Source organism: Microbacterium cremeum (assembly GCF_015277855.1).
Taxonomy (GTDB): Bacteria; Actinomycetota; Actinomycetes; order Actinomycetales; family Microbacteriaceae; genus Microbacterium; species Microbacterium cremeum.
Genome location: NZ_CP063812.1, coordinates 3,135,870 through 3,193,540, shown reverse-complemented (window position 1 = coordinate 3,193,540; position 57,671 = coordinate 3,135,870). Strand labels below are relative to the sequence as shown.

Here is a 57,671-nt window from a genome sequence, read left to right as displayed (position 1 = left end):
GCTCACCGAGCTGCTGCGCGACGAGTGGGGCTTCGAGGGCACGGTGGTCGCCGACTACTTCTCGATCGCGTTCCTGAAGCTCCTGCACGGCGTGGCCGAGACGTGGGCGGATGCCGCGGGCCAGGCTCTCGCGGCCGGCATCGACGTCGAGCTGCCCACCGTCAACACGTTCGGCGAACCGCTGCGGCGGGCCGTCGAAGAGGGCGCGATCGACGAGGCGCTCATCGACACCGCGCTGCGGCGCGTGCTCATCCAGAAGGCGGGACTCGGCCTGCTCGACCCCGAATGGTCGCCGGTGCCGCCGGCCCTCGCCGGCCGAGACCTGTCGGATCCCGAGGCGCTGCGCGGCAGCATCGACCTCGATCCTCCCGCGAACCGCGACCTCGCCGCGAGGATCGCCGAGGCGGCGGTCGTGCTGGTGCGCAACGACGGCACCCTGCCGCTCGCCGCGCCCGCTCGGATCGCCGTCGTCGGCCCCAACGCCGACGACCCGTACGCGATGCTCGGCTGCTATTCGTTCCCGACCCACGTCGTGACGCAGCATCCGGGAGTCGCGATGGGCATCCGCATCCCGACGCTGCTCGAGGCGGTGCAGCAGGAGTTCCCCGCGGCGGCGGTCACCCACACCACCGGCACGACGGTGGACGGCGGCGAGACCGACGGCATCGCGGCAGCGGTGGCCGCCGCGCAGGACGCCGAGGTCGCGGTGCTCGCGCTCGGCGACCGGGCGGGCCTCTTCGGCCGCGGCACGAGCGGCGAGGGCTGCGACGCCGAGTCGCTGGCGCTGCCCGGCGCGCAGCAGCAGCTGCTCGACGCGGTGCTCGCGACCGGTACGCCCGTCGTCGTCGTGATGCTCGCCGGCCGTCCGTACGCCCTCGGCGGCGCCGCCGAGACCGCCGCAGGCATCGTGCAGGCGTTCTTCGCGGGCGAAGAGGGAGCCACCGCCGTCGCCGGCGTGCTGTCGGGGCGCGTGAACCCGTCCGGGCGCCTGCCCGTCAGCATCCCCGCCTCCGCCGGCGCCCAGCCCGGCACGTATCTCGCCGCGCCGCTCGCGCAGCGCACCGGGGTGTCGAACGTCGACCCGGGCGCGGCGTTCCCCTTCGGGCACGGTCTGTCGTACACGACGTTCGACTGGACGCCGCTCGAGGGCGATGCATCGGCCGTGCCCGTCGACGGCGCGCTCACGCTGCGACTGCGGGTCGCCAACGCCGGCGAGCGCGCCGGCGCCGACGTCGTGCAGCTGTACCTGCACGATCCGGTCGCGAGCGTGGTGCAGCCCGTGCAGCGGCTGATCGGCTACGCGCGCGTCGAGCTCGAGGCCGGGGCATCCGCCGACGTGTCGTTCACCGTCAGCGCCGACCTCGCCGCATTCACCGGCCGCGACGGCGTGCGCGTCGTCGAGCCCGGCGAGCTCGTGCTGAGCGCGGGGCGCTCGAGCGGCGACTTCGCGTCGTCGTGGACCGTCACCCTCACCGGGTCGCCGCGACCCGTCGGCCGCGACCGCGCGCTGCGCCCCGAGGTGATCGTCCGCCACTGATCTCCGCCGCCGACCCGCCGACCTCCGGCGCCTCGGCGCCGCCTGACCCACCGCAACACCATCGCACGACGACACACCTGCTGAGCGCAAAGGAGCGCAGTGATGAAGAAGCGACTACGAGCCCTGGGGATCCTGGTGGCGGCCGGACTGGTGGCCGCCGGCGCGGTCCCCGCGGCGGCCGCCCCGATCGACACCGTCCTCGACTTCGACGGGCAGCCGCTCGGCGCGTGGGCCGGTGCCGACGGCTGGATCCAGAACGGCGGGGGTGCCCTCGAGGTCGTCGACCTCGGCGGCGGCGACCGCGCCCTCCAGGTCTCCGGGCGGGCGAACGACTGGGACGGCATCCAGTACACCACCACCGTCACCGCGGGCGAGGTGTTCGACATCGAGGCGGTGGTGCGCCTCGCCGCGGGGACCGCCGGCAGCGCCGGCGTGCGCGTGGTCGCCAACAACGCCGGAAACTACGCGTGGGTGGGCGCCACCTCGATGACGGCGGATGCCTGGACCACCGTGTCGGGCACCTACACGGCGGTCGCCGACGGGAGCCTGCAGTTCTACGTCGGGACCGACGCCCTCGACGCGCCCTATGCGTACCTCGTCGACCGCATCGGCATCTCCGGCGGCACCGCCGGCGGAGGACCGGGCATCCCGCCCGACTTCGTGCCCGGCGGCGCCGTGAGTCCCGTCGCCACTCCGGTATCGGCAGCGCAGGCGGGCAGCCCGGGCGCACCGGTGGCCGCGCTGACCTTCGACGACGGCCCCGACCTCGAGACCACGCCGCCGCTGCTGGACTTCCTCGCGGCGAAGGGTCTGAAGGCCGTGTTCTGCGTGATCGGGCAGCAGATCCAGCAGACCGGCGGCGCCGGCATCCTTCGTCGCATCGTGGCCGAGGGCCACGTGCTGTGCAACCACTCCACGTCGTTCGCCGACATGGGATCGTGGACGGCCGAGCAGGTGCAGGCCGACATGATCGCGAACCTGGGCATCATCCGCGATGCGCTCGGCGACCCGAACGCGAAGGTGCCGTTCTGGCGCGCGCCCAACGGCTCGTGGGGCCAGACCCCGCAGGTCGCGGTGAGCCTCGGCATGCAGCCGCTGGCCGTGACGAACGTCATCTTCGACTGGGAGACGCAGGATGTCGCCACGCTGACCTCGAACCTGCGCTCGGCGATGGTCGACGGGCAGCTGGTGCTCGTGCACGACGGCGGCGGCGACCGGTCGGGTTCGCTCGCAGCGGTCGAGACCGTGGTGACCGAGCGGCTCGCGGCGGGCTGGGAGTTCACCCTCCCTGTCGGCACGCCGCCGTTCGCGGGCCCCGTGCTGACGACGGACTTCGAGTCCGGTCTCGACGGCTGGGAGCCGCGCGCGGGCGACGCCACGACTCCCACCGTCGCCCTCACGACCGATGACGCCGTGAGCGGCGCCCAGGCGGCGATCGTCACCGGCCGCGACGGGCAGGGCGACGGGATCGGTCACGACGTCACCGGCGTCCTGACGCCGGGCGTCACGTACGACTTCTCGGCGCAGGTGCGTTTCCCGGCCGGGCAGCCGGCCGACGCCGTGTGGCTGTCGATGGCCCGTACGGTCGACGGGGCGACGTCGTACTCGACGCTCGCGCAGTTCACCGAGGTGGGCAACGACGGCTGGACCGAGGTGACCGCGTCGTTCCTCATGGGCGCGGCCGACAGCGCCTTCCTGTACCTCGAGACGAACTACAACGGCGCGAACACCAGCGACCTCCTCGTCGACGACATCGTCGTCTCGGTGCCCGAGCCGCCGATCGTCCAGGACCTCACCCCGCTCAAGAGCACCGTGGACTTCCCGGTCGGCGTCGCGATCGACAGTCGTGAGACCGCCGGTGCCGCCGCCGATCTGCTGCTGCGTCACTTCGACCAGATCACCGGCGAGAACCATATGAAGCCCGAGGCCTGGTACGACGAGAACCGGCAGTTCCGCCCGCACCCGGAGGCCGTCGCGCTCATGGACTTCGCCGCGGCGAACGACCTGCACGTCTACGGCCACGTGCTGGTGTGGCACTCGCAGACACCGGAATGGTTCTTCCAGGACGCAGCCGGGGCGGCGCTCACCGATTCCGAGGCCGACAAGCAGATCCTGCGCGAGCGGCTGCGTGAGCACATCTTCGCGATCGCTCAGTGGATGGCCGAGGAGTACGGCGAGTTCGGCGCCGGCAACCCGGTCGTCGCGTGGGACGTCGTCAACGAGGTCGTCTCCGACAGCGGCGAGTTCGCCGACGGGCTGCGCCGCAGCGAGTGGTACCGCATCCTCGGCGAGGAGTTCATCCGGCTCGCGTTCCAGTATGCCGACGAAGCGTTCAACGACGAGTACGCGGCGGAAGCGGCATCCCGCCCGGTGACGCTGTTCATCAACGACTACAACACCGAGCAGGGCGGCAAGCAGGACCGCTACCGCGCCCTCGTCGAACGTCTGCTGGCGGCGGAGACGCCGATCGACGGCGTGGGGCACCAGTTCCACGTGTCGCTCGCGATGCCGGTGGCCGCGCTCGAGACCGCGATCGAGCGGTTCGAGGACCTGCCGCTGACGCAGGTCGTCACGGAGCTCGACGTCACCACCGGCACGCCGGTCACCGACGCGCGGCTCATCGAGCAGGGCTACTACTACCGCGACGCGTTCCGGGTGTTCCGCGAGCACGCCGGCAGCCTCTACTCGGTCACCGTGTGGGGGCTCACCGACGGCCGGTCATGGCGTTCGGGCAACGGCGCACCGCTGCTGTTCGACGACGGGTACCAGGCCAAGCCGGCGTACTACGGCACGGTCGACCACGACCTGCCGCAGCTGCGGCGCACCGCGAACGTCTTCGCCGGAGACGTGCCGCTGGACGCGGACGCGCCCGCATCCCCGCAGTGGCGGCGCCTGCCGCTGCACGCCGTCGGGCAGGACGCGTCGTTCCAGCTGCGCTGGGCACCGGATCACCTCACGGCCTATGCGACCGTCGACGACACGACGACGGATGCCTCGGACGCGGTGGTCTTCGAGATCGACGGCGCCGAGCACCGGGTGCCGCGCAGCGGCGCCGCGGGCGCGGTCGTGGCCGAGCGCGACGGCGGCTACGACGTCGTGGCGCACCTGCCGGTGACCGCGGCGCTCGGCGGCACGCTCTCGGCCGACGTGCGGGTGACCGACGGCACCGACACGGCGGGCTGGAACAGCCCGGGCGCCGTCGGCACGCTGACGCTCGTCGAGGAGCTGTCGTTCACCGAGGTCGTCGAGGCTTCGGCGGACCCGGTGATCGACGGCGCGGTGGATGACGCGTGGGCGGATGCGGTGCCAGTGACGACCGGCAAGCAGGTGTCGGGCACCGGTGGCGCCACTGCCACGGTGCGGACGATGTGGCGCGGGAACACGCTGTACGTCCTCGCCGAGGTGGCCGACCCGGTGATCGACGTGTCGGGCTCCGATCCGTGGATCCAGGACTCCGTCGAGATCTACGTCGACGCGGGCAACGCCAAGAACGGCGCGTACCGCTACGACGACACGCAGATCCGCATCAGCGCCGAGAACGGGGTGTCGTTCGGCACCGGTGACGAGGCGTTCCAGGCGGCGCGCGTGCAGTCGGCCTCGGCGGTGGTCGACGGCGGCTACGTCGTCGAGGCGGCGATCTCGCTGCTGGAGTACGGCGGCGCCGGCACCGTCCATGGCCTCGACTTCCAGGTCAACGACGCCGCCGGCGGCCAGCGCACCTCGATCCGCAACTGGGCCGACCCGACCGGGCTCGGCTACCAGTCGACGGCGCGGTGGGGCGTGGGCGAGCTCATCGGACCCGCGGTCGCGCCGGGGGAGCCCTCGCAGACGACCGTACGGATGCCGCGCACGAGCCTCGTCTCGACCCAGCACGCGCCCGTCCACGTGCAGGTCACGTCGGCGCTCCCCGTCGCCGGCGGGTCGGTGCGGGTGCTCGTCGACGGCGTCGCGGCGACTGGCCCGGTGCTGCTCGACGCCGACGGGCGCGCGACGGTCGCCCTCGGCCGGCTCACGCCCGGAACCCACGAGATCACGGCGGAGTTCGCCGGCGCCGACGGTGTCGCGCCCTCCGTGAGCGAGCCGGTCACCGTCACTGTGCGGGCGGTGGGGCCCAGCGCTCGGTGACCTCCGCCGCCGCGCGGCGCGGACGCCTTCGGGCCTCCGCGCCGCGCGGTCGTGCGGCATCCGTGTTTCTCAGATCAGGTGATCTGGCGAGCGCAGGACGTTTGGCGGGTCGATCGTCCTGCGTAGGCCAGATCACCTGTTCTCGTGAAGGTGCCGCGGGGCGACGGGTGCGGCGAGGCGGCGGGTGCCGCAGGGCGACGGATGTCGCAACTCGGCGCTCGCCCTCCGGCAGCAGTCAGTCCTCGAGTGACTGCGGCACGTGGCCGCGGCATCCGTCTTTCTCAGATCAGGTGATCTGGCGAGCGCAGGACGTTTCGGGGGTCGATCGTCCTGCGTAGGCCAGATCACCTGTTCTCGTGAAGGTGCCGCGGGGCGACGGATACCACGGGGGCGACGGATGCCGCGGGGCGACGGATACCACGGGCGACGGATGCCGCGGGGTGACGGATGCCGTGGGGCGAGGGATGCCGGGGGCGACGGGTGCCCCGGGGCCGACGGATGCCGGGGGCGACGGGTGCCCCGGGGCGACGGATGCCGTGAATCAGGGTCTTGCGCGATCGCGCTGAACGGGGCACGATATGGGAAAGCGGTTGCCCATCCTTCGATGGGGATGCGGTCGGAGGATGAAACGTATCACTTCGCGGCGGCTGCTTCCGGGATCCCGTGGGTCCCGGCATCCGAAAATCGCTCGAAGGAGAGTGTGACGTGCGAAAGCCGTTGTCGAAGATCGGAACCCTCACCCTGGCCGCGGCCGTGGTACTGTCCCTGTTCGGGATGAGCCCGCCCGCGACGGCCGTCGTCGCCGCGTCTCCGCCGGGCGCCGCGACGGAACTCCGTCCCGTGGAGTACCTGACGCGCGGCCTCGTCGCCGCCGTGGTCGACGGCGGAGTGTTCTTGAGCTGGCGGTTCCTCGGCGACGAGCCGGACGGCCTCTCGTGGAACGTCTACCGCAAGGACGGCGACGCCGACTTCGCGAAGATCGCCACCGTCGCGCCGCGTGACGTGCAGCCCGAGAGCGACTACCCGGCGAACCCGGGGGTCGTGAAGGAGAACAGCACCCCGTCCAACCACGTCGACCCCGACGGCTCCGTCACCTCGATCTACGAGGTGGCCCCGGTGATCGACGGTGTCGAGGGTGCGCGCGAGGGCATGAGCGCACCGATGCTGTCGAGCCTGTCCGGTCAGGCCGGCCAGGCAGGCAGAGGCGCCGTGCACTACATCCCGCTCAAGCCCGCGCCTGCACCGGTGCCGCTCGCGCACTTCACGTACCGCGGATTCCGCTTCGGGCCGGGAACCAACCTGAACCCGGCCAACATGCAGATCCCCGACACCGGCGGACAGCACTGGTACGTCGTCGACATGAACCTGCTGCGGGCCTTCCGCGAGCCGCACGACGCCCAGACGCCGGTGACCGCCGAGCAGCTGGGCGACTGGGTCGACCAGCTCAATGCGCACAACGGTGAGACCTGGCAGCCGAGCGCCCAGCTCGGCGGCGACGGTGTCATCGGCGACGCTTTGTACGCCGAGCTCGAAGGCAAGTTCATCCAGTACGTCGAGAACCTCGACAGCGGAACCAGGCTGCCGTACGCGAAGACCCAGGCGGGGGCAATCCACACCTCGCAGAGCGCTCCCTACTCCACGCACGACATGACGGTGGGCGACTTCGACGGCGACGGCGAGTACGAGATCGTCGTGAAGTGGCGCAGCACCCAGCAGGACCCGATGTACTCCGAGCCCATCTTCGGCGGCAGCAACACCACGACCGCCCCGGAGTACGTCGACGTCTACAAGCAGGACGGCACGCTGCTGTTCCGCGTCGACATGGGCTATAACGTCCGAGCCGCCAACGACCACGAGACGACGCTGTTCGCCGAGGATTTCGACGGCGACGGCCGCGCGGAGCTCATGCTCAAGACGGCGCTCGGCACGCGGATCGGAAACTGGGACGAGGCGTCGCAGAGCGTCGTCTACCCCGATACGCTCGAGACCGTCGTCGGCGGCGAGGACGGACTGAACGCCACGAGCGTGAAGTTCCAGGAGTACTTCGCAGCCGGTGACGAGGAGGCCCTCGACACGTACTGGTCGCTCTTGAACAGCTTCACGATCAGCTACCGCAGCCCCACGGCAGGCGGCGGCAACGACGGGCCGAACGACCCGGCGCTGAAGAGGTGGATCAAGACCTACCACGTCGGACCGATCGGCCCGGCGAAAGACGACCAGGAGTTCTTCTCGGCGTTCGAGTGGGACGCCGCCGCCGCGCAGGGAACGCTCATCGACAGCGAGCGGTACCCGCACACCTACCAGGGCAGCGTCGACGGTGAGAACTGGGCGATGACGCCGGCGACTCAGCGCGGCAACTACTCGTACCTGGCCTATCCGGGCCCGGGTGCGGGCACGTCCGCGAGCGACTACAAGGCGCAGATCATGGCGGAGTCCGAGGCGTACTGGCTCGAGCACCCGTGGAAGGCCGCCTCGTGGGGCGACGCGCAGGGCAACCGCGCCAACCGGTATGTGGGGGTGGTCGCAGCACTCGACGGCGTCAACCAGTACGCCGTCTCACAGCGCGGCTACTACCACCGGACCACGCTCGCCGCCTTCAACATCGTGGACGGGGAGGTCAACCTGCAAGCGAGCTTCGACTCGGCCGACCCGCAATTCTGGTCGCTCGGCGGCAGCGCCTACGACTACCAGAACCGCGGCAACCACGACACCAAGGCCGGCGACCTCGATGGCGACGGCTGGGACGAGGTCGTGATCAAGGCGATGGTCCTCGGCCTGAACGCCGACAAGACCAAGATCCTTCCGAAGGTGCTCAACGGCGACGTGATGCCGACCATCGAGGGCCTGGACGGCGTTCCCCCCGTGGTCGGCCAGTTCCAGTTCGCCACGGATGAGGTGCGCGACAACCCGCTCAACGTGTGGGCGCCGCTGCGCCACGGTGACAGGACGGCGCTGCTGCCGGTCGACAAGACCGACAAGATCATGATGTGGTCGGGCAGCGAGGAGCACCTGCTCGACGACATCCGCACCGGTCGGCACGAGGGCTGGATCCCCGGCCCGGAGGCTCACGACCCGATGAAGGGCAGGCGGCTCAACGAACAGGGCGAGGTCGTCGACGAGAACTCCCTCATCTTCGGCGTCTACCAGGCCAGCGACGATGAAGGCAGCGTGGCCGGCAACTACTCGAACCGGTGGCCCGGCGTGCAGGCGGGGTCTGCGGCATCCACGCGGGAAGTCCGGAGCATGGTCACCGGCGAGATCCTGACGACTACGGGCACGGCGCGAGGCATCGCACAGGGCCAGAACGCCATCTGGTTCGGCCCCGGCCTCACGCACATGGGTGTCAACGGGGCGACGGTCAACCGGATCGACGATCTGACCTTCGCGGCATCCTCGTACCTCGCGACGGGGATGACCTCGACCGGCAACAAGAGCACCCCGACGCTGAAGGCCGACATGTTCGGCGATTGGCGCGAGGAGCTCATCCTGCGGGCCAGCGGCAACCGCCTTGGCATCGTCACGACGCTCGCGCCCACCGAGTACGGCATCCGCACGCTGATGCACGACCCGATGTACCGCCTGGGCGTCGCCGCGAAGAACAACGGCTACGACCAGGTGGGGTTCGCGAGCTTCTACCTGGGCGACGAAGCGCCGCTCCCCGCGATGCGGACCGACATCGCGGTGCCGCGGTACGAGGTGTCCGAGACGACGGTGTCGGTACCCCGCACCGAGGTCGTGGCCGCACAGAAGGTGCCGGTCACGGTCAAGGTCGCGGCGCCGCTGCCGGTGGCGGGTGCCACGGTGCAGCTGTTCGTGGACGGCGAGGCGCTGGGCGAACCGGTGGCCCTCGACAACCAGGGCGCCGCGCGTGTGGTGATCGGCCCGCTCGAGGCGGGGACGCACGAACTGGTCGCGGAGTTCTCCGGCGTCACGCCGCAGAGCGCCGGAGTCGACGGCGTCGCGCCCTCTCTCAGTGAGCCGCTCACGGTGACCGTCCGCGCGGTCGGCCGCAGTACGCCGTAGTCCTGGCTCCGACCCGCGCGGTGCGGAGGTCTTCGGGCCTCCGCGCCGCGCGGTCGTGCGGCATCCGTGTTTCTCAGATCAGGTGATCTCGCGAGTGCAGGACGTTTGGCGGGTCGATCGTCCTGCGTAGGCCAGATCACCTGTTTTCGTGCACGTGCCGCGGGGTGACGGATGCTGCGGGGTGACGGATGCGGCGGGGCGGCGGATGCGGCGGGGTGACGGATGTCGCGGGGCGGCGCTCGCCTTCCGGCCGCTGCCCGCCCTCGGGTGACTGCGGCGCGTGGTGCGGCATCCGTGTTTCTCAGATCAGGTGATCTGGCGAGCGCAGGACGTTTGGCGGGTCGATCGTCCTGCGTAGGCCAGATCACCTGTTTTCGTGCGCATGGCGCGGGCGACGGATGCCGCGGGCGGCGGATGCTCGGGGTGACGGATGCCGCGGGCGACGGATGCCGCGGGCGACGGATGACCCGGACGACGCATGCCGCGGGGCGGCGGATGCCGCGGGGTGACGGGTGCTGCGGGGTGACGGGTGCCGCGGGCCGACGGATGCTGCGAGGTGACGGATGCCGCGGCACGGCGTCGCCGTGCGGCACGGCGCCGGTGGGTCAGAGGTCAGGCGCGCGGGGCGGCGGTGCTCCCGCGGACCACGAGGTGCGTGGCGAGGTCCATGCGCAGCGTGTCGACGGCGGCGCCGTCGGCGAGCCGCAGCGCGAGCCGCGTGGCCTCCTCGCCCATGCGCCGCAGCGGCTGGTGCACGGTGGTCAGCTGAGGGCTCATCCAGCGCGAGAGCGCGATGTCGTCGTACCCGACCACCGAGAGGTCGTCGGGCACGCGGAGCCCGGCTGCAGCGCCGGCGGCGATCGCGCCGAGTGCCTGCAGGTCGCTTCCGGCGAAGATCGCGGTCGGCGGGTCGGCGAACGCGAGCAGGTCGCGCGCGTGGCGCTCGCCGCCGCCGGGATGGAAGTCGCCGAACCGGATCAGGTCGGGATCGATCGGGGTGCCGGCCGCGTTCATCGCCGATCGGTAGCCGTCGACGCGGGCCAGGGAGCACATCATGTCTTCGGGGCCGGTGATCGCGGCGATCCGCCGGTGCCCGAGCTCGATGAGGTGGCGCGTGGCCATGAGCCCTCCGGACCAGTTCGCCGAACCGACCGAGGGCACGTCGGGGGAGGGGTCGCCCGCCGGGTCGACGATGACGAACGGGATGCCGCGGGAGCGCAGCTTCTCGCGGAAGCGCTCGGCGATGTCGGAGAAGACCAGGACGACTCCGACGGGCCGCCGCCGCAGCACGCCGTCGATCCAGTCCGCCGACGGTGCGTGGCGGTCGCCGCTCACCGTCAGCACCACCGACAGCCCCGCCGCGTGCGCGACGTCCTCGACGCCCTCGATCACCTCCATGGACCAGCTCGGCTCGAGCTCGTGGAAGACCAGCTCGACGAAGTCGCTGCGCTGGCGCATGCCGCGCCGGGTGTAGCCGTGACGCGCGAGGTGCTCCTCGAGACGGGCACGGGTCGCGGGTGCGACGTCGGTGCGGCCGTTGAGCACCTTCGACATCGTGGCGAGCGACACGCCCGCCTCGGCGGCGATCTCGGCGAGCGTGATGCGCTGTCCGTCTGCCATGGAGCGATGCTACCTCCTCGAAACTCCCGAGAATCCAACCGAAATACGCTCGATCGGTGGGTGGACTCGGCATCGGCCATGGTATAGGTTGTCGTCAACAACATTTACCGCAAAGGAGCGTCATGCCCACCCCAACCCGCGCCGACAAGTTCTCGTTCGGTCTGTGGACCGTCGGCTACAACGGCACCGACCCCTTCGGCGGCCCGACCCGCAACGCGCTCGACGTCGTGCACGTCGTCGAGAAGCTCGCTGAGCTCGGCGCCTACGGACTCACGTTCCACGACGACGACCTGTTCGCGTTCGGCTCGAGCGACGCCGAGCGCCAGAACCAGATCGATCGCCTCAAGGGCGCGCTCGCCGACACCGGTCTGATCGTGCCGATGGTGACGACGAACCTCTTCTCGGCCCCCGTCTTCAAGGACGGCGGCTTCACCTCGAACGACCGTGCCGTGCGCCGCTACGCCCTGCGCAAGGTGTTCCGCCAGCTCGACCTCGGTGCCGAGCTCGGCGCCAAGACGTTCGTCATGTGGGGCGGCCGCGAGGGTGCCGAGTACGACTCCGCGAAAGACATCCGTGCGGCGCTCGAGCGCTACCGCGAGGCCGTGAACCTGCTCGGCGACTACGTCACCGACAAGGGCTACGACATCCGCTTCGCGATCGAGCCGAAGCCGAACGAGCCCCGCGGCGACATCCTGCTGCCGACCCTCGGCCACGCGATCGCGTTCATCGACTCGCTCGAGCGCCCCGAGCTGGTCGGCCTCAACCCCGAGGTCGGACACGAGCAGATGGCGGGCCTGAACTTCGCCGCAGGCATCGCGCAGGCGCTGTACCACGGCAAGCTCTTCCACATCGACCTCAACGGTCAGCGCGGCATCAAGTACGACCAGGACCTCGTGTTCGGCCACGGCGACCTGCACAACGCGTTCGCGCTCGTCGACCTGCTCGAGAACGGCGGCCCCGGCGGCGTGCCCGCGTATGAAGGCCCGCGCCACTTCGACTACAAGCCCTCGCGCACCGAGGACGAGAAGGGCGTGTGGGAGTCGGCCGCGGCGAACATGCGCACGTACCTCCTGCTCAAGGAGCGTGCCGCGGCGTTCCGCGCCGACCCCGAGGTGCAGGAGGCCCTCGAGGCCGCCCGTGTGCCCGAGCTCGCGGTCCCCACGCTCAACCCGGGCGAGTCGTACGAGGACTTCCTCGCCGACCGCTCCGCCTACGAGGACTTCGACGCCGACGCGTACCTCGGCGGCAAGGGCTTCGGGTTCGTGCGCCTGCAGCAGCTCGCGACCGAGCACCTGCTCGGCGCCCGCGGCTGAGGCATCCGTCACCGTCGTCGTGGGCCCTCCCGCGGCGCTTCGACACCGCGAGAGTGCATCTGGCGGACGAGGGGTAGGCAACCTCCCTGCCCCTCGGCGACCAGGTGCACTCTCGCGGCCCGGGCAGAAAGGACACCGCGGATGACGCAGGTGTTGGGGGTCGACTCTTCGACCCAGTCGTGCAAGGTCGTGGTCGTCGACACCGCGACGGGCGACGTCGTGCGCCAGGGGCGTTCGGCGCACCCCGACGGCACGTCGGTCGATCCGAACGCGTGGTGGCACGCGCTGCAAGCGGCGCTCGCCGACGCGTCGGCCGACGACTCCGCGGTGCTGAGCGGCGTCGAGGCGTGGGCGATCGGCGGCCAGCAGCACGGCATGGTGGCGCTCGACGCCGACGGCCGCGTGATCCGCGACGCGCTGCTGTGGAACGACAAGCGATCGGCGGATGCCGCAGCCGACCTCACCCGCGAGTTCGGGGCCGAAGAGCTCGCGCGGCGCACGGGACTGGTGCCCGTGGCGTCCTTCACCGTCACGAAGCTGCGGTGGCTGCGCGACCACGAGCCCGACAACGCTGCACGCGTGGCCGCCGTCGCCCTGCCGCACGACTGGCTGACGTGGCGGCTGCGCGGATTCGGCCCCGCCGGCGAGTCGCCGCGCGGGCCCGTGCTCGACGAGCTCGTGACGGACCGCTCCGACGCGTCGGGCACCGGCTACTGGAACCCCGAGACCGGCGACTACGACCGCGAACTCCTGGTCGCGGCGCTCGGCCACGACGTGGTGCTGCCGCGCGTGCTCGCCCCCGCCGAGTGGGTGACGGATGCCGACGGCCGGCGGGTCGGGCCGGGTGCCGGCGACAACGCGGGCGCGGCTCTCGGCCTCGGTGCCGGGCCGGGCGATGTCGTGGTGTCGATCGGCACGAGCGGCACGGTGTTCGCGGTGAGCGACGATCGCACGGTCGACTCGTCGGGCACCGTCGCTGGCTTCGCGGACTGCACGGGGCGGTTCCTGCCGCTCGTCGCGACGCTCAACGCCGCGCGCGTGCTCGACGCGATCGCGCGGGTGCTGGGCGTCGACCACGCCGAGTTGTCACGCCTCGCACTCACCGCGGAGCCGGGCGCCGGCGGGCTCACGCTCGTGCCGTACTTCGAGGGCGAGCGCACGCCGAACCTGCCCGATGCCACCGCTTCGCTCACCGGCATGACCCTCGCTTCGACCACGCGCGAGAACCTGGCACGCGCGGCCGTGGAGGGCATGCTCTCAGGGCTCGCGGCCGGACTCGAGGCGCTTCGCGCGCTCGGCGTCCCGCTCGAGCGGGCGCTGCTCATCGGCGGCGGCGCGCAGTCCGAGGCGGTGCGCGAGATCGCCCCGCTCGTGCTCGGGCTGCCGGTGGAAGTGCCCGAGCCGGGGGAGTACGTCGCGCTCGGCGCCGCGCGGCAGGCGGCATCCGTGCTGCGGGCCTGAGGCCGGCGGGGATCGCGTGCGCAACTCCTGAGATCCTCGGGCCTCCCGCGCGCGAGCGCCGGGATTCCGCGATCCGCCCGCGGGCGCGGGGCCGGATTTCAGGAGTTCCGACCACACGATGCGTGAGAATGGGGCGGATGCCGCAGCCCGACCTCGAAGACAAGCTCGACGTGATCGCCGCCGAGCTCTACGCCCTGCCTCCCGGGGAGTTCACGGCGGCGCGCAACGCGCGCGCCGGGCTCGCCCCACCCGCGGTCGGCACCCGGGTGAAGGCGCTGCGCAAGCCGACCGTCGCGGCGTGGGCGGTGAACCTGCTCGCCCGTGAGGGGCAGCTCGGCGACGCGCTCGAGCTGTCGGCGGCGCTGCGTGAAGCGCAGGACGACCTCGACGCCGCCGAGATGTCACGGCTGGGGCGTCAGCGTCGGCAGCTCGTCGCGGCGCTCGCGAAGCAGGCCGTCGATCTCGCGAAGGACGCCGGGGTCGCCGTCGGCGCGACAGCGCGCGAGGACGTCGAGAAGACCATCAATGCGGCGGTGATGGATGCCGCAGCCGCCGCGGCCGTCATGACGGGGCGTCTGGTCAAGCCGCTGGAGGCCGGCGCCATCGAGCCCGAGGCTCTGGCCGACGCGGTCGGCGGGTCGGTGCCGGGCGTCGTGGCCCCGCCGCCGCGCGACGATCTCGCCGAGCGCCGCGCCCGCAGGGCCGCCGAGAAGGCTTCCCGCGAGGCCGAGCGGCTCGCCAATGAGGCCGAGCGCGTGCTCTCGCGCATCGACGACCGCCGCGCGAAGGCCCAGGAGCGGGCCGACCACCTCGCGGAGCGCATCGGCGACCTCCGCCGCGACCTCGCGCGGCTCGAGGAGGAGGCCGCTGCGGCCGATTCCAAGCTCGCCGCGATCGAGCGCGAGCATCGCGATGCCGCCGCGCAGGCGGAGGAGGCGGCGCGCGAGGCCGACCGCGCGCAGCGTGCGCTCGACGAGCTCTGACGACGCGCAGACGCAGGTCGAGGCATCCGTCTTCACAGGACTCTCGTAGCCGGCCTGCCTAGCGTGGAGGACATGGCGACCCCCGCCCCCCTCGTGCCCGTGACCACCCCCGACGACGATGCCGAGATCACGGTGTCGGCCGGCGAGCTCCGCGAGATGCGGGACGGCTTGCAGCGGTTCCTCATGGAGTACCGCTTCGGCCTGCAGGAGATCGAGACGAAGATCGGCATCCTGCGCGACGAGTTCCTGCTCACGCACGACTACAACCCGATCGAGCACGTGTCGAGCCGCGTGAAGTCGCCCGACAGCCTCGTCGAGAAGGTGCAGCGCAAGGGCATCGACCCCGACTTCGGGTCGATCCGCCGCAGCATCACCGACATCGCGGGCATCCGCATCACGTGCAGCTTCGTGGCCGACGTCTACCGCCTCTTCGACCTGCTGACCGAGCAGGACGACGTGCGAGTCATCAAGGTCAAGGACTACATCGCCGCGCCGAAGGAGAACGGCTACAAGAGCCTGCACGCGATCATCGAGGTGCCGGTCTTCCTGTCGACGGGGCGCATCGAGGTGCCGGTCGAGGTGCAGTTCCGCACGATCGCCATGGATTTCTGGGCGAGTCTCGAGCACAAGATCTACTACAAGTACGCCACGCGCGTGCCCGACGAGCTGCTCGAGAGCCTCAAGGACGCCGCGGAGACGGCCGCCGAGCTCGATGAGCGCATGGAGCGTCTCCACGGCGAGATCCGCGGCCGGTCCGTGGGCGACCTGGCAAGCGGCTCGCCGGTGATCCGCGGTCGCGAGACCGAGGCGCCCTCGGGCGACGGACAGGGCGTTCCGCGTGCGCTCACGAGGGGTGCCGAGCGCCCCGTTGCGCCGACGGATGCCGCGCCCTCGGCGGCCGGCCCGGTCTGAGCCCGCGAGGGCGACGGTCGTCAGCTCGCGAGAGCGGCGGCCGCGCTTGCGACGTACTCGTCGATGTCGCGCGGGCCGAAGACCGCGGCGTTCGCGACATAGCCCTGGGCGAGCGCCGCGATGGTCCGAGCGCAGCGCGACGCCTGTCCGGCGACATCCGCCGCGGCAGTGCCCTGGGCGCCGGTCCAGGGCGTGATGGCGATGGTGAGCGAGTCGAGCAGGCGCCCCGCTGTGCGCAGCATCTCGGCGTGCAGCTCGGCGTCGACCATCGCCTCTCCCCAGAACTGGATGACGAGGGCGGGTGGCAGCCCGGTGTCGCGGAACGTCGAGAGCATGCCGAGGAGCGCGTCGCGGGGCGACACCATGTCACCGCGGGCTCCGGCGATCTCGAGCGTGTCGAGACGCGGCAGCAGGAATCGCCCCACGACGTAGCGGGCGAGCTCCGCCTTGTTCGTGAAGTGCGAGTAGATCGCCCCGGTCGACAGTCCGGACTCGGCGACGATGTCGGCGATCGAGGTGTCTCGGACGCCCTTGCGCTCCAGCACGCGCAGGGCGGCACGGGCGATCTCGTCGCGCCGTGCCTCGCGGTACTCCTCCGACACTCTGGGCATGGAAACAGAATACCGATTCTGTTATTCTCCAAAACAGAACGCTCATTCTCTTTAGGAGGTCGCGATGGCCGCTCTTCGTGAAACCCCGCGCCGCACGCCCGTCCCGCCGACCCGGTGGGGCTTCGCGGCGCTGTTCGGACTGGCCGGCGCCCTGGTCGTCGCGGTGATCGTCATGGCCTTCGTGTGGCCCGCCGCCACGTCGCAGGCCCAGAACCTGCCGGTCGGCATCGACGGACCCGCGGATGCCGTCGCCGCCGTCGAGGCGGTGCTCGCCGAACAGGACCCCGAGCCCTTCCAGCTGCACGACGTGGACTCGCGGGCCGACGCGGTCTCGCGCATCGAGTCGCGGGAGCTCTACGGCGCGATCCTCCTCGGCGACGAGCCCGAGGTGCTGATCGCCACCGCGGCGAGCCCTGTCGCGGCGCAGGCTCTCCGCGGCGTCGCGACACAGCTGCAGCTGCAGATCGACGGGCGTGCGCAGACCGCGCTGGCCGATCAGCTCACCGCCGTCGTCGGCGCGCTGCAGGCGGGCCAGCGACCCCAGCTCCCCGGCGGCGCAGCACCCGGCGCCGCCGTCGAGGTGCCTCAGGTGACCGTCACCGACCTCGTTCCGCTCGCCGAGGGGGACGGGACGGGCGCGGGCCTCGCGGCATCCGTCTTCCCCCTCGTCCTGAGCGGGATGATCGGCGGCATCCTCCTGACGCTGCTCGTGCAGGGGGTCGTGCGACGCCTGGTCGGGCTGGTGGTGTTCGGTGCGATGGCCGGAGTGGTCATCGCCCTCGTGATGCAGACGTGGTTCGGCATCCTGCAGGGCGACTGGCTCCTCAACGCGACGGTCATCGGGCTGGGGGTGAGCGCCACCTCCGCGCTCGTCATCGGGCTCGCCGCCGTGATGGGCCCTCCCGGCATCGCCGTCGCGGCGATCATCACGCTCCTGATCGCCAACCCGATCGCGGGCGCGGCTGCCCCGCCGCAGTTCCTCCCCGAGCCGTGGGGCGCGATCGGCCAGTGGTTCGTGCCGGGCGCGTCGGCGACGCTGCTGCGGTCGGTGACGTACTTCCCGGATGCCGCGACCGCGGCGCAGTGGACGGTGCTGGGTGCGTGGCTCGTCGCCGGCATCGCCCTCGCGCTCCTCGGGCACCGGCGGAGCCGGGCCGAGCTCGCCCCGCCCGCGGCGCAGCTCGAGCGCACCGGGGACTGAGCGGGAGGATTCCGCGCGATCTGCACGACGGTGGAAGGGCCCGCTCGTCGCTAGTCTGATCGCGTGGAAGAGCCCCAACCGCTGATGCTCCTGCTGATCCCGCTGCTCGCGGTGCTCGCGCCCCTCCTCGCGCGCGGGGTCGGGCGGTGGGTCCGCATCCCGGTGGTCGTGTTCGAGCTCGTGCTCGGCATCCTGATCGGTCCTGCGGTCCTGGGGTGGGCGCAGGAGCACGCGTTCATCGCGACACTGTCGGACTTCGGCCTGGCGTTGCTGTTCTTCGTCGCGGGCACCGAGATCCAGTTCGGTTCGTTCCGAGGACGCCTCGGCCGGCGTGCCTCGCTCGGGTGGCTCCTGAGCCTCGCCGTCGGCGTCGCAGCCGGATTCCTCCTCGCCCCGGGCGAGGCCGCGATCGTGATCGGCGTCGCCCTCTGCTCGACCGCACTGGGCACCCTGCTGCCGATCCTGCGGGACTCCGGAGAGCTGCGCACGCCGTTCGGCCAGGCGGTGGCGGCGATCGGCGCGGTGGGGGAGTTCGGGCCGCTGATCGCGATCTCGCTCTTCCTCGGCGGACGTGAGCTGGGTCTCGCCACTGTCGTGCTGGTCGGCTTCATCGCGATCACCGGGCTCGCGATCTGGCTGGCGTTCAAGCTGCCCCGTGGGGCGATGCACCGCTTCGTGAACTCGACGCTGCACACATCGGGGCAGTTCGCAATCCGTGTGGTCTTCCTGATCCTGTGCTCGCTGATCGCGTTGAGCATCGTGCTCGACCTCGACATGCTGCTCGGGGCCTTCGCCGCCGGCGTCATCTGGCGCCTCCTCATGCGCGACGCGTCCGAGCACGACCGTGAGGCGGTCGAGAGCAAGATCGAGGGCGTCGCGTTCGGCTTCCTCGTGCCCGTGTTCTTCATCTACACGGGTGTCACGTTCGACCTGCAGTCCCTGCTCGAGGATCCCGTGCTGTTCCTGCTGCTGCCCGTCGGACTCGTCGCGCTCCTGGCGGTGCGTGGCCTGCCGTCGATGCTCGCGGCTCCCGAGGGGTCCTCGCGCCGCGAGCGCTTCTCGATCGCGCTCCTCGGGGCCACGGGGCTTCCGATCATCGTTGCGGTGACGGCGATCGGCGTCGACGAGGGCATCCTGTCGTCGTCGCAGCAGGCGGTGCTCGTCGCGACGGGCATGCTGTCGGTGCTGCTGTTCCCGCTCCTGGGCATGGCGCTTCGCGGCGACAAGGTGCGCGCGGGCGACTCGATGCAGGACGACATGGCATGACCGCGAGGGAGCTGCTGACGGCCGCGCGCGAGCGGCTGCGCGCGGCTCCCCGCGAGGCTCTCGGCGAACTCGTCGAGCTGCGCCGCATCCTGGGCGTTGCGCGCCAGCCGCGTATCGCACGCCGGAGCGAGGCCTGGCATCTGGGTGTTCTGCTGCTCACCGACGACGCGGTGCTCGCGACCGGCGACATCGTGCGAGCGCGACAGGAGGCCCGCCGCGGCTACACGGCGGAGTCGCAGCGGCGCCGGGCCGAGCTCGCCGCAGCCGCCCGCCGCGGGGGATTCGCGGAGGGCGAGATCGTCCACATCGGCTGGCGGATGCTGGATCCCGACGCCGTCGACCGGGGTGAGGCATCCGGCCCTCTCGCACCCGTCGACGGGGTCGTCAGCATCCGCTGGAGCGCCGCGGGCGGCTTCGTGCCGCTGGAGCGCTACCTCGACGAGCGGATCGGGCTGCTGCTCGAGCCGCCGCCCGGCGCCTGACGCCGGGCCCGTCGGGGGGAGGGGCGTCCCCGCTTCACGAGCGGCGGCGAGTCCGCGCCCTTACGACCGCGTCGGTCACCACGAGTGCCGCGCCGCCTCCGAGGGTCAGCAGCGCCACGATGGGCAGGATGCCGGGGCCGCCGCCCGTCGCGGGAAGAACGCCTCCGCCGGTCGGCGTCGGGGTGGGCGCGACGGTGGGAGTGGGCGTCGGAGTCGGTGTGGGGGTGGGCGTCGGTGTGGGGGTGGGCGTCGGTGTGGGGCCGATGTCCTCGATGCAGGTGAGGTCGGGGAGGAACGGGAAGTCGTGGACTTCGCGCGGGGTCGGCCCAGGCAGGGGTGCGGGACCGTGGATGAACGAGGCGGCGATGACGTTGCCCTCGATGTTCTGCGTGACCTGCCAGTTGAGGTCGGCGCGCGGTGCGAAGACCGTGCCTTCGAGGGTGTCGCCGCCGGTGACGACCACGGAGGTGGCGTCGACGAAGTTCCAGAGGATGAAGTGCGCCTGCGGCGAGGCGATGCCGGCGCTGCCCGGCATCCGCCCCTCGAAGGCAGGTCCGTACACGTTGACCAGCAGGGGTGTGTCGGCGGTCGGCGGCGTCGTGTAGGTGATCTCGGCGATGTTCTCGAGATCGGCCGTCGTCATCTCGACGACGTTCGTCTGGCCGGGGAGGAGGGTGATGCGCGCGTTGGCGTCGGGGGCGGCAGGCAAGGGCAGGGGCTGGCTGTCGTCGCGGGTGAGGAGCGGGGTGGTGGGCGTGCAGGTCCCGAGCGTGGTGCTGGTGGCGCGATAGAGGTCGAAGGCGCCCGGGATGTCGATGAAGGGTGCGGTCGCGGCCAGATCCCCCACCGAGGCCGGAGGCTGTGACACCTGGAGTTCCACGCGCGGTGAGTCCTCGTACGCGGACCCCACCGGCACCAGGTGCGTCGGCAGGTCGGGCGTGCCGTTGCTGTCGGTCGTGAGCGCCGTGTACGTCGACGTGTCCGCGACCTTGGCGTAGCCGCCGTTGTGCACTTCGAGGTTCGCCGGAAGCGACGGGAACACCAGCCCGCCCCCGACGTGCAGGTGCGTCGGGGCCGCATCGCCGGGCACCTGATAGGTCGGGAGGAACGGTGCCGCGCCGGCCGCGATGTTGTAGCCGCTCACGATGTTCAGGTCGCCGCCGGTGGCGAGCGTGCCCTCGGACTCATCCGCGTTGACCGTCGAGTCGCCCTCGATGAAGATGAGGAACCCGCTGTTCGCGGGGTGGCCGTCGAGCGGCTGACGCACCGGATTGATCGGTCCGATCGTGTCGCCCGGCGCGGCGGTCGCCCCGTTCACTGCCAGCATCGAGACCCCGGCGGCCGCGAGCATCACGCCGGCGGTCGAGGCGGAGAGCAGTCTGCGCCGTTTCGTCCTCATCACCCCACTTTCGCATGATCGACGCCGATCGCACCCGTGAGAGTTCGCCTAGAGTGCGGGCGAGCCGCTGTCAACCCGCTGCGAGCGGCGGCGCGGGCGCCCTACCGTGAGCGAATGGAGACTCCGGCAGAACCTGCGCTCGCCCCCGAGCGCGAGCGCAGGAAGGACGCCACGCGACAGGTGGTGGTGATCTGCGCGTTCTGCTTCATGATCGTCGCGGCACTGGTCGGGGTGGGGGTGTTCGGCGGGACCCCGATCCAGGACGTGCAGGACGGCGCGCTCGACGCCGACGGCTCGTACCTGGCGCCGGCGCGCCCGGCCTTCTCGATCTGGAGCGTCATCTACCTCGGCCTGCTGGGTTATACGGCGTGGCAGGTGTCCCCCCGCCAGCGTTCCCGCGAACGCCAGCGGGCGCTCGGCATGCTCGTGGCGGGCACCATGGTGCTGAACGGACTGTGGCTGGCCGCGGCGCAGTTCGCGTCGCTGCCGTTGACCGTCCTCGTGATCGTGCTGCTGCTGATCGCGCTGGCCGTGACGTTCCACGTGTCCATGGCGTTTCCGGGCCGCGGCGTCGCCGACAGCGTGCTGATCGACGGCGTCACCGGGCTGCACCTCGGCTGGGTGACCGTGGCGACGGTGGCGAACATCGCGGCGTGGGGCGCGCCGGCGACGGGCGAAGGCGGCGGGAGCGCGACCGGATGGGGCATCGCGACGGTGGTGCTGATCGCGGCGGTCGGCGTGGTGATCGCCTGGTGGAGCCGGTGGCGCCTCGCGCCGGGGCTGGCGATGGGGTGGGGGCTCGTCTGGATCGCCGTCGCACGGCTGACCGGTGACCCCCATGACCCCGGGATCGGCGTCGCCGCGATCGTCGCCGCCGTGATCGTCGTGATGACGCCCGTGGTCGGGAAGGTCGGGCAGCAGGTCATCGAAGTGCGCAACGCCGAGGCGTGACTCAGCCGGCGGCGGCGGCGGGCGAGGCGTGTATCAGCCGGCGGCGGCGGCGAGGCGTGTATCAGCCGGCGGCGGCGGCGAGGCGTGTATCAGCCGGCGGCGGCGCCGAAGCGGTCCGCGAAGGCTCGGATCAGTCGCGACGGCTCGGTGACGGATGCCGCGAGCACGCGTCCGGCGACCTCGTCGTACGCGTGGGACTCGAAGTATCCGTCGTCGCGATAGACCGCCATGCGCTCGGTGAACGCCTTGGTCGTCGGCTCGGGATGGAACTGCGTCGCGTAGAGCCGGTCGCCGACGGTGTACGCCTGCACCGGGCACGCGTCGTTGGTCGCCAGCAGCCGTGCGCCGGGCGGGAGGGACTCGGTGCCCTCTTTGTGCGCGCTGAGCGCCGTGAACCGATCGGCGAGTCCGCCGAACACCGGGTCGGCCGCCGCCGCGGGAGTGAGCGCGATCGAGACCGGACCGGTGTCTTCGGGGAACGCGCGGCTGACCGTCCCGCCGAGCGCGCGCGTGGCGACGCCGATGCCGTAACAGGTGAAGAGCGCCGCCGGGCCGCCCCCGGCCGCCGCCGCCCTGGCGATGAGGGCGAGGTCCGCCTCGAGCCGCCGCTGCGCGTCCGTCTTCGTCGACTCGGGGTCGGTGACGTTGAAGGGGCTCCCGCCGACGAGGAACCCGCGGTATCGCTCGAACGCATCGGCGGGGAGGGGCTCGCGCACGAGATCGTGTCGGGCGAACTCGTGCTCCGGCACTCGCATCGCCGATCGGAACGACTCGTACTCGGCAGCCGCGGCGCCCTCCTGCGGCCGCACGCACACGTAGAGCAGGGGCGCCGTCGTCATGTCACGAATTCTAGGCCGGACCGGCGAGAGTGCAGCTGGTCGCCGAGACCCTGGGTAACACCCACACTCTCGGCGACCAGCTGCACTCTCGCGGATGGGCCGAGGAGGGACGTATCAGGGACGCTCTATCGCACTCGGGCATGGTGTGGACACAATGGGCGTCATGACGCAACCGGACGCCGAGGCTGGGCGGCTGCAGCCGGAGGATCCGCGCGACGCGTCGGCGGTGCGCGGGGAGCCGGCGGAGACCGTCGAGCCGACGCGATGGCAGCGTGCCGCGGCGCTGTTCGTGCGATGGCGCGAGGGAGACGGCCGTGCGATGGACGAGCTCGTCCGTCTCATGTCGCCGCCGCTCTGGCACGTCGTACGCGCGTACGGACTCGACCACGCCCTCGCCCAGGACGTGGTGCAGACGACGTGGCTGACGCTGGTGCGCCGGCACGAGACCATCCACGACCCGCAGGCGGTGTCGGGATGGCTCACGATGTGCGCGCGCCGCGAGGCGTGGCGCGTCGGAAAGCAGCACCGGCGAGCCGACCCGACCGAGGCCGAGTCGCTCGAACCCCATCTTCCGGTCCACGAATCCGCCGAGCAGACCGCCACGCACGACGACGAGACCCGTCGCCTGTGGACGGCGGTCGGAACGCTCAACGAACGATGCCAGCGCCTGTTGCGGATCGTCGCGTTCGAGGACCGTCCCGACTACGCGCGCATCGCCCAAGACCTCGCGATGCCGATCGGGTCGATCGGACCGACGCGCCAGCGCTGTCTCGCGAAGCTCCGCGCCGCACTCGAAGGCGACGGATGGAGGGACGACGATGGAGACTGAGGACTTCGCGGCCGATGCCGCCCTGTTCGCGCGCATGCGGCACATGTGGGAGGAGATCGACCCCGTGCCGGCCGACCTCGTCGACCGTATGGTCGCCGCCGTCGCCGTCGAGGACCTCTCGCGCGAGTACGCCCTGCTGACGCTCGTCGAGGGCTCGTTCGCCGCCGTGCGCGGCGAGAGCGACACCGCGACGCTGCAGTTCAGCGACGGCACGACGAGCGTGCTGCTGCACGTGACGGCCACCGAGGACGGCGGCCGCCGCGTCGACGGATGGGTGGATGCCACGGCACTGGCGATCCGGCTGGTGCAGGGCGAGCGCGAGTGGGCCGCCGATCCTGGCGAGCACGGCCGCTTCGCCTTCGAGGAGGTCTCACCGGGGATGGCACGGCTGCGCCTGGTCGTGCGGGCCGCCGACGGCGAGCTGCGCGACTTCCAGACCCCGCAGTTCGAGGTCTGACACGCACGATCAAGAATCCGGATGCCGCGGCCGTGGTGGCCGCGGATTCCGCTGTCTGTGAGGAGAACGCATGCCCGGAGAAGAGAGCACCCCACGACGCACCTGGCGCGAACGCGAGGTCGCGGGCGAGCCGAAAGGTGTCGTCCTCGACCCGCGCCGAGAGCCGGTCCCTGGACTCCAGGCGTATGGCACGGTCTACATCCCGAGCCACCTCGTCGTGTCCGGTGACCCGGCCGCCGCGACGCGAGTGTTGAAGGATGCGGCAGGAAAGCTCGGGTGGGACGTCGAGCTCGAGACGGTCCGAACGCGCAACGGCGGTGACGCCCTGAGTCGCGCACGGATCGTACAGGCGCCGCGCGAGGGGCGCGACGACGAGCCGGTCCCGCCGGTGGACGCGTGGCGGCTGCTGCAGCAGGCGCGCCGCGACCAGCTTGTCGCCGAGCGGCTCGCCGACGGTGGGCGGAAGCGGTCGGCGGATGCCGATGACAACTCGTCTCGAACCGATGCGACGCGAGCGGTGTCGCTCGAAGCATCCATCGCGAACGACCCGGATCAGCGCGCGGCAATCGCCGCCGCACGCCGTGGGTCGGCGCGCTCCCGCGCGCCGAGGGTCGTCGACGATCCGGTCATCGCTCAGGTGAGCCTCGACCACGTCCTCGGCGTCGACCCGATCGACCTCAACCCGCACGGGCGCACGAATCCGCACGGGCGCACGAATCCGCACGGGCGCACGAACCCGCACGGGCGCACGAACCCTGCCGGCACCGAAGGCTACGCCTACCCCGGGTCCGGTGGACTCGAGTTGGTGACATTCGTCGGTCCGCCGCCGGCGGAGCGCCTTGCGCTCGCGGAAGGTGGTCGCCGACCCGTCATCGCCTTCGCCGACACGGGCTGCGGCGAGCATCCGTGGCTGACATCCGACGAGCGCACGGTGGTGCGCACGATCCATTCGGCGAGCGGCGGGGTGATCGGGGTCGATGACCCACAGAGCGACCCCGAGAAGTACGGGGACCTCTCTGGACCGCTGGACGGGTTCCTCGACGACGCTGCCGGGCACGGCACATTCGTGGCAGGCATCCTCCGCCAGGTGTGCCCCGACGCCGAGCTGATCGCGATCCGCGTGGCTGACAGCAACGGCAGTGTCCTCGAGAGCGAGCTGATCACGGCACTGGAGGAGCTCGCGGAGTGGATCGATGCGGGCACGGACGACGATCCCCACCACGTGGACGTCCTGAACCTCTCGCTCGGCTACTACCACGAGACTCCGGAGGACGGACGCTTCAGTCTGCGCCTCTTCGAGGCGCTCGGTGCGCTTCGGTCGAGGGGGTGCGTGGTCGTCTGCTCCGCGGGCAACGACGCGACGGAGCGCCCCGCGTTCCCGGCGGCGTTGTACAACTGGGGCGACCCCGACCTCACTTTCGACGAGCCGACGGGCGCCGCGCGCCACATCGCCGTGGGGGCGCTCAACCCGCAGGGCACCTCGGTCGCCCTTTTCAGCAATGTGGGTGATTGGGTGACGACGTACGCCCCCGGCACGTCGGTGTTGAGCGTCTTCCCGTCGTTCGAAGGTGGAATGCAGGCTGCTTCGCGCGCGGACAAGGGGGATCGACGGCGCCAGAGCCTCGATCCCGACGACTTCTCCGGTGGGCCCGCTGGCGGGTTCGCGGTATGGAGCGGGACCTCGTTCGCGGCCCCGTTCGTGTCGGCGACGATAGCGGCGCAGCTCGCGCCCTCTCTCGTGCAGGACGCGAAGGCCGCACGCGCCTCGAACGCCGTCGAGAAGGCGCTCAAGGCGCTGCAGCAGAATGACGGGTCACGGCTGACCGCGTAGCCGCCCACGTGCGCCCCCCGATCCTCGTGGATCGGGCCATGATTGCTAGATGGGGATCGGAGGCGAGGCCGCGGCGAAGCACCGGCGCGGCGTCGATCTGGCCAACCGCGGTAGTTACTCGGACGCGCGGCGCGTGCTGGCTGCGGCGTACGAGGCCGCAGAGACGGCGGGCGACGTCAACCTCATGGCTCGCGTCGTCGGCACCGTCGCGTATGTGCTCGCGCGGCTCGGCGACGTCGACGAGGGCGAGCGACTGTGCATCGAGATGCTGTCCCGCGAGGGACTCGATGACGTGACGGTCGCTCAGCTGCACGGTCAGCTCGGAGCGCTCGCACTGGAGCGCGGGCTTCCGGATCAAGCGGTCGAGTGGCTCACGAAGGGCGCAGACGGGCTGCGGGACGAGCCTGTTCGTCGCGCCAATGTGCTGATGAACCGCAGTCTCGTCGAGATGGATCGCGGACGCCTCGACGCGGCCCAGGCGGACCTCGAGGAAGCGGAGGGCATCTATCGTGCCGCGGGTCTCGCCGAGGAGACGAACCAGGCCGTCCACAACCTGGGATATCTCGCGATGCGACGCGGTGACGTGCTGACCGCGCTGAAGACCATGCAGAGCGTCCGCGATCCCCTCGACGAGGGTTCCGATGTGTGGGCTGCCATCAACGAGCTCGACCGGGCGGAAGTGCTCCGCGACGCCGGCCTCGTGACCGAGGCGGAGACGCTGCTCGAGAAGGCGGCTGTCGTGCTCGGCCGAAAGCGGGCGCCCCGCGAGCGAGCGGGCGCCGAGTATCAGCTGGCACGCTCACTGTTGAACCACGATCCCGATCGTGCGGTCATCGCTGCGCGCGTCGCCGCGCGGCGGTTCCGGGCACTCGGAAGCGACGGCTGGGCTCTCCGCGCCGAGGCGATCAAGCTGCGCGCACAGCTTGCGGTGGGGCGGATCGACAGGTCGGGGCGACCGGTGCGGCAGGGACACCGGCTGCCCTCGGAGGCGACGGTGGACGCTGTCGTGAGCGCGCTGAGACGGCATCGGCTGGTCGCGGAGGCGGAGGCGCTCCGGTTGGCGGACGTGCGCGCACGGGTTCGCCTGCACCGGCGGCCGGTGCCCGCGGCGGTGCGGATCCCACCGCGCATGCCCCTGGAGGTCACGACGCTGGCGCACGAGACCCGAGCAGTCGTCGCAGCGGTGGAGGGGCGAGAGGGCGACTGCCGGCGGCACGCGGCAAGGGGGCTCGACGCGCTCATCCGCGCGCAGAGCGCTTTCGGGAGCCTCGACCTGCAGACCAGCTCCGCCATGCGGGCGGGTGGACTGCTCACAGAAGGACTTTCCTCCGCGCTGCGCTCGGGCCGCCCGGACGTGATCTTCGACTGGTCGGAGCGCGCCCGCCTGATGAGTCAGCACGTTGTGCCGCTTCGCCCCCCGCGGGATGAGGATCTGGCTGCCGATCTCGCAGAGCTGCGGACCATCCGGGCCGCGGCCGGCGATGACGACTGGCTCGCCGACCCCCGTGCGCATGTTCTCGAGCGACGGATCCGGGACCGGCAGTGGGCCTCGACGACGGCCGGCGGGGCGACCGGCAGGATCGGGATGAGTGAGGCCCTCGACAGCCTCGGCGCGGGGGAGGCGCTGATCGCCTACGTCTTCGACGGCAATCGGCTGATCGCGCTCACTCTGTTCGAAGGCTCGGCCTCGATCGCCGAGCTGGAGTGGAGTGACGTCCGAGGCCTGCTCACGGGCCTCCGAGCCGACCTCGACGTGGCTGCGCGGGTGACGTCGGGACCGATGTCCACGCTCGTGCGCGACAGCCTGCGTGCGCGCGTCGAACGCCTCTCCACGTTGCTCGTGGGGCCGGCGCTGCCGCGCATCGACTCGGCACGCCGCATCGTGGTGCTCGCCCCGGGTGTGCTCTCCGGCATCCCCTGGTCGATGCTGCCGGCGCTCAGCGGCCGGGCATTGACCGTGCCGGGGTCGGCGTCCGCGTGGGCCGGGAGCCGCCCTCGGGGCGTGTTCCGCTTCGCGTCGGCAGGCTTCGTGATCGGTCCGAGGGTTCCCCGTGCGAGCGAGGAAGTAGCGGCCGCGCGAGGCTCGTGGCCGAGTGCGCCGACACTGCGGGACGGCGACGCCACGGTGTCTGCGGTGACGGAGCTGGCCTCGCAGGTCGACGTGCTTCATGCCGCCGGGCACGGCCGCCACGCGGTCGACAACCCGATGTTCTCGGGTCTCGAACTCGTGGACGGCACACTCTTCGGGTACGATATCGACCTCATCGACCGAGTGCCCGACACCGTGGTCCTCTCGGCCTGTGAGGTCGGGCGCTCATCCGTGCGCTGGGGCGAGGAGGCCGTCGGCATGGCGCGAGTGTGGCTCCACGCCGGAACGCGCGCGGTGGTCGCCGCGCCGGTGGTGGTGGCCGACGACGAGGCCTGCGAGCTGCTCGGTGCGATGCATGAGCGGCTCGCAGCGGGAACCGGTCCGTCGGAGGCCTTGGCGGCGGCATCCGAGCGCACCGGCATCATGGCCCCGTTCCAGGTGTACGGCGCCGGGTTCTGAGTTTCCTTCCGTCCGGATGTATCACGGCAGGCGCCGCACACTCCTCGCATCATGGAACGGCTCGCGCCGTCCGGGCTCTGGGGGCCTGGGCGCCGAGACGGCGATCACATCGGGGACGCGGCTGGGGAGCGTCGTCTTCGCAGCCGTTCCGCGAGGGGATGCCGCAGCGAGGGGAACGCGCGGCATCCCCTTCGCTTCATCCGCGCGACGAGTTCGCGGTACGCCCGCGCACGATGCCGACGAACGTCTCGACGGCGGGCGTGGTGCGGTCCGCGACCCACGCCAGGGCGACCGTCGAGACCGGGCCCCCGCGCAGCGCGCGGTGCTCGACGTCCTTGCGGTGATGCAGCCGCGCGAGCGACATCGGCACCACCACGATCCCGACTCCCGCAGCCACGGTCGCGATCGCCTCGGCCGTGTCGGAGGGCGGATCGAAGCGGGGCGGCACAGTCGCCGGAATCCGGATGCCGAGCACGTCGTCCTGCGGCACGATCAGCACCTCGCCCTCGAGGTCGCCGGGCTCCAGCTCGTCGGCGGCCGTCAGGTGCGAGTCCTTCGCGCACACGACGACGGGCACCTCGTCGTAGAGCGGGATGACGTGGAGTCCGTGGTCGTCGATCGGCAGCCGCACCAGCGCGGCGTCGGCCTCGGCCTCGTCGAGCGCCTCGCGCTGACCGGCGACGGACAGCGGCACGAGCTCGAGCGCCGTGCGCGGCATCCGCTCCTTCCACACGTCGATCCACTTGCCGGGCGTCGCACCGGGGATCGCACCGAGGCGGAATGTGCTCGGCTCGGCGACAACCGGCTCACGGGGAGCCGCGGGCGCCGGCCCAGGAGACGGGCGCGGCGTGCGCTGCGGCCGCGGCGCCGCGGATCCCTGGGAGCCCTGACGGCGCCGGGGCGCGGCATCCCGTCGCGGCTGTCGTCCGCCGCTCCTGCCCTTCGCCATATCGCTCAGCGTATCCCGGGCGCTATCGTTCGCTCATGATCGCGATCCTCGCCACCGCCTTCGCCGCGCTCGCGGCACTGCTGCACGTCTACATCTTCGTCATGGAGAGCGTGCAGTGGACGCAGCCGAAGATCTGGCGGCGCTTCGGCCTCGCCGACCAGACAGCCGCCGAGACGACGAAACCCCTGGCGTACAACCAGGGGTTCTACAACCTGTTCCTCGCGGTCGGCACCGTGCTCGGCATCGTGCTCTTCCTCACCGGCGCGGACGAGAGCGGCGTGCGTGCAGCGGGACTCGCCCTCGTGCTGTTCAGCCTCGGCTCGATGGTCGCGGCGGCGCTCGTGCTGCTCACGACCGGTATGAAGTACCTGCGTCCGGCACTCCTCCAGGGCACGCTGCCCCTCATCGGGTTCGTGCTGTACCTGTTCGCGTAGAGCGGGCTCAGCCGCACGCGCCCCACCTGCCGGCACCGGATGCCTCGGCCTGGGCCTGCGCGGCGGCCAGCAGATCGTAGAACGCCACGTTCGGCCACACCCGGATCGCCTCGGCGTCGCCCGCCGCGACGAGCTCGTGGTTCACGAAGCGGCCGTCGTCGGTCCACAGGTTGAACAGCGCGCGATCGTAGCGGTCCCACGTCTCGGTGTCGGGCGCCGCCCACACCGTGGACCCCTCGGGCAGCAGCTCGGCCAGATGCGCACGGGCCTCGTCCGCCCAGCACTCGGGAGAGGGTGTGCCCTCGGGCGTGTCGATGCCGATGAGCCGGACGCGGATCGGGTTCGACGTCGCCACGACCTCGTTCGGCTCCTGCATGCGCGCCTCGATGGTGTCGCCGTCGAAGACGTACGTCACAGTGAGCGCGAAGGCGTCGCCGGGGCGCGACGGGAGGCCGTCGGCCGGCGCAGCGGACGCGTTCGAAGGAGCGCTGCTCGCGGTCGGGCCGGCCTCTGCCCACGGCATCCGTCCGCTCGCGGCGAGCCAGACGACCGCGACCACCACCGCGAGGACGAGGGCGACCGCGAAGGTCGCGCCGCTGCGGCGGGGTCGTGCGGACGCCATCGCGCCAGGCTAGCCCAGCACCGCGGAGATTCGCCGTCCGCCGGGCTGTCCGCAGACCGGTGGGTCAGGCGGCGAGCCGCAGCCCTCGCCGGTCGGTGGCGACGCGCTCGCCGTCGGCGATGGTCTGGTCGTCGCCGATGAGCGAGCCCCCAGCGACGCGGGCGTCGGTGCCGACCTGGGTGCGAACGCCGATCTTGGCGCGCGGGCCGATGGCCGCGCGCGGTCCGATGTGCGCGTGGGGCGCGATCTCGGCGTCGGGACCGATCACCGCATCCGACTCGACCCATACGCCGCGGCCGACATGCGCGCCCGCGGCGATCTGAACGCCCGGTTCGACATAAGCGCCCGCTTCGACGATCGCGCTCGGGTGCACCTTCGCGCCGTGCGCGATGAGGCCCCGACCGTTCACGTGCTTGCGGTAGCGCAGCGTCTCGCCACGGTCGTTCTCGATGTCGACGTAGTTCTTGCCCACTGTCCCCTCCTGCAGCCCCGGCATAGGGCTGAGTACATGGATAACCACAGGCGTCGTCGTTTCATTCCCGCGCATCGGATCCCGCGCATCGGCCCCTGCGCATCGGGCCCCGCGCACCGGCCCCCGCGCACCGGCCCCCGCGCATCGGGCCCCGCGCATCGGCCCCTGCGCATCGGCCGCCGCGCACCGGGCCCGGGCCCTTCCGCTCCGCAGTCAGGAACGGCGGGTGCGAGGGGGTGGGTGAGGACGAAAAGTGACTGCGGAGCGAGGGGGAGTGGGACGAGAGGGGGAGGATCAGCGGGCGGCGTGCTCGTCGGCGGCTGCGAGGGCGCGGTCGATGACGTCCAGGCCGCGCACGAGCTCGTCCTCCGAGACGACGAGGGGCGGGGCCACGTGCACGCGGTTGAAATGGGTGAACGGCCACACCCCGTCCCGCTTGCACGCCGCGGCGACGGCCGCGACGGGTGCGGCATCCGCCCCGCTCGCGTTGAACGGCACGAGCTGCTCGCGGGTATCGCGATCCTTCACCAGCTCGATCGCCCAGAACAGGCCCATTCCGCGCACGTCGCCGACGGACGGATGCCGCGAGGCGATGTCGCGCAGGCGCGGCTCGACGACGCGCGAGCCGAGGTCGCGCACGCGCTCGAGGATGCCATCGCGCTCGAAGACCTCGAACGTCGCGACGCCCGCCGCGCACGCGAGAGGGTGTCCGGAGTACGTCAGACCGCCGGGGAAGGCGACCGTGTCGAAGTGTGCGGCGATGCGGTCCGAGATGACGACGCCGCCGAGCGGCACGTACCCGGAGTTCACGCCCTTCGCGAACGTGATGAGGTCGGGCACGACGTCGAAAGCCTGGAACGCGAACCACTCGCCCACGCGGCCGAACCCGACCATGACCTCGTCGGCGATGTAGACGATGCCGAAGCGGTCGCACAGTTCGCGCACGCCGGCGAGATACCCGGGCGGAGGTACGAGCACGCCGTTGGTGCCCACGATCGTCTCGATGACGATCGCGGCGATCGTCGAGGCGCCCTCGAGCACGATCGTCTGCTCGAGGTGCTCGAGCGCACGCTGGGTCTCCTCCTCGGGCGTCGACGAGTGGAACGCCGAGCGGTAGGGGTAGGGCCCGAAGAACTTCGCGACCGAGCCGTCGGCGGGCTCGTTCGGCCAGCGCCGCGGGTCGCCCGTGAGCGAGATCGCGGTCGCCGTGTTGCCGTGGTAGCTGCGGTACATCGACAGCACCTTGCGACGGCCGGTCACCAGGCGCGCCATGCGCACCGCGTTCTCGTTCGCGTCGGCGCCGCCGTTGGTGAAGAACACCTTCTCGAACCCGTCGCCCGCGACCCCGGCGATGCGGCGCGCGAGCTCGCCCCGCACGTCGTTCGCCATCGACGGCTGGATGGTCGCGAGTCGGCCCGCCTGGTCCTGGATGGCGCGGACGAGATCCGGATGCTGATGCCCGAGGTTGAGGTTCACCAGCTGCGAGCTGAAGTCGAGGTAGGCATTGCCGGCGTAGTCCCAGAACGTCGAGCCCTCGCCCGCGGCGACCGGCAGCGGGTCGATGAGGGCCTGCGCGCTCCACGAATGGAACACGTGCCCGCGGTCGTCGGCGCGCACGCGCGCATCGGCCTCGAGATCGGGCTGGAGTCCGGTGAGAACGGTGTCGGTCATGGGGGTGTCCTTCGGTTGCTGCGTTCGGTCTCGCTTCGCTCGCTCGATGACCGAGGCCTCCCGGTGCACTCGGTCGTCAAGCGAGCGAGGAACGAGCGAGACGATGCGGGTCAGTGGTTCTGGGGGAAGCCGAGGTTGATGCCGCGGGTATCTGAAAGGCTGCGGGTGGCGGGGTCGAGCCAGCGGGCGGTGATGGCCTTCTCGCGGGTGAAGAAGTCGAAGCCGTGCATTCCGTAGGCTTTGGCGTCGCCGAACAGGGACTGCTTCCAGCCGCCGAAGGAGTGGTAGGCGACGGGGACGGGGATGGGCACGTTGATGCCGATCATGCCGACCTGTACTTCGTTCTGGAAGCGGCGGGCGGCGCCGCCGTCGTTGGTGAAGATCGCGGTGCCGTTGCCGAATTGGCCGGAGTTGATCAGGTCGAGTCCTTCGTCGTAGGAGTCGACGCGGATGACGGAGAGGACCGGTCCGAAGATCTCCTCGGTGTAGGCGCGGCTGCTGGTGGGGACGCGGTCGAGGAGGGTGGGGCCGAAGAAGAACCCGTCCTCGTGTCCGTCGACGGTGTATCCGCGGCCGTCGACGACGATCGTCGCGCCGTCTTGCTCGGCGATATCGACGTAGGACGCGACTTTGTCGCGGTGCACGTCGGTGATGAGCGGGCCCATGTCGGGCTCGACACCGTCGGCGCCGGCACCGTTGCCGATGCGGAGCTTGCCGATGCGGTCCTGGATCTTGGCGATGAGGTCGTCGGCGACCGGCTCGACGGCCAGCACGACCGAGATGGCCATGCAGCGCTCTCCGGCGGCGCCGTAGCCGGCGTTGACCGCTTGATCGGCGACCAGGTCGAGATCGGCGTCGGGAAGGACGAGCATGTGGTTCTTCGCGCCGCCGAGCGCCTGTACCCGCTTGCCGTGCTTCGAGGCGGTCTCGTAGATGTACTGCGCGATCGGCGTCGACCCGACGAAGCTGATCGACTGCACGTCGGGGCTGGTGAGGAGCCCGTCGACGGCGAGCTTGTCGCCCTGAAGAACGGTGAAGACGCCGTCGGGAAGCCCCGCTTCCTTCCACAGCTGCGCCAGCCACAGCGACGCGGACGGGTCCTTCTCGCTGGGCTTGAGCACCACGGCGTTGCCGGCGGCGATCGCGATCGGGAAGAACCACATCGGCACCATCGCCGGGAAGTTGAACGGGCTGATGATGCCCACGACGCCGAGCGGCTGCTTGATGGAGTACACGTCGATGCCGTTGGAGGCGTTCTCGGAGTAGGCGCCCTTGATCAGGTGCGGGAACCCGGTGGCCAGCTCCACGACCTCCTGGCCGCGGAGGATCTCACCCATCGCGTCCGAGCGCACCTTGCCGTGCTCGGCCGTGATGATCGCCGCGAGCTCGGCCTTGCGCGCGTTCAACAACTCGCGGAACGCGAACAGCACCCCCTGCCGCCGCGCCACCGAGTAGCCCGACCACACCTCGAAGCCACGCACCGCCGACGCGATCGCAGCATCCACCTCCGCCTCATCGGCCAACGCGACCTGCGCGCTGACCGCACCCGTCGCCGGGTTGAACACCGGCGCCGTGCGACCACTCGCCGACGCGCGCTCCGCCCCATCGATCCAATGTCCGATGACCCGGATGGCGGCGTCCGGCGCCGCGTCGGCGATGGTGGTCTCGGCGATGGTCATAGGTCGTCCTCTCAACTTTCGGACAGATCGTGTGGTGATCACGTAGGCTTGGCGAAACCCAGCCTGACAGAGAAGAAGAGGCGATCACGGTGCCCGACCGTCGCGAAGATTCGATGATCCACACGGATCGTCCGAGTGATCGATTCGCCGACGAGACCCTGCCGACGGTGCGCGAGGTGATCGCGCTCGACGCGGTCGCGCAAGGCGTGCCCGAGGTGCTCGTCGGCGACGAAGCGCTCGATGCCCGCGTGCGCTGGCTGCACGTGTCCGACAGCGCCGGGGTCGCGCGCCTCCTCGATGGCGGCGAGCTGCTGCTGTCGACCGGATCGTCGTGGCCCGCCGAACCCGCCGACCTCCGCCGCTTCATCGGCGAACTGTCGGACGCCGGACTGTCGGGCCTCGTGCTCGAACTCGGAACGCACTACCACTACGTGCCCGCCGTCGTGGTCGAGGCGGCGCGCGAGCGCGGGCTCGCGTTGGTGGTGCTGCACCGCGAAGTGAAGTTCGTGACCCTGACCGAAGCCGTGCACAGCCGCATCATCACGGGTCAGACCGACGCGCTGCGGGCGCGTGACGAAGTACGCGAGCGATTCACCGCGCTGGTGCTGCGCGGTTCGCCCGCTGACTTCATCGTGCACCAGCTGGCCCAGACCCTCGGCGCCCCGGTGATCCTCGAGAACCTCGCCTACGAGGTAGTGGCGTCAGAGGTGCCGCTCGCGCTGGAGGAGGAGCTCTTCACCGAGTGGGAGCTGCGGTCGCGGTCCGCGCATCGCCGCGCCGAGCAGCGCCGCCGGCAGGGCGGGGCGCCGGGGGTGGAGGACTGGCTCATCGTCCCGGTCGAGGCACGAGGCATCCGCTGGGGCAATCTCATCGCGCTGCCAGGACCGGAGCACGCCGCCGGACGCACCGCCGTGCTCGAGCAGGGCGCGATCGCCCTGGCCGTCGGCCGCCTCGCCGACGGCGACACCGACGAGTGGGCCAGCATCAGCCGCCGCCGGCTCGTGGACGGTCTTCTCGCCGGGCGCTTCGCCGGCGTCGGCGGCGCCGCCGCGCGCATCGAGGCGGCCGGCCTGCCACTGCGCGGTGCCGGGCTGTACGGCGTCGTGGTGTCGGGCGCCGCCGTCGCTGCGGAGCGGGCGGATGCCGCGGCTCGCGCCCTCCGCGGGCGCGCCCTGGCCGGATCCGCTCCCGAGGGCGTCCCGGCGCCGTCGGCGGTGATGCTGCTCTCGCTTCCGGGCGAGGTGGTGTTCGACGACGACGCGGTGGTCGCGTTCGCCCGCGCCCTGGTCGACCCCGCAGACCTGGACCGTGTCACGGTGTCGGTCGGGCGGCGTGCCGACGGCATCGAGGCGGCGCTCACCTCGCTGCACGAGGCGGTGGGCCTCGCGCGCGGGCGCCGCCGGAGAGCCGGGCGCGGCCCGCACCTGCGGCGGGCCGAGAACCGGCCGCTCGTGCAGCTGGTGACCGCGCTGCGCGACGACCATCGCGTGCTCGAGCACGGCGAGCGCATGCTCGCGCCGCTCATCGCGCACGACCTTTCCCGGTCGGGCGACCTGCTCGACGTGCTCGAGGCCATGCTCGCGCACCCGGGCAACCGCACCGCCGCGGCCTCGGCATCCCATCTGTCGCGATCGGTCTTCTACCAGCGCATCGCGCTCATCGAAGAGCTGCTCGGTACCGACCTCGACGACGGCGAGACCCAGACCGCGCTGCACCTCGCGCTGCTCGTGAGACGTTCCGCGGGCCGCTGACCCGCGCCGCGGGCTCGACGGAGGTCCGACACCGTGGCAGAGTCCGCGGGGTCAGGCGCGCCGCGGGTCGATCATCGTCATGCCCGCCGGCGCCGAGTCGGCCAGGGCGGGCAGCACCCGGGCCGCCTCCTCGAGGTCGATCACCCGCTCGATGAGCCGCTCGGGATCGAGGGCGCCGCTCTCGATGAGCGCGAGCATACCGGGGTAGTCGGCGGCGGCCATGCCGTGGCTGCCGAAGACATCGAGCTCCCACGCGATGACGCGCGCCATCGGCACACGCGGATCGCCCTCGACCGGAGGGAGGAGCCCGATCTGCACATGGCGGCCCCGACGGCGCAGACTGTGGATCGCGTCGGCGCACGTCTGCTCGCTCCCGACCGCGTCAACGGCGATGTGCGCGCCGCCGCCGGTGAGCTCATGCACGGCGGCCGGGATGTCGCGGCCATCGGCGGTGAGGACGTGATCGGCTCCGAGCGATCGGGCCGCGGCGAGGGCGCCCGCACCCCTGTCGACGGCCACGACCCGGGCGCCGAGCGCCTTCGCGATCATGACCGCGCTGAGGCCGACGCCTCCGGCTCCGATCACGACGATCCACTCCCCGGACGCGAGCCGCGCGCGGCCGACGAGCCCGCGGTACGCGGTGGCGAACCGGCACCCGAGGCCCGCGGCCGCCTCGAAGCTCACCGACTCGGGGATCGCGACGAGGTTCGTGTCGGCCGCGTGCAAAGCGACGTACTCGGCGAACGAGCCCCAGTGCGTGAAGCCGGGCTGCTGCTGATCGGGGCACACCTGGGCCTCGCCGCGCAGGCACCACTCGCACGCCCCGCAGCCGCACACGAACGGCACGGTCACGCGATCGCCGACCGCCCACTTCGCGACGCCCGTGCCGACCTCGGCGACCACGCCGGCGAGCTCGTGCCCGGGCACGTGCGGCAGGGCGATCTCGTCGTGCCCGGCCCACGCGTGCCAGTCGCTCCGGCACAGACCGGTCGCGTGCACCCGCACCACGACTCCGCCCTCCGGCGCGCTCGGTGCCGCGACATCCCGCACCTCGGGCCTCGCGCCGACGGCGTCATACACGACAGCTCGCACCGCGACATCCTCTCATCCGGCGCCGGCCTCGGAGCCCGAGACCAGGCCCGCGGCGCCGGCCTCGGCCTCGGAGTCCGAGACCAGGCTCGCGACTCAACCCGCGACGTAGACCTTGCGCAGCGTCTCGTGCACGGTCCACACCGTGCGCATCCCGGCGGTGAGACGCACCACCGATCCGGGTCGCAGCTCGACAGGCGGCAGCGGCGGCTCGTCGAACACCACCGTCGCCGAGCCCGACAGCACCACGAACACCTCGTCCGCCTCGACATCCCGCATGGCTCCGGGAGACATCTCCCACACCCCGATCGCGTCCGTCAGCTCGACGAACCCGGTGCTCGGGGAACCGGCCACGGTCTGCTCGCCGGGCACCGACTCGTGCGCGAGGGCGAGGGTCGCGGCATCCGTCACCGTGCCGGGCTCGAGGCCGTCGAACGGACCGCTCACGAGTCGAACCCCAGCCCCAGCGCGTCGAGCGTCTTCAGCAGCAGGTTGCGCCGGCCGCGGTTGTGGTCCGCCCGGTCGAGCGACCACCGCGTGGCGTTGATGCCGATCGCGGCGGCGGGCTCAGGCGGGAACGGCAGCGGCCGCTTGCGCACCATCTCGAGCTCGGTCCGCTCGTTCGAGACTCCGTCCAGCAGGTCGAGCATGACGTCCGCGGCGAACCGCGTCGAGCCGACGCCGAGTCCTGTGAAGCCTGCGGCGTACGCGACGCGACGCTCGCGCGCCGTGCCGAAGAACGCCGTGAACTGCGTGGACGTGTCGATCGCCCCCGCCCACCGGTGCGTGAAACGCAGGCCCTCGAGTTGCGGGAACGTCGTGAAGAAGTGGCTCGCGAGCTTGCGCCACGTCTCGGGCCGGTTCTCGTACTCGGGCTTCACCTTGCGGCCGTAGTGGTAGATCGCGTCGTACCCGCCGAACAGGATCCGGTTGTCGCGACTCAGGCGGTAGTAGTGGAACTGGTTCGCCATGTCGCCGATGCCCTGCCGGTCGTGCCAGCCGATCGACGCCAGCTGCGCGTCGGTGAGCGGCTCGGTCATGAGCACGTAGTCGTACACCGGCACCGTCATCAGGCGGTTGCGCTTGAGGAGCGACGGGAACACATTCGTCGCCAGGACGGCGCGGGATGCCTCGACCCTCCCGCCCTCGGTCGCGACGGTGACTCCGGGACCGGACGTGTCGATGCCGGTGACGGGCGAGCGTTCGAAGATCTCGACCCCGCGCTCTTCGCACACGCGCGCGAGCTCGGCCGCCAGCCGCGCCGGATGCACGAGCGCGCAGGTGCGCTGCTCCCACACCGCCGCGAGGTACGTGGGGGAGGCGACGGATGCCTGCACCGCCGCGCGATCGAGGAAGACCACGCCCTCCTCGCCCTCGGCGGCCCACTCTTCGAGCCACTCGAGCTGGTGCGGCTCGACTGCCGGCGCCAGCTGCCCGGTGCGCTCGAACTCGAAGTCCATGCCGTACCGGGACTCGGCCGCCTCGATCGCGTCGAGGTTCTCGAGTCCGAGGCGTTTCAGCGTCGGCATCTCGGCGGGCCACCGCGACTGGCCGTTCTCGTCGCCGTGCGTGAGGCTCGCCTCGCAGAAACCGCCGTTGCGGCCCGAGGCCGCCCAGCCGACGCGCTGCGCCTCGACGACCACCACGGTGGCGTCGGGATCCCGCTCCTTCGCGAGCAGCGCGGTCCACAGCCCGGTGTAGCCGCCGCCGACCACGACCAGGTCTGCCCGGTGCGTGCCGACGAGCGGTGGACGGTCGGGCGTGAGCGAATCGGGAAGGTCGTCGCGCCAGAACACCGAGTGCGCGGTGCCCGTGAGGGAGTGGTCGACGACGGATGCTGCCGGCCGCTGTCGTTCGAAGACGGTCGTGCCCAAGGGGTATCAACTCCGTTGCGTAGGGTTTCGTCCATCCTCCCGCGCGGGCGCCGGCCGCGGCATCCGGTCGCTGTCAGGACTTCGGGTGCCGCCGGACAGGCTGTCGGGGGTGTCGGGCTGTGGGGAAGGTTGCGCGTGTCGCAACTCCGCCTGAACCGGCCGTCAGCTGAGCGCGGCCCGCAGGAGTCCGTCGAAGGGCGTCGCGCGAGCACTGGGGAGGCGGCGTTGCGGCACGCGACGTGTCCGACGCGACGACTGACTGGCCGGGGCTCGGCGGCGGCGCACTTCGACGGACGGGGCGCGCGGGCGTGTCGCAACTCCGCCTGAACCGGCCGGCAGATGGATGCGGGCTACGGAACCTGGGCGCGAGCGCGGAACACCGCGGAGGACGAGGAGGAGTTGCGACACGCGCAGGCCCCGGGAGCTGGCGTCGACCTGGGTCGCAGCGTGCGCGGCGGCGGCGTCAGCGGGCGGCGACCTCGGCGACGAGGGTGCCGGCATCCGTCACCCTCGCGTAGCTGCCGAGCGAGGCCATGAACGCCGCGTGCACCTGGGCGCCGGGCACCTTCGCGCCGGCGAACTCGAGGTCGGGTGCGGCGCACGCGTCGTGCGCGACCGCGACACGGAAGCCGAGATCGGATGCCGCGCGCACCGTCGCATCGACACACATGCTCGACATCATCCCGCCGACGACGAGTTCGTCGGGATCGGCCGCGCGCAGCAGCGCCTCGAGGCCGGTGCCGAGGAAGGCGTTGGGGTGCGCCTTGACGACGACATGCTCGTCGCCCTGGGGCGCCACGCGCGGGTCGATCTGCACGCCGGGCGTTCCGGGCGCGAAGAACGCGGCATCCGGGGCATCCCACACGTGCTGCACGTGCACGACCCGCTCGTGTGCGCGGCGGAACCCGTCGCGCAGACGCGCCGCGGCGACGGCCGCCGCATCCGGTTCGACGAGCGGATGGCGTCCGCCGGGGAAGTAGTCGCGCTGGATGTCGATGAGGAGCAGCAGCCGGGTCACCCGCTACAGCCTAGAACCGCTACGAGGGTTCGGTTCCGCGGTTCGGTTCTGCGTTTCGTCTCTGCGTTTCGTCTCGCTTCGCTCGCTCAACGACCGGGGGCTCGCGCAGCGACCGAGGGCTCGCTCAACGACCGGGGGCTCGCGCACGGGAGGAACGAGCGAGACGAAACGCGTCAGGAATCCGGCGCGGCGTAGACGCGCTCGCCCTCGACGAAGGTCTGCAGCACACGGGTGGCCCCGATCTCGTCGGCAGGTCCGGCGAACGGGTCGCGGTCCAGCACCGCGAGATCGGCGTACTTGCCGACCTCGATCGTGCCGGTGACCTGGTCGAGGTGGTTCACCCACGCCGACCCGGCCGTGTAAGCCGTCAAGGAGGTGGCGAGATCGATCGCTTGCTCGGGGAGGAACGCGTCGTATTCGCCCTCCTCGTGCCCGGGCGCCGCCTTGCGGTTGACCGCCGTGTGGATCGCGGCCATCGGATCGGGCGTCGACACCGACCAGTCGCTGCCGGCCGCCAGCACCGCGCCGGCACGCAGCAGGTCGCCGAACGGGTACTGCCACGCGTCGCGCGGCGAACCGAGGAACGGCAGGGTCAGGTCGACCATCTGCGGCTCGTACGTCGCCCACAGCGACTGCATGTTCGCGGCGACGCCGAGCTCACGGAACCGCGGCACATCCTCCGGGTGCACCACCTGGATGTGCGCGATGTGGTGACGGTTGTCGCCGCGGCCGTTGCGGGCGATCGCGTGCTCGACGGCATCGAGGCACTCGCGCACCGCGCGGTCGCCGATCGCGTGGAAGTGCACCTGGAATCCCTCGGCATCGAGGATCGGCACGGCCTCGTTCAGGATCTCGGGCGCGACGAACGAGATCCCGGAGTTGTCGGTGAAGTGTCCGTGGCCGTCGCAGTAGGGCTCGAGCATGGACGCGGTGAAGTTCTCGGCGACGCCGTCCTGCATGACCTTGACGGATGTCGCGGCGAAGCGCCCGCCGCGGTAGCGGTCGCGGCGCTCGAGGATCGACGGGATCTGCTCGAGCCCCGCCGTGCGGTCCCACCAGATCGCGCCCACCACGCGTGCCGTCAGCGTGCCGTCGGCGGCGGCCTGGAGGTAGGCCGGACCCGGGTCTCCGGCATCCCCGTACGATCCGACGATCGCGTCCTGCCACGCCGTGATGCCGAACGAGTGCAGGTAGCGCTGACCCACGAGCAGCGCCTCGGTGAGCCGCTCGAGCGACTCTTCGGGCAGTAGCCGGTTCACGAGGCTCATCGCGCCCTCGTGCAGCGTGCCGGACGGCGCACCGTCGGCGTCGCGCTCGATGCGGCCGTCGGCGGGATCGGGGGTGTCGCGGTCGATGCCCGCCAGCCGGAGGGCCGCCGAGTTCACCCAGGCGCCGTGACCGTCGCGGTTCGGGAAGAACGCGGGCCGGTCACCGGTCACCCGGTCCAGCACGGCCGCGGTCGGCGTGCCGCCGGGGAACGCCGACATCTGCCACCCGCCCCCGAGGATCCACTCGTCGTCGGGGTGGGCGTCGACGTAGCGCGTGATCGCCGCGAGGTACTCGTCGGCGGTCGCGTACTCGGCCAGGTCGCAGCGCAGCATGTCGAGCCCGCCCCACACCGGATGCACATGCGCGTCCTGAAACCCGGGGATCAGCATCCGTCCTCGCAGGTCGATCGTCTCGGTCGACGGGCCGACGAGGTCGGTGAGGTCTCCGGGCGCGACGGCGATGATGCGGCCGTCCTTGACCGCGACGGAGCCGGCGCGCGAGCGCACGGTGTCCGCGGTGAAGACGGGCCCGCCCGTGAAGACGAGATCGGCGTACGGCATAGGTCTGGTCCTTCTTCGCCGAGAGTGCATGTGGTGGACGAGGGAGAGGGAGCTTCCCTGCCCCTCGTCCACCAGCTGCACTCTCGCGGCTGGGTGAGGTGGGAGAGGGGGAGGGGGAGGGGGAGAGAGGGAGAGGGGGGATGCTGCGGGTGGGGGTCAGCCGCCGGTCATGGTGCGGGCGATCTGGGTCGCGGAGTCGCCGGCGCGCCGGAGCACGAGCGCCACGAGCGCGAGGGCGACGAGCGTCAGCAGCAGCATGATCGTCGACACCGCCGCGATCTCGGGGCGCAGGCCCGACCGCACCGCCGACAGCACGTACACCGGCCACGGCGTCGTGCCCGACACCTGCACGAACGCGGCGACGATGGTGTTGTCGAGACTCAGCGTGAACGCGAGCAGGAAGCCCGCGAGCACCGCCGGCATCGCGAGCGCGAGGGTCACGCGACGGAACGTCGTGAACGGATTGGCGTAGAGATCGGCGGATGCCTCTTCGAGATTGGCATCCTGACCCACGAGCCGTGCGCGCACGATGTACGACACCACGGCGGTGGCGAACAGCGACGAGCCGATCGACAGGCGCACGATGCCGTCGTTGAACATCCCGATCCCGGCGTCCTGGCCGAGGAACACGAACCAGGGCAGCAGCGCCACCGCGTCGACGATCTCGGGCGTCACCGAGACGAGCAGCAGGAGCCCGAGGAACCACCACACCCACTTGCCCGGGTGACGCGCCATCGCGATGCCGGCCAGGGTTCCGAGAACCGTCGCGATGATCGCCGCGATGAACGCGGTGATGAGCGACACCCTCACGGCGTTCTGGATCGCCGGCTTCTCGAGGATCGTCGCGAACGCGTCGAACCCGAAGCCGTCCCACGACACCAGGAGGCGCCCGGTGTTGAACGAGTAGATGACGATCACGATGATCGGCAGGAACAGGAAGAGCATCACCAGCACTCCCCACACGCCGAACGCGACGTCGGACCACGGGCGGTGCGCGCGGCGGCGCGGAGCGCGCGGAACGTCCGACCCTTCGCGCGACTGGAGGAGAGTCTGGGTCTCGGTCACCTGGGTCACGTCGTCACCTCCACGCGGGCCGGGATCGCGGCATCCGTCGTCGTCTCCTTCTCGGGGGCGGGGCCCAGCACCAGCCGGCTGCGCGAACGGAACGGCAGCGCGATGAGCCAGATGACGACCGCGGCCACGCCGATCGTCAGCATGATCACGAGCATCAGCAGCACCGCCATCGCCGAGCCGAGCGCCCAGTTCTGCGCCGTCTGGAACTGGCTCGCGACGAGTTGCCCGACCATGTTCCCCTTCGCGCCGCCCAGGACGGTCGCGGTGATGTAGTCGCCCATCAACGGGATGAAGACCAGCAGCACGCCGGCCACGATGCCCGGCCGCGACAGCGGAAGCGTCACGCGGAAGAACGTCGAGATCTTTCCCGCACCGAGGTCCTTCGATGCCTCGCGCAGCGCCGGCCCGACGCGGTCGAACGCGACGAACAGAGGCAGGATCATGAGCGGCAAGTAGTTGTAGACCACGCCGATGACGACGGCGGTGCGGGTGTACAGCAGGTCGAGCGGGCCGTCGAGCATGCCGATCGACTGCAGCAGCCACGACAGCCACCCCTCGGGCGCCAGGATCACCTGCCAGCCGATCGTGCGCACCAGGAAGTTCGTCCAGAACGGCACCAGCACGAGCGCGATGAGCAGGCCACGCCGCTGCGGCTTGACCTTGAACGCCATCCAGTACGCGACCGGGGCGCCGATCAGGAAGCACAGCACCGTGCCGATGATGCCGACCCACAGGGTGTTCTGGAACGTCGCGAAGAACGTGGGCGACACGGCTTCGACGTACCGGTCGAACGAGAGGATGTCGTTCGCGTGCGTGCCGAACACCCCCGGCTTGTAGCCGAAGCTGAACCACACCACCATCGCCACGGGGGCGACGAAGAACAGCAGGAGCCACGCCCACGCCGGAACGGCCAGCGCGGCTCCCGCCGAGCGGCTACGCACCGGCCGCGGCCTTCATCTCGTTCCAGATCTCGACGCGCGTGGTCTGCGAGTCGTTGAGCTCCTGCTCGTACATCATCTCGAGCATCGCCGGATCGAAGAAGATGAGCTCGGGCATCTCGACGCCGGCGTCGATCGCGGTCTGCTCCATGTCCTTGCCGCCGACGTTGTAGCCGATGTAGTCGAGGTTGAGCAGCAGGTTCTCGGGCGTCATCGAGTAGTTGATGAACGCGTGCGCGGCCTCCGGGTGCGGCGCACCGGCGGCGATCGCCCAGTTGTCCATCCACAGCTCGGTCTCGGGGCCGGGGAGCACCCACTGCCAGCGCTCGGGATCGCTCGACTCCAGCATGCCCAGGCGGGCGTCGCCGTTCCACGCCTGCATGAGCACCTGGGTGCCCTGCGGGATGGCGTTCGTTCCGGGGTACGAGTCGAACGCCGAGATGTGCGGCGCGATCGTCTCGACGAGGAACGCGCGGGCGGCCTCGAGCTCGTCGGGGTCCTCGGTGTTCCAGTTGATGTGGTTGGCCCAGAAGTACGAGCCGACCACTCCCGCGGGGTCGTCCGACATCGAGGTCTTGCCGCTGGCCTCGTTCTGGGCGGCGTCGAAGAAGTCCGCCCACGTCGTCAGCTCGCGCGTGATCACCGTCTTGTCGTAGACGTAGCCGGTGGTGCCCCACGCCTTGCAGACGGAGTAGTCGTTCGTCGGGTCCCACGACCGGCCGAGGAAGGCGGGGTCCATGTTCGCCATGTTCGGGAGCAGGTCCTTGTTGAACTTCTCGAGCAGCCCGTTCTCGATCATCTGCGGGATGAAGACGCCCGTCGGCACGACGATGTCGTAGCCGGACGTGCCCTTCGCGGCGACGAGCTTGGCGATGAGCTCCTCGTTCGACGAGTACGAGTCGAGGGTGACCTTGGGGCCGAGCTCGTCGGTGAAGCCCGAGACGACGTCGGGCGAGTCGTAGTCGCCCCACGTGTACACCGACAGGCTGCCCTCGAGGTCGCCGCCGGTGGCCTGCGGCGCCGGCGACGAGCCGCCGCCGGGGGCGCACGCGGCGAGGACGGTGGCTCCGCCGGCGAGCGCGGCGAAGCTGAGGAAGCGGCGGCGCGACAGCTCGCGCATGATGACGGGCGCCCCGGCCTCGGGGGCGAGGATGCGGAGGGGGTTGCGGGACTCGTTCATCGGTGTCTCCTGGTTCGGGTCGGAGCCGGTGAGGCGGCTGTGCTGTGGGGCCGGCAAGCCGGCGGGAGTTCGGGATGCCGCGGCTGAGGTCGGCGCGGGTGCGGCGGGTGCGGATCAGGCGGTCGGCGGGGCGATGTAGCCGCCCTCCTGCGCGGCGTCGTCGGCGGGGAACAGCAGGACGTGATGGGCGGCCCACGTGCACACCACGCGATCGCCCACGGTCAGCGAGGGCGCGTCGGGCGTCGGGCGTCGCACGATGAGGCTCTGGTCGTCGCCCAGCTGCACCAGGTACTGCATCGTGTCGCCCAGGTGCGACACCCCGATCAGCTCGCCGCGTGCGACGTTGGCGTCGGAGAACGTGCCCGGGGTGGTCTCCGAGCCGCCCTCTGCGGGACCTGCCGACGGGTCCTTCTCGATGCGGATGTACTCGGGGCGCACCGCCGCTTCGCCGAGATTCGTCGTCGTCAGGGTCGCCGACGTGGCGCGCACGAGAGCGTGGGCGGAGCTGATCGCCGCTCCGGCCTCGGCCACCGGACCGCGGAAGAAGTTCTGCTGGCCCACGAACGCCGCGACGTACGCCGACGCGGGGCGCGCGTACACGGTGTCGGCGTCGGCGAGCTGCTCGATGCGACCCGCACGCATGATGGCGATGCGGTCGCTCATCGACAGCGCCTCGCCCTGGTCGTGGGTGACGAACACGAACGTGATGCCGAGGCGGGACTGCAGCAGCTTCAGCTCGAGCTGCATCTCTTCGCGCAGCTGACGGTCGAGGGCGCCGAGCGGCTCGTCCAGGAGGAGGACCGCGGGGCGGTTCACCAGCGCCCGGGCCAGTGCGATGCGCTGCTGCTGGCCGCCCGAGAGCTGCGTCGGCTTGCGGTCGCCGAAGCGGCGCATCTGCACGAGGTCGAGCGCCTGCGACACGCGCTCGCGCACTTCGGACTTGGGGGTGCGTCGCTGCTGCAGCCCGTAGGCGACGTTCTCGGCGACCGAGAGGTGCGGGAACAGGGCGTACGCCTGGAACACGGTGTTGACGTCGCGCCGATACGGCGGCACGCCGCGCACCGGACGTCCCGAGATGCGGATGTCTCCGGCATCCGGCTGCTCGAACCCGGCGATCATGCGCAGCGTGGTCGTCTTGCCGCAGCCCGAAGGGCCCAGCAGCGAGATGAACTCGCCCGGCTCGATCGTCAGCGACAGGTCGTCGACGGCGACCTGGTCGCCGTAGTACTTCGTGATTCCCGCGAGCACGACGGCTCCGCGCGAGTCTGTGGCCGTGGTCGCGGCGGTCGGGTCCGCCTCGGTCGCAGTGGTCACCTGGTGACGCCCTCCTGATCGCGGGGCCGCGCGGCGATGCGCGGTCGAGTGTGTGAGGTATTCAATATCGCGGCGGCGTCCGCGGGCAACGCATCGACCGCTGAACCGGACGATCCGCGGTCCGCCGGGTTCGGGTGCGACAGATCGTCCGGGTGTGTGTAACGGGCAGGAAAACGCGGTGTTTCAACGCACACGCGCTGAAACGGCGACGGATGCCGGAGCCGCGGCCGACAGATCGTCCGTTGCGCGATCGTGATGAACCACGGCCGGCGGTCACTGCTGGCAGGTCGGGCACCAGAACACGATGCGCTCCCGGCTCGGGTCGGCCCCCAGCGCGCCGCCGCGGATGAGCGTGCCGCATCGGCGGCACGGCCGCCCCTCGCGGCGGTACACCCAGGTCGTCTGCCCGCGGCGTGCGTCGCCGGTGAAGGTGCGATCGACGCGGTCGCGGTTGGCGCGGATCATGCGGGCGCCGAGATCCACGACGGCTGCGGCATCCGTCTCGTTCGCGGGGGTGGTGGGAAGGATGCCGCGCACGAACAGGATCTCGTTGACGTACTCGTTGCCGAATCCGGCGATGTTGCGCTGATCCTGCAGTGCGACGTGCACGGGGCGGGTGTCGGCGCCGAGGCGCCGCGCCGCCTCGGCAGGGTCCCAGTCGTCGGCGAGCGGGTCGGGCCCCAGGTACTCGACGAGCGAATCCTCGTCGCGCGTGGGCACGACGGCGATCTCGGCGAGGTCGAAGCCCACCGTCTCCCACTCGGCGCCGCCGGCGGCCGTCGCGCCGATGACGGCGCGCGCCCGGAAGGCGGGCGCGCGCCATCGCTCGCCGCGGCGGTAGACGTGCCACTCGCCCTCCATCTTCAGATGCGAGTGCAGCGTGACCTCGCCGATGCGGTGGAGTAGGTGCTTGCCCCGCGCGCGAACCCCGTGCACGGTCTCGCCGCGGAGGTCGACGGTCGCGGCCTGCGGCACGCGCAGCTCGAACCGCGTCACGGTCGCGCCCGCGAGCACGGCGTCGAGCCGGCGGGCCGTTCGGTGGACGGTGTCGCCCTCAGGCACGAGCGCCCTCGCGCAGCGCATCGCCGGCGGTGAGCCGGCGCAGCGTGAGGCCGCGCGGCGACTCGACGAAGCCGGCTCCACGCAGGGCACGGCCGACGGTGGTGCCGTACACGAACGCCCCGTTGACCTGCTCGATCGTCAGGGTGTCGAGGTGGCGGCCGCGAGCCGTCGCCGCCAGGTCTCGCGTCGCGGCAGCGAGGACTCCCTCGTCGCCGGTGAACGCCAGGGCCGACTTGCCTCCGCGCTCGAGGTACAGCGCCAGTGCGCCGTCGACGAGGACGACGAGGGCGCCCGCCTTGCGTCCGGGGCGATGCCCGACGCCGTCGAGCGCCGGCCACGCGAGGGCGGCGCCGTACGGGTTGGCCGGGTCGGTCGCCGCGAGCGTGACCGCACGCAGCGGGGGCGGATCCGGCAGCCCTGCGAACTCGCGCAGCCGGTCGACGGTCGGCGAGGCCGCGAACTGCGCCGCGCCGAGCTTCTCGATCACGTAGCCGCGACGGCAGTGCCCGGCCTCTTCGAAACCCGCCAGCACGCGATAGGTCTGCGCGAACCCGCCGGGCACGCCCTCAGCTTGCACCGCCCCGCGGGTCACCACGCCGTACCGGTCGAGCAGCAGGCTCGCCGACGCCGTCGCGCGCAGCGCCGCGTCGGGCTCGGGCGCCGGGAGCAGAGACCACCGGCCGCCGATCGCGGGCGGACGGGGAGGGACCGCCGCGGCGACCGCTCTCACCGCCGCCCCGCGGTACAGGCGTGCGCGCGGCGTGCGCCTGGACACCCGGTGCGCCTGCGAGCCGCCCGAGACGAGGGTGCGGACGGGTGCGAACGTGTCGTTCGTGACGCGGCCCGCCCATGTCAGGCGCCACAGCGCCTCGACGACGGACTGCTCGTTCTCGGCGCCGGCGGTCTGCCGCAGCTGGCTCGCGAAGTAGGCGCCGCCGCCCTCGAGCGCGGCGAGCAGCTGCGCGTCGAGGGACCCCGGCGCGGGGTCGTCGGCCGCGTCGGGCTGCGTGAGGGTGAGCGGCAGGGCGTCGACGGGGTGCAGCGCGATCCAGCCGTCGCGGCCGGGGAGGCTGCCGTGCCCGGACCACACCACCTCGCCGGTCGACGTGAGCTCGTCGAGCATGCCGGACGTGTAGTCCGCGACGCGCGCGGGCAGCACGAGCGACTCCCATGCGCTCGCCGGGATCGGCACGCCCGCCAGCTGTTCGACGACGGCGGCGACGCCGTCGATCCCCTCGAGCGGCCGTGTGACGTGCTGCCACACCGGCAGGAACCGGGCGTAGGCGTCCTGCGGGACCGGCTCGACGCTGCCGCGGATCGCCGCGAGCGACCGCATCCGCAGCCGGCGCAGCACCTCCGTGTCGCACCACTCGGCGTCGTCGGTGCGGGTTGTCGCGGGCGCCGATCCCTCGGGGAGGAAGAAGCCGCTCGTGACGCGCCCCTGCGACTCGAGTCGCTGCAGCGTGAGCCGGGCGACCGCGACGCCGACGCCGAGACGCTCGGCAGCGGCATCCGCCGTGAAAGGACCGTGCGTGCGCGCGTAGCGGGCCACGAGGTCGCCGAGCGGATCGGCGACGGGTTCGAGGAACGCGGTCGGGATGCCGACCGGCAGCGCCACGCCGAGCGCGTCGCGCAGGCGCCCGGCGTCCTCGATCGCCGCGATGCGCGTGACGCCGGCGATCGTCACCGGGATCGCGCGCCGCGCCGACACGAGCTCGTCGAGCAGTCCGGCGGCCTCGGCCCCGGTCGCGTGCCCGGAGTCGCTCGGGGGATCGGTCTGTTCGCCCGCCGTTGTGCGCTCGTCGACCGGCTCAGGATCCGCGCCGCGTGCCGAGGCGTCCGAAGGCTGGAGGCGCGCCGCCACCTCGGCGGCATCGAGGGGCCCGAGCAGGCGCAGCAGGTCGGCGACGCCCTCGAGACCGCGGGCGCGGCGGTCGGGATCGAGCCGCTGCACCTCGCGCTCGAACTGAGCGATGACGTCGGGGTCGAGCAGCTCGCGCATCTCGACCTTGCCGAGCAGCTCGCCGAGCAGCGCCGGGTCGACCGACAGGGCGGCTGCCCGGCGTTCGGCGAGCGGGGAGTCGCCCTCGTACATGAAGGCGCCGACGTACCCGAACAGCAGGTCGCGCGCGAACGGAGACGGCTGGGCCGGCTCGGTCTCGATGAGGCGGATGCGCCGGTCGCCGATGCCGCGCATGAGCCGCAGCAGCGACGGCACGTCATAGACGTCCTGCAGCACCTCGCGGAGCGTCTCGAGGATGATCGGGAACGTCGGGTAGCGCCGCGCCACCTCCAGCAGCTGCGCCGACCGCTGCCGCTGCTGCCACAGCGGCGTGCGCTTGCCGGGGTTGCGCCGCGGCATGAGCAGCGCGCGCGCCGCGCACTCGCGGAACCTCGAGGCGAACAGCGCCGAGCCGCCGACCTCCTCGGTCACGAGCTGGTCGAGCTCGTCGGGATCGAACACGAACAGGTCGGCGCCGGGAGGTTCGGCCGCGGCATCCGGAATCCGCGCGATGATGCCGTCATCGCTCGCGACCGCGGAGCCGTCGACGCCCAATCGCTCGCGGATGCGCGCGTTCACCGCCAGCGCCCAGGGCGCGTGCACCTGCATGCCGTACGGGGAATGGAGGATGACGCGCCAGTCGCCGACCTCGTCGCGGCCGCGTTCGACGGTGAGCTGCCGGTCGGTCGGCAGCGTGCCGGTGGCCTCGCGCTGCTCGGCGAGGTAGGCCAGCAGGTTGTCGCGCGCGTACTCGTCGAGGCCCGCCTCGCGCAGGCGCTCGTCGGCTCTACCGGGCTTCGCGGTCGACACCTCGCGCGAGAACCTGCCCAGCGCCTCGCCGAGCTCGGCGGGCCGGCCGATGCCGTCGCCGTGCCAGAAGGGCACCTTGCCCGGCTGCCCGAACGCCGGGATGACGTTGACGCGGTCGTGGGTGATCTCGACGATGCGCCAGCTGGTCGTGCCCAGCGTGAACACGTCGTTGACGCGGGACTCGTACACCATCTCTTCGTCGAGCTCGCCCACGCGCGCGTTCTGCGACTCGCCCGCGACGAAGACGCCGAAGAGCCCCCGGTCGGGGATCGTCCCTCCGCTCGTGACCGCGATGCGCTGCGATCCGGGCCGGCCGGTGAGGACGCCGAGGTCGCGGTCCCATACGACGCGCGGCCGCAGCTCGGCGAACTCGTCGGAGGGGAACCGGCCCGCGATGAGGTCGAGCGTCGCCTCGTACGCCGAGCGGGGCAACGAGCGGAAGGGCGCGCTGCGCTTGAGCGTCTCGTACCAGCCCTCGACGTCGACAGGGCCGACGGATGCCGCGGCCACCGTGTGCTGCGCCAGGATGTCGAGCGGGTTCTGCGGCACCGCGATCGCCTCGATCTGCCCCGCGAGCATGCGCTCGGTGACGATCGCGGTGTGCAGCACGTCGCCGCGATGCTTGGGGAACAGGGCCGCCCGGCTCACCTCGCCGACCTGGTGCCCGGCGCGGCCGATGCGCTGCAGACCCGATGCCGCGCTCGGCGGCGCCTCGACCTGGATCACGAGGTCGACCGCGCCCATGTCGATGCCGAGCTCGAGGCTCGAGGTCGCCACGACGCAGCGCAGCGCACCGGACTTGAGCTCCTCCTCGACCTGCGCCCGCTGCTCCTTCGACACCGAACCGTGATGCGCCTTCGCCAGCACCGGCTCGGCGCCGGCCGTCGCCCCGGCCTGCGCCATCATCGCGGCCGGCATTCTCCGCGGTTCCTGCGCCTGCCGATCGGCGGGCAGCTCGAGCCCGAGCCGCTCGGAGTAGATCTCGTTGAGCCGCCCGGTCAGCCGCTCGGCGAGCCGCCGGGAGTTGCAGAAGACGATCGTGGAGCGATGCTGCAGGATGCGGTCGACGATCGCCTCTTCGACGTGCGGCCACACCGAGCCGGTGACCGCGGTCTCGGGCGCCCCCGATGCCCGGCGACCGCCGCCGGCCGAGCCGTCGGCGAACCAGTCCTCGTCGACCGGCGCCTCGTCGGCGTCGGATGCTTCGGCGTCGCCGGGCGCGGCGACCGGTTCTTCGTCGCCGGACCGGTACGGGCTCGGCGGGGGCGGCGGATTCAGCATGTCGTCGATCGGCACCACGACCCGCATGTCGAACGCCTTCGACGCGCGCGGTGCCACGATCTCGACGGGTTCGGCGCCGCCGAGGAACCGCGCCACCTCGTCGATGGGGCGCACGGTCGCCGACAGGCCGATCCGCTGCGCCGGCGCAGCCCCGGGATCGTGCGCGCGCCGCAATGCGTCGAGGCGCTCGAGGCTCACCGCCAGGTGCGCGCCGCGCTTGGTGGCGGCGACCGCGTGCACCTCGTCGACGATGACCGTGTGCACGTCGCGCAGCGTCTCGCCCGCCTGGCTCGTGAGCATCAGATACAGCGACTCGGGTGTCGTGATGAGGATGTCGGGCGGGTTCTGCACGAGCTTGCGGCGATCGCCCGACGGCGTGTCGCCCGACCGCACGCCCACCGTGACGTCGGGCACCGCGACACCCAGGCGCCGCGCGGACTGCCCGATGCCGACCAGCGGCGACCGGAGGTTGCGCTCGACGTCGACGCCCAGCGCCTTGAGCGGAGAGATGTAGAGCACGCGGGTCGCGGGGGATCCGGCATCCCGTCTGCGCTTCGCGGCGCCGTCGGGACGGACCGGCTTCTCGTGGAACAGCCGGTCGATCGACCACAGGAAGGCCGACAACGTCTTGCCCGACCCGGTGGGAGCGACCACCAGCGCGTGCTTGCCGGCCGAGATCGCCTCCCACGCGCCGGTCTGGGCGTTCGTGGGGGCGGCAAACGCGCCGCGGAACCAGTCCTGCGTCGCAGGACCGAACCGCTCGAGGACGTCGCCCATGCCTCCATCTTGGTCGGGATCGGCGACATCGGGGTGGGCCTGGTCCAGGCCGATCGCGTATGCTCCGAATCGCGTGTGTCCCCCCGCACGCGTCTCTGCCGAGGACCGTGATGCCACCGACGCCTTCGAGCGGGCCCGAGAACCCTGCTCCGCTCACCCGCCGCACCAACCCGGCGCTCCACCGACCCTGGCTGCGCTCCCGTCGGACCCAGACGTTCGGTCTGGGCGCGCTGTGCGGCGCGCTCGGGCTCTCGCTCGTGGTCGTGGTCTCGTCGATCTTCGCGGCATCCGACGATCGGCCGCCCGCTCTTCCCGAGCCGGCTCCCGCGTCCGAGGCGCGCGTCACGCCGCGCGTCACCCCTACTCCGACGCCGACCCCCACGCCGACCGTCGAGGCGACGACGCCGACGGATGCCGCACCCGACGAGCCGGTGACCGAGCCGCCCGTCCCGCCGGAGCCGGATCCCGTTGAGAGCCCGCCGCCCGTCGTGGGGGAGGAGCCGCCGACGGGCCCGGGCAACAGCGGCACGGCCCCCGGCCGCACGAAAGACCCGAAGAAGCCCTGAGCCGGGCGCCGGAGGCGGTTCAGCGCTCGCTCGGGACCACGATCCACAGCAGGATGTACGCCCACAGCGACAGGCCGAAGACGACGACCGCGATCACGGTGAGGATGCGCACCAGGGTGACGTTCCAGCCGAACCGTGCCGCGACGGCGGCGCAGACACCGGCGATCAATCTGCCTCTCTGAGGCCTCACGAGTGCGTTCATGGCTCCATCATCCCGCCGCGCGAGGTCTCGGCGCAGGGGTGCAGGCCCCCGGATCGTCCCGGGCGCGAGCCGCGGCATCCGCCCCTTTCCGGAGAACGGATGCCGCGGCCCCGCGCCCGCGTGCTACAGCTGCGTCTGGGTGAGCGTGCCGTCGCGGTCGAGTGCGAGGACGAGCGAGACGCCGATGCGCTGCAGGAACGCGTCGTCGTGGCTGACCACCAGAACCGCGCCGCGGTAGGCGGCGAGGGCGGCGACCAGCTGGTCGACCGTGTCGAGGTCGAGGTTGTTCGTCGGCTCGTCGAACACCAGCAGCTGCGGCGGCGGATCGGCGAGCATGAGCCGCGCGAGCGCGACGCGGAAGCGCTCGCCGCCCGACAGCGTCTCGACCGGGCGCTGCACGGCGGCGCCCCGGATGAGGAACCGCGCGAGGCGGTTGCGCAACTCGACCGTGCCGACGTCGGGCGCCGCCGCGGCGACCACTTCGAGCACCGACGCCGCGTCGTCGAGCCCGTCGACCCGCTGCGGCAGGTACCCGACGCGGTCCGTGTGCAGCTCCGCCCGTACCGTCGTCAGGATCGGCGAGCCTTCACGGCTGGGGAGGGGCGCGATTCCGGGCTCGTACCCGCGACTCGTGCGTGCCGACCCTGCGTGCGGGACGGCTCCGGCCACCAGCGTCTCGAGGAGCGTCGTCTTGCCGGCGCCGTTCGGCCCGATCAGGCCCACCCGTTCGGGGCCCTGGACGATCCACGAGCGCTCGCCGTCGCCGATGGTCGCGATGCGGCGCGACGCCGGAACCCCCGGGTCGGGCAGGTCGATCCTGACGGTGTCGTCGTCGCGGACGCGGCGCTCGGCGGCGTCCAGCACCTCGCGAGCACTCGCCTCCCGGTCGGCCTTCTCGCCGCGGAGCTTGCCGGCCGAGACCTGGGCAGCCATCTTCCGGCCGCCCGCGACGATCTTGGGCACCCGCTTCTCGAGCTGGGCCTTCCGGCCCATCGCGGCGCGACGCGCGATCGTCGTCTCGGCCTCGATGCGCTGCCGCTTCTCGCGGCGCACCGCCTGTTTGGCGGCGCGCTCGGCATCGCGCGCAGCGCCCTGCTCGGCATCCAGCCATGCCCGCCACTGGGAGTACGGACCGCCGAACACCGACAGCTCGCTGTCGTACAGCTCGGCGGTGTCGTCCATCAGCTCGAGCAGCGCCGTGTCGTGACTGACCACGACGAGCGCGCCCCGCCACGATCGCACCATCTCGTGCAGGCGCGCGCGGGCGTCGCGGTCGAGGTTGTTGGTCGGCTCGTCGAGCAGGGCGATGGGCGCTGCCCCGAGACGGATGCCGGCGACCGCGGTCAGCACCGCCTCGCCGCCCGAGAGCTGACCCACGGAGCGGTCCAGCATGTCGGGCGCGAGCCCGGCTTCGGCGAGGGCGGCGTGCGCGCGCGCCTCGATGTCCCAGTCCGACCCGACCGCGTCGAAGTGACGCGGGTCGGGGTCGCCCGACTCGATCGCGCGCAGCGCGCGCAACGGCGCGCCGACGCCGAGCAGGTCGGCCACGGGTCGGTCGACGTCGAGCGTCAGCCGCTGCGGAAGGTACGCGACCGGGCCCACGGACCGGGGCGCTCCGGAAGGGTCGAGGGCGTTCGTCGCCGTGATGCGGCCCGTCGACGGCGTGAGCTCGCCGGCGATGAGACGCAGCAGCGTCGACTTGCCCGAGCCGTTGCGGCCGACGAGTCCGGTGCGGCCGGTGCCGAACGACCCGGAGAGGTCGGAGAGCGCCACCGTGCCGTCGGGCCACGAGAACGAGACGCGATCGAGGACGATCGATGGGGTGAGGGTGTGTGCAGGCATGAGGCCTCCTGAGTCAGTCATGCGCTGACACCGGAGCCGTGGCATGCCCGGGATCGCGCCCGATGACGGGCTCAGAAGACCGGGGCCGGAACGGCCGATCGACGCCAGCGCGGAATCATGGAGCGCTGAGGCGTCGAGGAACGACGGAGCAGCGCGATTACAGCGCGGTCGCGTCGATCAGCTTCAAGGGAGTTCCTCACCTCGGGGGACAAAGGCCGACAGCCACGATAGCGGATGCCGCCCCGCCGCGGAACAGGCGCTGCGGCCGCAAGGTCAGCCGGCGTCGTCGGCGAGCTGCTCCAGCTGCTTGTCGAGGAAGGTCACGACATCGGCGAGCTCCTGCTCCGAGACACTGTGGGTGAGTCCCGGGTACACGCGCCCGCTGAGGTCGACGTGGTCGGGAAGCCACTGGGTCGAGTGCTCGACGAGGAAGGGCGGGATGACGTCGTCATGGGTGCCGCGTCCCCAGAAGACGGGCGGGCGGCGGTCGGCGAGCTCGGCGTCGCGGGGCAGTCCGCCCGGCGTGACATAGCCCGAGAGGTTCACCGCGAACCGGTATCGCTGCGGCTCGAGGCGCATCGCCTGCAGGGCGACGGCACCGCCCTGCGAGAAGCCGAGGAGGCCGATGCGGTCGGACGCGCCGGCCGCGGCATCCGTCCAGGCGACGAGCCGGTGCGCCGCGGACGTGACGTGCGCGGCATCCCTGCTCTCGAGGCCCTCGATGGGAAACCACGAATACCCGGGGGCCGGGAACGGCGGAGCGAGCGGTGCGCGGACGGCCGCGACGACGAAATCGCCGGGCAGGTGCGGCGCGAGGGCGAACAGATCGCGCTCGTCGGCCCCGTAGCCGTGGAGCAGCACCAGCAGCGGCCGGCCGGCTCGCTCCGCGGGCTCGGCCGACCACAGGACGGCATCGGAATCGAGAGGCTCGTGCGGACTCACGCCTCCATCCTGCCTCGCCGCTCGGACGTCGTCGTCACTTCAGCTGGCCGCGCACCTCACCGCCGGGGTACGTGGGCGTGTGGACGTTCACGTAGTAGTCCCGCGGATTCGCGGCGATCGCCGCGAGCACGGCGGGATCGGCGGTCGTGCATCCGCTGATGTCGAACGTCGTCGCGTTCGGGACGATCAGCGGCACCACGATCGGCCCCGCGACCTTTCGCGGTGCGACGTGGATGTGGGCGGCGACGGCGGGCGCCGTCAGCCCCTCGACCTCGAGCGTGTAGCAGAACTCGTCGCCGTCGATCGTGTACGAGAAGAACCCGTGTGCGCCGCCCTCGGCGCCCGTGGTCTCCTGACCGTTGTTGACGGGTATCGCCGGTGCCGCGCTGGCGGCGGCGCCCCCTCCGAAAGCCAGCACCGCGATCGCCGCCGTGGCGAGCGCGGCGCGAGTGGCTTTGCGCATGGTGTGTCCTCACTTCCTGTCGGGCCGGCGCCGGGATGGGCCGGCAGCTCGCACGCTACGCCCGGACCCGGTCCGCGACAAGGCGTGCACCGCACGCGTGGGACGCGCCTCAGATCTTGATCGGGAACGTGAAGAGGATGACGATCGCGACGATGTCGACCGCGATCGCCAGGCCGAGGAGGGCGCGCCCGATCCACGTCTTGACATCGCGCTGAGACATCGCGGTGAGGAACAGCACCAGTGCGAAGAGCACCGTGAGGAGGGAGTAGTTGTCGCCGCGCTGATTGTCGGCGAGGGCCTCGGCGAACTTGGCGTCGGCGCGGGCGTTGAGCTCTTCGGCCTCGACCTGTCCGGGCGGAACGTACTCCTCCCGGGCGAAGGGGCCGTTCTCTGCCATTCCATCGTCCTGCCACGCGTCGAAGGCGGTGGCGAAATGCGGCGTGAAGCGATCCTCGATGTACTGGGCCAGCTCGGTCTTGCCGTCGGCGGTGGCGACGACCCATTGCGCGTAGACGGTGAGGTCGAACTGCTCGGCCGAGCGGGCCTCTCCCGCGGCGCTGGCCGCCTGGATCCGGGAGGACGAGGCCTGGCTGAACGCGATCGACATCTCGCCGCCCCACTTCGACGACTCGAAGCCGCACCACGCGGTGAGGACCGCCGTGATCGAGAGCAGGAACACACCGACGACGTCCTGGATGCGGGTGAAGCGGCTGTCAGGCTCTGCGTTCATCTCGTCCTCCGATCCGGATGGGAGTCAGCGTACTGACGACAGCCCCGCATGTGGCAGTGGCGCGACCGCAACGCCGGGCGAAGGGGTATACAGGAGGCATGTCCGTGCGCACCCCCGACCCCGAGCCGGCGGGCGACGAGCCGTTCGGCCCGCCGTCCGGGAACGTCTCGAACCCCGCCTGGCTCAGCGACATCGAGCTCGAAGAGGCCCGCCGGCGGCTGCCCATGCTGTACGTCGAGGGCATTCCGGTGCGCACCGACGGCATGGGCCAGGTCACCGAGATCGGCATCCTGCTGCGCGCCACCCCGGTGGGCGAGATCACCCGCACGATCGTGTCGGGCAGGGTGCGCTACGGCGAGACGGTGCGCGACGCGCTGTTCCGTCACCTCGAGAACGATCTCGGCCCGATGGCGTTCCCGATGCTCCCTCCGCAGCCGGTGCCCTTCACGGTCGCCGAGTACTTCCCGCTGCCGGGTGTGAGCGCGTTCCACGACGACCGGCAGCACGCCGTGTCGCTCGCGTTCGTCGTTCCCGTCACCGGCACGTGCGAGCCGCGCCAGGATGCGCTCGAGGTGACGTGGCTCACGCCCGCGGAAGCGGCATCCGACGCGCTCTCCGCCGAGATGGAGGGCGGGCGCGGCACGCTCATCCGTCTCGCGCTCGCGAGCGTCGGCGCGCTGCCCTGACGCTCGACGCGATGTCGCGGCGCGGC

Annotated in this window: 45 protein-coding genes (1 of these 45 only partly in view); 20 read left to right on the top strand and 25 right to left on the bottom strand. The window is 71.7% G+C overall.

Annotation, left to right across the window (positions count from 1 at the left end; translation table 11 throughout):
- The 4 genes from IM778_RS14365 to IM778_RS17900 form a co-directional block, all read left to right on the top strand.
- Positions 1–1,537 carry the 3' portion of a beta-xylosidase/alpha-l-arabinosidase gene (locus tag IM778_RS14365; RefSeq protein ID WP_194409511.1) on the top strand. The gene continues 809 nt to the left of window position 1, outside the view, so only the last 1,537 of its 2,346 coding nucleotides appear in the window; its start codon lies beyond the left edge, outside the window; its stop codon occupies positions 1,535–1,537.
- 102 nt (positions 1,538–1,639) lie between these two features.
- The gene (locus tag IM778_RS14360) at positions 1,640–5,662 is read left to right on the top strand and encodes an endo-1,4-beta-xylanase (protein ID WP_194409510.1); all 4,023 of its coding nucleotides are present in this window, start codon (positions 1,640–1,642) and stop codon (positions 5,660–5,662) included.
- Between the two features lie 356 nt (positions 5,663–6,018).
- The gene (locus tag IM778_RS14355) at positions 6,019–6,228 is read left to right on the top strand and encodes a hypothetical protein (protein WP_194409509.1); all 210 of its coding nucleotides are present in this window, start codon (positions 6,019–6,021) and stop codon (positions 6,226–6,228) included.
- A 139-nt stretch (positions 6,229–6,367) separates the two neighbouring features.
- On the top strand, positions 6,368–9,685 hold the full coding sequence (locus IM778_RS17900; RefSeq protein WP_194409508.1) for a rhamnogalacturonan lyase family protein: 3,318 nt from the start codon (positions 6,368–6,370) through the stop codon (positions 9,683–9,685).
- A 612-nt stretch (positions 9,686–10,297) separates the two neighbouring features.
- Here IM778_RS17900 and IM778_RS14345 read toward each other — a convergent pair.
- Complete coding sequence (locus IM778_RS14345) at positions 10,298–11,305, bottom strand: LacI family DNA-binding transcriptional regulator (protein WP_194409507.1); 1,008 nt, start codon at positions 11,303–11,305, stop codon at positions 10,298–10,300.
- 122 nt (positions 11,306–11,427) lie between these two features.
- Here IM778_RS14345 and xylA point away from each other — a divergent pair, with 122 nt between their 5' ends.
- The 4 genes from xylA (at position 11,428) to IM778_RS14325 (ending at position 15,974) form a co-directional block, all read left to right on the top strand.
- A complete protein-coding gene (gene xylA / locus IM778_RS14340) occupies positions 11,428–12,618 on the top strand; it encodes a xylose isomerase (RefSeq protein ID WP_194409506.1) in 1,191 nt (396 codons plus the stop codon).
- 141 nt (positions 12,619–12,759) lie between these two features.
- Positions 12,760–14,079 (top strand): xylulokinase, encoded by a 1,320-nt coding sequence (gene xylB, locus IM778_RS14335; RefSeq protein WP_194409505.1) that lies wholly within the window; start codon positions 12,760–12,762, stop codon positions 14,077–14,079.
- A 137-nt stretch (positions 14,080–14,216) separates the two neighbouring features.
- Positions 14,217–15,062 carry a transposase gene (locus tag IM778_RS14330; protein WP_194409504.1) on the top strand — a complete coding sequence of 282 codons (846 nt, stop codon included), beginning with the start codon at positions 14,217–14,219 and terminating at the stop codon, positions 15,060–15,062.
- Between the two features lie 72 nt (positions 15,063–15,134).
- Positions 15,135–15,974, top strand: a complete 840-nt coding sequence (locus tag IM778_RS14325) for a GTP pyrophosphokinase (protein ID WP_273541850.1) — start codon at positions 15,135–15,137, stop codon at positions 15,972–15,974.
- Positions 15,975–15,994: 20 nt separating this feature from the next.
- Here the strand turns inward: IM778_RS14325 and IM778_RS14320 are convergent, their stop codons facing one another.
- Positions 15,995–16,585 carry a TetR/AcrR family transcriptional regulator gene (locus tag IM778_RS14320; protein ID WP_194409503.1) on the bottom strand — a complete coding sequence of 197 codons (591 nt, stop codon included), beginning with the start codon at positions 16,583–16,585 and terminating at the stop codon, positions 15,995–15,997.
- Between the two features lie 64 nt (positions 16,586–16,649).
- On the opposite strand from IM778_RS14320, the gene IM778_RS14315 reads away from it, so the two are divergent.
- From IM778_RS14315 to IM778_RS14305, 3 genes are all read left to right on the top strand, one after another.
- On the top strand, positions 16,650–17,786 hold the full coding sequence (locus IM778_RS14315; RefSeq protein WP_194409502.1) for a hypothetical protein: 1,137 nt from the start codon (positions 16,650–16,652) through the stop codon (positions 17,784–17,786).
- A gap of 63 nt (positions 17,787–17,849) precedes the next feature.
- Positions 17,850–19,052, top strand: a complete 1,203-nt coding sequence (locus IM778_RS14310) for a cation:proton antiporter (protein WP_194409501.1) — start codon at positions 17,850–17,852, stop codon at positions 19,050–19,052.
- Positions 19,049–19,534, top strand: coding sequence for a glutaminase (locus tag IM778_RS14305; RefSeq protein WP_194409500.1), 486 nt, complete (start codon positions 19,049–19,051; stop codon positions 19,532–19,534). Before IM778_RS14310 ends, IM778_RS14305 begins: the two co-directional genes overlap by 4 nt.
- Before the next feature lie 34 nt (positions 19,535–19,568).
- Here IM778_RS14305 and IM778_RS14300 read toward each other — a convergent pair whose 3' ends face one another.
- Positions 19,569–20,933 (bottom strand): collagen-binding domain-containing protein, encoded by a 1,365-nt coding sequence (locus IM778_RS14300; protein ID WP_194409499.1) that lies wholly within the window; start codon positions 20,931–20,933, stop codon positions 19,569–19,571.
- 114 nt (positions 20,934–21,047) lie between these two features.
- Between IM778_RS14300 and IM778_RS14295 the strand changes: the two genes are divergently transcribed.
- Positions 21,048–21,884, top strand: a complete 837-nt coding sequence (locus IM778_RS14295; protein WP_194409498.1) for a tryptophan-rich sensory protein — start codon at positions 21,048–21,050, stop codon at positions 21,882–21,884.
- Positions 21,885–21,973: 89 nt separating this feature from the next.
- Here IM778_RS14295 and IM778_RS14290 read toward each other — a convergent pair whose 3' ends face one another.
- Complete coding sequence (locus IM778_RS14290) at positions 21,974–22,723, bottom strand: glutamine amidotransferase-related protein (protein ID WP_194409497.1); 750 nt, start codon at positions 22,721–22,723, stop codon at positions 21,974–21,976.
- Positions 22,724–22,886: 163 nt separating this feature from the next.
- Between IM778_RS14290 and IM778_RS14285 the strand changes: the two genes are divergently transcribed.
- The 4 genes from IM778_RS14285 to IM778_RS14270 all read left to right on the top strand — a co-directional run bounded on the left by IM778_RS14285 (position 22,887) and on the right by IM778_RS14270 (position 28,388).
- Positions 22,887–23,552 carry an RNA polymerase sigma factor gene (locus IM778_RS14285; RefSeq protein ID WP_228484568.1) on the top strand — a complete coding sequence of 222 codons (666 nt, stop codon included), beginning with the start codon at positions 22,887–22,889 and terminating at the stop codon, positions 23,550–23,552.
- A complete protein-coding gene (locus IM778_RS14280) occupies positions 23,542–24,009 on the top strand; it encodes a hypothetical protein (protein WP_194409496.1) in 468 nt (155 codons plus the stop codon). The genes IM778_RS14285 and IM778_RS14280 overlap by 11 nt, the downstream gene beginning before the upstream one ends.
- Positions 24,010–24,079: 70 nt before the next feature.
- Positions 24,080–25,840, top strand: a complete 1,761-nt coding sequence (locus tag IM778_RS14275; RefSeq protein ID WP_194409495.1) for a S8 family peptidase — start codon at positions 24,080–24,082, stop codon at positions 25,838–25,840.
- 49 nt (positions 25,841–25,889) lie between these two features.
- Positions 25,890–28,388 (top strand): CHAT domain-containing protein, encoded by a 2,499-nt coding sequence (locus tag IM778_RS14270; protein ID WP_194409494.1) that lies wholly within the window; start codon positions 25,890–25,892, stop codon positions 28,386–28,388.
- Positions 28,389–28,584: 196 nt separating this feature from the next.
- Here IM778_RS14270 and IM778_RS14265 read toward each other — a convergent pair whose 3' ends face one another.
- The gene (locus IM778_RS14265; protein ID WP_194409493.1) at positions 28,585–29,337 is read right to left on the bottom strand and encodes a LysR substrate-binding domain-containing protein; all 753 of its coding nucleotides are present in this window, start codon (positions 29,335–29,337) and stop codon (positions 28,585–28,587) included.
- 35 nt (positions 29,338–29,372) lie between these two features.
- Here IM778_RS14265 and IM778_RS14260 point away from each other — a divergent pair, with 35 nt between their 5' ends.
- Positions 29,373–29,771 (top strand): DUF1304 domain-containing protein, encoded by a 399-nt coding sequence (locus tag IM778_RS14260; RefSeq protein ID WP_194409492.1) that lies wholly within the window; start codon positions 29,373–29,375, stop codon positions 29,769–29,771.
- A 7-nt stretch (positions 29,772–29,778) separates the two neighbouring features.
- Here IM778_RS14260 and IM778_RS14255 read toward each other — a convergent pair whose 3' ends face one another.
- The 4 genes from IM778_RS14255 to IM778_RS14240 form a co-directional block, all read right to left on the bottom strand.
- Entirely contained in the window at positions 29,779–30,393 is a 615-nt protein-coding gene (locus tag IM778_RS14255) for a thermonuclease family protein (protein WP_194409491.1), read from the bottom strand.
- 64 nt (positions 30,394–30,457) lie between these two features.
- The gene (locus tag IM778_RS14250; protein WP_194411901.1) at positions 30,458–30,865 is read right to left on the bottom strand and encodes a transferase; all 408 of its coding nucleotides are present in this window, start codon (positions 30,863–30,865) and stop codon (positions 30,458–30,460) included.
- Positions 30,866–31,159: 294 nt separating this feature from the next.
- Entirely contained in the window at positions 31,160–32,536 is a 1,377-nt protein-coding gene (locus IM778_RS14245) for an aspartate aminotransferase family protein (RefSeq protein ID WP_194409490.1), read from the bottom strand.
- A 110-nt stretch (positions 32,537–32,646) separates the two neighbouring features.
- Entirely contained in the window at positions 32,647–34,215 is a 1,569-nt protein-coding gene (locus IM778_RS14240; RefSeq protein ID WP_194409489.1) for a CoA-acylating methylmalonate-semialdehyde dehydrogenase, read from the bottom strand.
- A gap of 89 nt (positions 34,216–34,304) precedes the next feature.
- On the opposite strand from IM778_RS14240, the gene IM778_RS14235 reads away from it, so the two are divergent.
- A complete protein-coding gene (locus tag IM778_RS14235; RefSeq protein ID WP_228484566.1) occupies positions 34,305–35,966 on the top strand; it encodes a PucR family transcriptional regulator in 1,662 nt (553 codons plus the stop codon).
- Between the two features lie 51 nt (positions 35,967–36,017).
- On the opposite strand, the gene IM778_RS14230 is transcribed toward IM778_RS14235, so the two are convergent.
- The 11 genes from IM778_RS14230 to IM778_RS14180 form a co-directional block, all read right to left on the bottom strand.
- A complete protein-coding gene (locus IM778_RS14230; protein ID WP_194409488.1) occupies positions 36,018–37,058 on the bottom strand; it encodes a zinc-dependent alcohol dehydrogenase family protein in 1,041 nt (346 codons plus the stop codon).
- A 93-nt stretch (positions 37,059–37,151) separates the two neighbouring features.
- Positions 37,152–37,502 carry a cupin domain-containing protein gene (locus tag IM778_RS14225; protein WP_228484565.1) on the bottom strand — a complete coding sequence of 117 codons (351 nt, stop codon included), beginning with the start codon at positions 37,500–37,502 and terminating at the stop codon, positions 37,152–37,154.
- Positions 37,499–38,929, bottom strand: coding sequence for an NAD(P)/FAD-dependent oxidoreductase (locus IM778_RS14220; RefSeq protein ID WP_194409487.1), 1,431 nt, complete (start codon positions 38,927–38,929; stop codon positions 37,499–37,501). Before IM778_RS14220 ends, IM778_RS14225 begins: the two co-directional genes overlap by 4 nt.
- 463 nt (positions 38,930–39,392) lie before the next feature.
- A complete protein-coding gene (locus IM778_RS14215; protein WP_194409486.1) occupies positions 39,393–39,947 on the bottom strand; it encodes a cysteine hydrolase family protein in 555 nt (184 codons plus the stop codon).
- Positions 39,948–40,120: 173 nt separating this feature from the next.
- Positions 40,121–41,776: an amidohydrolase gene (locus IM778_RS14210; RefSeq protein WP_194409485.1), complete on the bottom strand. Its 1,656-nt coding sequence runs from the start codon at positions 41,774–41,776 to the stop codon at positions 40,121–40,123.
- A gap of 156 nt (positions 41,777–41,932) precedes the next feature.
- On the bottom strand, positions 41,933–42,850 hold the full coding sequence (locus IM778_RS14205) for an ABC transporter permease (RefSeq protein ID WP_194409484.1): 918 nt from the start codon (positions 42,848–42,850) through the stop codon (positions 41,933–41,935).
- On the bottom strand, positions 42,847–43,791 hold the full coding sequence (locus tag IM778_RS14200) for an ABC transporter permease (protein ID WP_194409483.1): 945 nt from the start codon (positions 43,789–43,791) through the stop codon (positions 42,847–42,849). Before IM778_RS14200 ends, IM778_RS14205 begins: the two co-directional genes overlap by 4 nt.
- Positions 43,784–44,968, bottom strand: a complete 1,185-nt coding sequence (locus tag IM778_RS14195) for an extracellular solute-binding protein (RefSeq protein ID WP_194409482.1) — start codon at positions 44,966–44,968, stop codon at positions 43,784–43,786. The genes IM778_RS14200 and IM778_RS14195 overlap by 8 nt, the downstream gene beginning before the upstream one ends.
- A gap of 114 nt (positions 44,969–45,082) precedes the next feature.
- Positions 45,083–46,282: an ABC transporter ATP-binding protein gene (locus IM778_RS14190; RefSeq protein ID WP_194409481.1), complete on the bottom strand. Its 1,200-nt coding sequence runs from the start codon at positions 46,280–46,282 to the stop codon at positions 45,083–45,085.
- 273 nt (positions 46,283–46,555) lie between these two features.
- Positions 46,556–47,344 (bottom strand): Fpg/Nei family DNA glycosylase, encoded by a 789-nt coding sequence (locus tag IM778_RS14185; protein ID WP_194409480.1) that lies wholly within the window; start codon positions 47,342–47,344, stop codon positions 46,556–46,558.
- Positions 47,337–52,214: an Lhr family ATP-dependent helicase gene (locus IM778_RS14180; RefSeq protein ID WP_194409479.1), complete on the bottom strand. Its 4,878-nt coding sequence runs from the start codon at positions 52,212–52,214 to the stop codon at positions 47,337–47,339. The genes IM778_RS14185 and IM778_RS14180 overlap by 8 nt, the downstream gene beginning before the upstream one ends.
- 110 nt (positions 52,215–52,324) lie before the next feature.
- Between IM778_RS14180 and IM778_RS14175 the strand changes: the two genes are divergently transcribed.
- Positions 52,325–52,780: a hypothetical protein gene (locus IM778_RS14175; RefSeq protein WP_194409478.1), complete on the top strand. Its 456-nt coding sequence runs from the start codon at positions 52,325–52,327 to the stop codon at positions 52,778–52,780.
- A 19-nt stretch (positions 52,781–52,799) separates the two neighbouring features.
- Here the strand turns inward: IM778_RS14175 and IM778_RS14170 are convergent, their stop codons facing one another.
- The 5 genes from IM778_RS14170 to IM778_RS14150 all read right to left on the bottom strand — a co-directional run bounded on the left by IM778_RS14170 (position 52,800) and on the right by IM778_RS14150 (position 56,959).
- Entirely contained in the window at positions 52,800–52,982 is a 183-nt protein-coding gene (locus tag IM778_RS14170) for a PspC domain-containing protein (protein ID WP_194409477.1), read from the bottom strand.
- A gap of 123 nt (positions 52,983–53,105) precedes the next feature.
- The gene (locus IM778_RS14165; protein WP_194409476.1) at positions 53,106–54,824 is read right to left on the bottom strand and encodes an ABC-F family ATP-binding cassette domain-containing protein; all 1,719 of its coding nucleotides are present in this window, start codon (positions 54,822–54,824) and stop codon (positions 53,106–53,108) included.
- A gap of 273 nt (positions 54,825–55,097) precedes the next feature.
- A complete protein-coding gene (locus IM778_RS14160; RefSeq protein ID WP_194409475.1) occupies positions 55,098–55,766 on the bottom strand; it encodes an alpha/beta hydrolase in 669 nt (222 codons plus the stop codon).
- Between the two features lie 34 nt (positions 55,767–55,800).
- Positions 55,801–56,229, bottom strand: coding sequence for a CHRD domain-containing protein (locus IM778_RS14155; RefSeq protein ID WP_194409474.1), 429 nt, complete (start codon positions 56,227–56,229; stop codon positions 55,801–55,803).
- A gap of 109 nt (positions 56,230–56,338) precedes the next feature.
- A complete protein-coding gene (locus IM778_RS14150; RefSeq protein WP_194409473.1) occupies positions 56,339–56,959 on the bottom strand; it encodes a hypothetical protein in 621 nt (206 codons plus the stop codon).
- A 98-nt stretch (positions 56,960–57,057) separates the two neighbouring features.
- On the opposite strand from IM778_RS14150, the gene IM778_RS14145 reads away from it, so the two are divergent.
- Entirely contained in the window at positions 57,058–57,645 is a 588-nt protein-coding gene (locus IM778_RS14145) for an NUDIX hydrolase family protein (protein WP_194409472.1), read from the top strand.
- Positions 57,646–57,671: the final 26 nt, after the last annotated feature.

What these genes read in the sequence shown, in the direction of transcription:
- IM778_RS14360 (WP_194409510.1), top strand. Translation starts at nt 1,640, where the DNA reads ATGAAGAAGCGACTACGAGCCCTGGGGATCCTGGTGGCGGCCGGACTG.
- IM778_RS14345 (WP_194409507.1), bottom strand. Translation starts at nt 11,305, where the DNA reads ATGGCAGACGGACAGCGCATCACGCTCGCCGAGATCGCCGCCGAGGCG.
- xylA (WP_194409506.1), top strand. Translation starts at nt 11,428, where the DNA reads ATGCCCACCCCAACCCGCGCCGACAAGTTCTCGTTCGGTCTGTGGACC.
- xylB (WP_194409505.1), top strand. Translation starts at nt 12,760, where the DNA reads ATGACGCAGGTGTTGGGGGTCGACTCTTCGACCCAGTCGTGCAAGGTC.
- IM778_RS14330 (WP_194409504.1), top strand. Translation starts at nt 14,217, where the DNA reads ATGCCGCAGCCCGACCTCGAAGACAAGCTCGACGTGATCGCCGCCGAG.
- IM778_RS14325 (WP_273541850.1), top strand. Translation starts at nt 15,135, where the DNA reads ATGGCGACCCCCGCCCCCCTCGTGCCCGTGACCACCCCCGACGACGAT.
- IM778_RS14320 (WP_194409503.1), bottom strand. Translation starts at nt 16,585, where the DNA reads ATGCCCAGAGTGTCGGAGGAGTACCGCGAGGCACGGCGCGACGAGATC.
- IM778_RS14315 (WP_194409502.1), top strand. Translation starts at nt 16,650, where the DNA reads ATGGCCGCTCTTCGTGAAACCCCGCGCCGCACGCCCGTCCCGCCGACC.
- IM778_RS14305 (WP_194409500.1), top strand. Translation starts at nt 19,049, where the DNA reads ATGACCGCGAGGGAGCTGCTGACGGCCGCGCGCGAGCGGCTGCGCGCG.
- IM778_RS14300 (WP_194409499.1), bottom strand. Translation starts at nt 20,933, where the DNA reads ATGAGGACGAAACGGCGCAGACTGCTCTCCGCCTCGACCGCCGGCGTG.
- IM778_RS14295 (WP_194409498.1), top strand. Translation starts at nt 21,048, where the DNA reads ATGGAGACTCCGGCAGAACCTGCGCTCGCCCCCGAGCGCGAGCGCAGG.
- IM778_RS14290 (WP_194409497.1), bottom strand. Translation starts at nt 22,723, where the DNA reads ATGACGACGGCGCCCCTGCTCTACGTGTGCGTGCGGCCGCAGGAGGGC.
- IM778_RS14285 (WP_228484568.1), top strand. Translation starts at nt 22,887, where the DNA reads ATGACGCAACCGGACGCCGAGGCTGGGCGGCTGCAGCCGGAGGATCCG.
- IM778_RS14280 (WP_194409496.1), top strand. Translation starts at nt 23,542, where the DNA reads ATGGAGACTGAGGACTTCGCGGCCGATGCCGCCCTGTTCGCGCGCATG.
- IM778_RS14275 (WP_194409495.1), top strand. Translation starts at nt 24,080, where the DNA reads ATGCCCGGAGAAGAGAGCACCCCACGACGCACCTGGCGCGAACGCGAG.
- IM778_RS14270 (WP_194409494.1), top strand. Translation starts at nt 25,890, where the DNA reads ATGGGGATCGGAGGCGAGGCCGCGGCGAAGCACCGGCGCGGCGTCGAT.
- IM778_RS14265 (WP_194409493.1), bottom strand. Translation starts at nt 29,337, where the DNA reads ATGGCGAAGGGCAGGAGCGGCGGACGACAGCCGCGACGGGATGCCGCG.
- IM778_RS14260 (WP_194409492.1), top strand. Translation starts at nt 29,373, where the DNA reads ATGATCGCGATCCTCGCCACCGCCTTCGCCGCGCTCGCGGCACTGCTG.
- IM778_RS14255 (WP_194409491.1), bottom strand. Translation starts at nt 30,393, where the DNA reads ATGGCGTCCGCACGACCCCGCCGCAGCGGCGCGACCTTCGCGGTCGCC.
- IM778_RS14245 (WP_194409490.1), bottom strand. Translation starts at nt 32,536, where the DNA reads ATGACCGACACCGTTCTCACCGGACTCCAGCCCGATCTCGAGGCCGAT.
- IM778_RS14240 (WP_194409489.1), bottom strand. Translation starts at nt 34,215, where the DNA reads ATGACCATCGCCGAGACCACCATCGCCGACGCGGCGCCGGACGCCGCC.
- IM778_RS14210 (WP_194409485.1), bottom strand. Translation starts at nt 41,776, where the DNA reads ATGCCGTACGCCGATCTCGTCTTCACGGGCGGGCCCGTCTTCACCGCG.
- IM778_RS14195 (WP_194409482.1), bottom strand. Translation starts at nt 44,968, where the DNA reads ATGAACGAGTCCCGCAACCCCCTCCGCATCCTCGCCCCCGAGGCCGGG.
- IM778_RS14180 (WP_194409479.1), bottom strand. Translation starts at nt 52,214, where the DNA reads ATGGGCGACGTCCTCGAGCGGTTCGGTCCTGCGACGCAGGACTGGTTC.
- IM778_RS14175 (WP_194409478.1), top strand. Translation starts at nt 52,325, where the DNA reads ATGCCACCGACGCCTTCGAGCGGGCCCGAGAACCCTGCTCCGCTCACC.
- IM778_RS14170 (WP_194409477.1), bottom strand. Translation starts at nt 52,982, where the DNA reads ATGAACGCACTCGTGAGGCCTCAGAGAGGCAGATTGATCGCCGGTGTC.
- IM778_RS14165 (WP_194409476.1), bottom strand. Translation starts at nt 54,824, where the DNA reads ATGCCTGCACACACCCTCACCCCATCGATCGTCCTCGATCGCGTCTCG.
- IM778_RS14155 (WP_194409474.1), bottom strand. Translation starts at nt 56,229, where the DNA reads ATGCGCAAAGCCACTCGCGCCGCGCTCGCCACGGCGGCGATCGCGGTG.
- IM778_RS14150 (WP_194409473.1), bottom strand. Translation starts at nt 56,959, where the DNA reads ATGAACGCAGAGCCTGACAGCCGCTTCACCCGCATCCAGGACGTCGTC.
- IM778_RS14145 (WP_194409472.1), top strand. Translation starts at nt 57,058, where the DNA reads ATGTCCGTGCGCACCCCCGACCCCGAGCCGGCGGGCGACGAGCCGTTC.